This window comes from Pseudomonas sp. S4_EA_1b (assembly GCF_016307435.1).
Classification (GTDB): domain Bacteria; phylum Pseudomonadota; class Gammaproteobacteria; order Pseudomonadales; family Pseudomonadaceae; genus Aquipseudomonas; species Aquipseudomonas rhodesiae.
This window is the reverse complement of the sequence record NZ_JAEILC010000062.1, coordinates 57,103-103,962: the sequence shown is the minus strand read 5'-3', so window position 1 is coordinate 103,962 and position 46,860 is coordinate 57,103. Positions and strand designations below refer to the sequence as shown.

49 protein-coding genes are annotated in these 46,860 nt (G+C 63.0%); 17 read left to right on the top strand and 32 right to left on the bottom strand.

Annotated elements, in window-relative coordinates; translation table 11 throughout:
- Positions 1 to 143 precede the first annotated feature (143 nt).
- Both YA0848_RS20265 and YA0848_RS20260 read left to right on the top strand, forming a co-directional pair.
- Positions 144 to 1,058 (top strand): GGDEF domain-containing protein, encoded by a 915-nt coding sequence (locus tag YA0848_RS20265; RefSeq protein ID WP_034098390.1) that lies wholly within the window; start codon positions 144 to 146, stop codon positions 1,056 to 1,058.
- Between the two features lies 1 nt (position 1,059).
- Positions 1,060 to 2,097 carry an AraC family transcriptional regulator gene (locus YA0848_RS20260; protein WP_169903136.1) on the top strand — a complete coding sequence of 346 codons (1,038 nt, stop codon included), beginning with the start codon at positions 1,060 to 1,062 and terminating at the stop codon, positions 2,095 to 2,097.
- On the opposite strand, the gene YA0848_RS20255 is transcribed toward YA0848_RS20260, so the two are convergent.
- From YA0848_RS20255 to YA0848_RS20235, 5 genes are all read right to left on the bottom strand, one after another.
- Entirely contained in the window at positions 2,084 to 2,965 is an 882-nt protein-coding gene (locus tag YA0848_RS20255; RefSeq protein WP_169903137.1) for a LysR family transcriptional regulator, read from the bottom strand. The genes YA0848_RS20260 and YA0848_RS20255 overlap by 14 nt on opposite strands.
- A 120-nt stretch (positions 2,966 to 3,085) precedes the next feature.
- Entirely contained in the window at positions 3,086 to 3,703 is a 618-nt protein-coding gene (ycaC, locus tag YA0848_RS20250) for an isochorismate family cysteine hydrolase YcaC (RefSeq protein WP_034098396.1), read from the bottom strand.
- Positions 3,704 to 3,726: 23 nt separating this feature from the next.
- Entirely contained in the window at positions 3,727 to 5,565 is a 1,839-nt protein-coding gene (locus YA0848_RS20245; RefSeq protein WP_094066709.1) for an amidohydrolase, read from the bottom strand.
- Positions 5,562 to 6,152 carry an antibiotic biosynthesis monooxygenase gene (locus tag YA0848_RS20240; RefSeq protein ID WP_169868707.1) on the bottom strand — a complete coding sequence of 197 codons (591 nt, stop codon included), beginning with the start codon at positions 6,150 to 6,152 and terminating at the stop codon, positions 5,562 to 5,564. The genes YA0848_RS20245 and YA0848_RS20240 overlap by 4 nt, the downstream gene beginning before the upstream one ends.
- 96 nt (positions 6,153 to 6,248) lie before the next feature.
- The gene (locus YA0848_RS20235) at positions 6,249 to 6,836 is read right to left on the bottom strand and encodes an NUDIX domain-containing protein (protein ID WP_034098401.1); all 588 of its coding nucleotides are present in this window, start codon (positions 6,834 to 6,836) and stop codon (positions 6,249 to 6,251) included.
- A 141-nt stretch (positions 6,837 to 6,977) separates the two neighbouring features.
- On the opposite strand from YA0848_RS20235, the gene YA0848_RS20230 reads away from it, so the two are divergent.
- Both YA0848_RS20230 and YA0848_RS20225 read left to right on the top strand, forming a co-directional pair.
- Entirely contained in the window at positions 6,978 to 7,904 is a 927-nt protein-coding gene (locus YA0848_RS20230) for an alpha/beta hydrolase (RefSeq protein ID WP_169903138.1), read from the top strand.
- 345 nt (positions 7,905 to 8,249) lie between these two features.
- Positions 8,250 to 9,032, top strand: coding sequence for a DeoR/GlpR family DNA-binding transcription regulator (locus tag YA0848_RS20225; protein WP_034098405.1), 783 nt, complete (start codon positions 8,250 to 8,252; stop codon positions 9,030 to 9,032).
- A 21-nt stretch (positions 9,033 to 9,053) separates the two neighbouring features.
- Here YA0848_RS20225 and acpP read toward each other — a convergent pair whose 3' ends face one another.
- The 4 genes from acpP to YA0848_RS20205 form a co-directional block, all read right to left on the bottom strand.
- On the bottom strand, positions 9,054 to 9,293 hold the full coding sequence (gene acpP / locus YA0848_RS20220; protein WP_034098406.1) for an acyl carrier protein: 240 nt from the start codon (positions 9,291 to 9,293) through the stop codon (positions 9,054 to 9,056).
- A gap of 10 nt (positions 9,294 to 9,303) precedes the next feature.
- Positions 9,304 to 9,555, bottom strand: coding sequence for a hypothetical protein (locus YA0848_RS20215; protein WP_034098407.1), 252 nt, complete (start codon positions 9,553 to 9,555; stop codon positions 9,304 to 9,306).
- A 120-nt stretch (positions 9,556 to 9,675) separates the two neighbouring features.
- Complete coding sequence (locus tag YA0848_RS20210; RefSeq protein ID WP_169903140.1) at positions 9,676 to 10,449, bottom strand: DUF72 domain-containing protein; 774 nt, start codon at positions 10,447 to 10,449, stop codon at positions 9,676 to 9,678.
- 16 nt (positions 10,450 to 10,465) lie between these two features.
- Positions 10,466 to 10,690, bottom strand: a complete 225-nt coding sequence (locus tag YA0848_RS20205) for a hypothetical protein (protein ID WP_034098408.1) — start codon at positions 10,688 to 10,690, stop codon at positions 10,466 to 10,468.
- A 196-nt stretch (positions 10,691 to 10,886) separates the two neighbouring features.
- Here YA0848_RS20205 and YA0848_RS20200 point away from each other — a divergent pair, with 196 nt between their 5' ends.
- A complete protein-coding gene (locus YA0848_RS20200; RefSeq protein WP_034098409.1) occupies positions 10,887 to 11,390 on the top strand; it encodes a DUF4142 domain-containing protein in 504 nt (167 codons plus the stop codon).
- A gap of 81 nt (positions 11,391 to 11,471) precedes the next feature.
- Entirely contained in the window at positions 11,472 to 12,032 is a 561-nt protein-coding gene (locus tag YA0848_RS20195) for a type 1 glutamine amidotransferase domain-containing protein (RefSeq protein ID WP_169903141.1), read from the top strand.
- A 63-nt stretch (positions 12,033 to 12,095) separates the two neighbouring features.
- Here YA0848_RS20195 and YA0848_RS20190 read toward each other — a convergent pair whose 3' ends face one another.
- Positions 12,096 to 12,302, bottom strand: a complete 207-nt coding sequence (locus tag YA0848_RS20190; RefSeq protein ID WP_034098413.1) for a PLD nuclease N-terminal domain-containing protein — start codon at positions 12,300 to 12,302, stop codon at positions 12,096 to 12,098.
- A 280-nt stretch (positions 12,303 to 12,582) separates the two neighbouring features.
- On the opposite strand from YA0848_RS20190, the gene YA0848_RS20185 reads away from it, so the two are divergent.
- On the top strand, positions 12,583 to 13,056 hold the full coding sequence (locus tag YA0848_RS20185; protein WP_034098414.1) for a hemerythrin domain-containing protein: 474 nt from the start codon (positions 12,583 to 12,585) through the stop codon (positions 13,054 to 13,056).
- Positions 13,057 to 13,124: 68 nt separating this feature from the next.
- A complete protein-coding gene (locus YA0848_RS20180) occupies positions 13,125 to 13,388 on the top strand; it encodes a hypothetical protein (RefSeq protein ID WP_082238678.1) in 264 nt (87 codons plus the stop codon).
- On the opposite strand, the gene YA0848_RS20175 is transcribed toward YA0848_RS20180, so the two are convergent.
- Positions 13,377 to 13,586 carry a DUF3079 domain-containing protein gene (locus YA0848_RS20175; protein WP_034098416.1) on the bottom strand — a complete coding sequence of 70 codons (210 nt, stop codon included), beginning with the start codon at positions 13,584 to 13,586 and terminating at the stop codon, positions 13,377 to 13,379. The two genes, YA0848_RS20180 and YA0848_RS20175, sit on opposite strands and share 12 nt — an antisense overlap.
- A gap of 178 nt (positions 13,587 to 13,764) precedes the next feature.
- Between YA0848_RS20175 and YA0848_RS20170 the strand changes: the two genes are divergently transcribed.
- Genes YA0848_RS20170 through YA0848_RS20155 form a run of 4 tightly spaced genes read left to right on the top strand, consistent with a single transcriptional unit; the run spans position 13,765 to position 16,822 of the window.
- The gene (locus tag YA0848_RS20170; RefSeq protein WP_169903142.1) at positions 13,765 to 14,295 is read left to right on the top strand and encodes an iron transporter; all 531 of its coding nucleotides are present in this window, start codon (positions 13,765 to 13,767) and stop codon (positions 14,293 to 14,295) included.
- Positions 14,295 to 14,618, top strand: coding sequence for a cupredoxin domain-containing protein (locus tag YA0848_RS20165; RefSeq protein ID WP_169903143.1), 324 nt, complete (start codon positions 14,295 to 14,297; stop codon positions 14,616 to 14,618). Before YA0848_RS20170 ends, YA0848_RS20165 begins: the two co-directional genes overlap by 1 nt.
- A gap of 15 nt (positions 14,619 to 14,633) precedes the next feature.
- Positions 14,634 to 15,473 carry an FTR1 family iron permease gene (locus tag YA0848_RS20160; protein ID WP_169903144.1) on the top strand — a complete coding sequence of 280 codons (840 nt, stop codon included), beginning with the start codon at positions 14,634 to 14,636 and terminating at the stop codon, positions 15,471 to 15,473.
- Entirely contained in the window at positions 15,470 to 16,822 is a 1,353-nt protein-coding gene (locus tag YA0848_RS20155) for a 4Fe-4S binding protein (RefSeq protein ID WP_169903145.1), read from the top strand. Before YA0848_RS20160 ends, YA0848_RS20155 begins: the two co-directional genes overlap by 4 nt.
- A gap of 601 nt (positions 16,823 to 17,423) precedes the next feature.
- Here YA0848_RS20155 and YA0848_RS20150 read toward each other — a convergent pair.
- From YA0848_RS20150 to YA0848_RS20095, 12 genes are all read right to left on the bottom strand, one after another.
- Positions 17,424 to 19,043, bottom strand: coding sequence for a methyl-accepting chemotaxis protein (locus YA0848_RS20150; protein WP_169903146.1), 1,620 nt, complete (start codon positions 19,041 to 19,043; stop codon positions 17,424 to 17,426).
- 65 nt (positions 19,044 to 19,108) lie between these two features.
- Positions 19,109 to 19,804: an anaerobic ribonucleoside-triphosphate reductase activating protein gene (locus YA0848_RS20145; RefSeq protein WP_034114036.1), complete on the bottom strand. Its 696-nt coding sequence runs from the start codon at positions 19,802 to 19,804 to the stop codon at positions 19,109 to 19,111.
- Complete coding sequence (gene nrdD, locus YA0848_RS36435; protein WP_034098430.1) at positions 19,801 to 19,956, bottom strand: anaerobic ribonucleoside-triphosphate reductase; 156 nt, start codon at positions 19,954 to 19,956, stop codon at positions 19,801 to 19,803. The genes YA0848_RS20145 and nrdD overlap by 4 nt, the downstream gene beginning before the upstream one ends.
- A 19-nt stretch (positions 19,957 to 19,975) precedes the next feature.
- The gene (locus tag YA0848_RS20135) at positions 19,976 to 21,967 is read right to left on the bottom strand and encodes a ribonucleoside triphosphate reductase (protein ID WP_034098432.1); all 1,992 of its coding nucleotides are present in this window, start codon (positions 21,965 to 21,967) and stop codon (positions 19,976 to 19,978) included.
- 174 nt (positions 21,968 to 22,141) lie between these two features.
- Positions 22,142 to 23,128: a GTP 3',8-cyclase MoaA gene (gene moaA / locus YA0848_RS20130; RefSeq protein WP_034098434.1), complete on the bottom strand. Its 987-nt coding sequence runs from the start codon at positions 23,126 to 23,128 to the stop codon at positions 22,142 to 22,144.
- A 1-nt stretch (position 23,129) separates the two neighbouring features.
- Positions 23,130 to 24,035 (bottom strand): peptidylprolyl isomerase, encoded by a 906-nt coding sequence (locus YA0848_RS20125; protein WP_169903147.1) that lies wholly within the window; start codon positions 24,033 to 24,035, stop codon positions 23,130 to 23,132.
- A 10-nt stretch (positions 24,036 to 24,045) separates the two neighbouring features.
- Positions 24,046 to 24,723, bottom strand: a complete 678-nt coding sequence (narI, locus tag YA0848_RS20120; RefSeq protein WP_169903148.1) for a respiratory nitrate reductase subunit gamma — start codon at positions 24,721 to 24,723, stop codon at positions 24,046 to 24,048.
- Positions 24,716 to 25,471 carry a nitrate reductase molybdenum cofactor assembly chaperone gene (narJ, locus tag YA0848_RS20115; protein ID WP_034098439.1) on the bottom strand — a complete coding sequence of 252 codons (756 nt, stop codon included), beginning with the start codon at positions 25,469 to 25,471 and terminating at the stop codon, positions 24,716 to 24,718. The genes narI and narJ overlap by 8 nt, the downstream gene beginning before the upstream one ends.
- A 3-nt stretch (positions 25,472 to 25,474) precedes the next feature.
- Positions 25,475 to 27,013, bottom strand: coding sequence for a nitrate reductase subunit beta (gene narH / locus YA0848_RS20110; RefSeq protein ID WP_034098441.1), 1,539 nt, complete (start codon positions 27,011 to 27,013; stop codon positions 25,475 to 25,477).
- A gap of 1 nt (position 27,014) precedes the next feature.
- A complete protein-coding gene (locus tag YA0848_RS20105) occupies positions 27,015 to 30,788 on the bottom strand; it encodes a nitrate reductase subunit alpha (RefSeq protein ID WP_198712255.1) in 3,774 nt (1,257 codons plus the stop codon).
- Positions 30,789 to 30,845: 57 nt separating this feature from the next.
- A complete protein-coding gene (locus tag YA0848_RS20100) occupies positions 30,846 to 32,243 on the bottom strand; it encodes a NarK family nitrate/nitrite MFS transporter (protein WP_034098445.1) in 1,398 nt (465 codons plus the stop codon).
- A gap of 2 nt (positions 32,244 to 32,245) precedes the next feature.
- A complete protein-coding gene (locus YA0848_RS20095) occupies positions 32,246 to 33,487 on the bottom strand; it encodes an MFS transporter (protein WP_034098447.1) in 1,242 nt (413 codons plus the stop codon).
- Positions 33,488 to 33,812: 325 nt separating this feature from the next.
- Between YA0848_RS20095 and YA0848_RS20090 the strand changes: the two genes are divergently transcribed.
- The 3 genes from YA0848_RS20090 (at position 33,813) to YA0848_RS20080 (ending at position 37,139) form a co-directional block, all read left to right on the top strand.
- Entirely contained in the window at positions 33,813 to 35,615 is a 1,803-nt protein-coding gene (locus tag YA0848_RS20090; RefSeq protein WP_169903149.1) for a HAMP domain-containing protein, read from the top strand.
- Positions 35,612 to 36,259: a two-component system response regulator NarL gene (narL, locus tag YA0848_RS20085; RefSeq protein ID WP_034098451.1), complete on the top strand. Its 648-nt coding sequence runs from the start codon at positions 35,612 to 35,614 to the stop codon at positions 36,257 to 36,259. Before YA0848_RS20090 ends, narL begins: the two co-directional genes overlap by 4 nt.
- 199 nt (positions 36,260 to 36,458) lie before the next feature.
- On the top strand, positions 36,459 to 37,139 hold the full coding sequence (locus YA0848_RS20080; RefSeq protein ID WP_034098452.1) for a Crp/Fnr family transcriptional regulator: 681 nt from the start codon (positions 36,459 to 36,461) through the stop codon (positions 37,137 to 37,139).
- Here YA0848_RS20080 and ubiT read toward each other — a convergent pair.
- From ubiT to YA0848_RS20040, 8 genes are all read right to left on the bottom strand, one after another.
- Positions 37,127 to 37,606 carry a ubiquinone anaerobic biosynthesis accessory factor UbiT gene (ubiT, locus tag YA0848_RS20075; RefSeq protein ID WP_047881825.1) on the bottom strand — a complete coding sequence of 160 codons (480 nt, stop codon included), beginning with the start codon at positions 37,604 to 37,606 and terminating at the stop codon, positions 37,127 to 37,129. The genes YA0848_RS20080 and ubiT overlap by 13 nt on opposite strands.
- Positions 37,600 to 38,490, bottom strand: coding sequence for a U32 family peptidase (locus YA0848_RS20070; protein WP_034098457.1), 891 nt, complete (start codon positions 38,488 to 38,490; stop codon positions 37,600 to 37,602). The genes ubiT and YA0848_RS20070 overlap by 7 nt, the downstream gene beginning before the upstream one ends.
- 10 nt (positions 38,491 to 38,500) lie before the next feature.
- Complete coding sequence (gene ubiU, locus YA0848_RS20065; protein ID WP_169903150.1) at positions 38,501 to 39,496, bottom strand: ubiquinone anaerobic biosynthesis protein UbiU; 996 nt, start codon at positions 39,494 to 39,496, stop codon at positions 38,501 to 38,503.
- A gap of 9 nt (positions 39,497 to 39,505) precedes the next feature.
- A complete protein-coding gene (locus YA0848_RS20060) occupies positions 39,506 to 40,738 on the bottom strand; it encodes a molybdopterin molybdotransferase MoeA (protein WP_034098461.1) in 1,233 nt (410 codons plus the stop codon).
- Positions 40,735 to 41,289: a molybdenum cofactor biosynthesis protein B gene (gene moaB / locus YA0848_RS20055; protein ID WP_034098463.1), complete on the bottom strand. Its 555-nt coding sequence runs from the start codon at positions 41,287 to 41,289 to the stop codon at positions 40,735 to 40,737. Before moaB ends, YA0848_RS20060 begins: the two co-directional genes overlap by 4 nt.
- Before the next feature lie 84 nt (positions 41,290 to 41,373).
- Positions 41,374 to 42,021 (bottom strand): pyridoxamine 5'-phosphate oxidase, encoded by a 648-nt coding sequence (gene pdxH / locus YA0848_RS20050; RefSeq protein ID WP_034098465.1) that lies wholly within the window; start codon positions 42,019 to 42,021, stop codon positions 41,374 to 41,376.
- A gap of 115 nt (positions 42,022 to 42,136) precedes the next feature.
- Positions 42,137 to 42,568 carry a membrane protein gene (locus tag YA0848_RS20045; RefSeq protein ID WP_034098466.1) on the bottom strand — a complete coding sequence of 144 codons (432 nt, stop codon included), beginning with the start codon at positions 42,566 to 42,568 and terminating at the stop codon, positions 42,137 to 42,139.
- A 9-nt stretch (positions 42,569 to 42,577) separates the two neighbouring features.
- Positions 42,578 to 43,768, bottom strand: a complete 1,191-nt coding sequence (locus YA0848_RS20040) for an NnrS family protein (RefSeq protein WP_169903151.1) — start codon at positions 43,766 to 43,768, stop codon at positions 42,578 to 42,580.
- Between the two features lie 222 nt (positions 43,769 to 43,990).
- On the opposite strand from YA0848_RS20040, the gene YA0848_RS20035 reads away from it, so the two are divergent.
- Together YA0848_RS20035 and YA0848_RS20030 are read left to right on the top strand one after the other, a co-directional pair.
- Positions 43,991 to 44,707 (top strand): Crp/Fnr family transcriptional regulator, encoded by a 717-nt coding sequence (locus YA0848_RS20035; RefSeq protein ID WP_080758748.1) that lies wholly within the window; start codon positions 43,991 to 43,993, stop codon positions 44,705 to 44,707.
- Complete coding sequence (locus YA0848_RS20030; RefSeq protein ID WP_034098470.1) at positions 44,704 to 44,895, top strand: hypothetical protein; 192 nt, start codon at positions 44,704 to 44,706, stop codon at positions 44,893 to 44,895. Before YA0848_RS20035 ends, YA0848_RS20030 begins: the two co-directional genes overlap by 4 nt.
- On the opposite strand, the gene YA0848_RS20025 is transcribed toward YA0848_RS20030, so the two are convergent.
- Positions 44,889 to 46,733: a nitric oxide reductase activation protein NorD gene (locus YA0848_RS20025; protein ID WP_034098472.1), complete on the bottom strand. Its 1,845-nt coding sequence runs from the start codon at positions 46,731 to 46,733 to the stop codon at positions 44,889 to 44,891. The two genes, YA0848_RS20030 and YA0848_RS20025, sit on opposite strands and share 7 nt — an antisense overlap.
- Between the last annotated feature and the right edge of the window lie 127 nt (positions 46,734 to 46,860).

Sequence of the window (46,860 nt, the reverse complement as noted above, 5' to 3'; positions counted from 1 at the left end):
AGCCCGCTCACCACAACAAGCCCACTTTTTGTGGCGCGGCGTGTTTGAGGTGAGCTGATTCGACCTGTCCCCGCTGTCATCCAACCGTCACATCCATCTGCTGTGCTGGCGCCCTTCGCTTCTTTGCCCAAGGACTCGCGGCCATGTTCTCCGTGCTCAAACCCCACCGCTGGAAACTCGCCCTGCTGCTGATTGCCGCCAATCTGGGGCTGATCCTGCACTTGGCCTGTGGCGAGCTCAAAAGCGTCAGCGAATGGGAGTGGCTGGATATCGTCGGCGAAGGCGGTTCGGCACTGCTGGCGCTGGTGTGGCTGGGGCTGGTGCTCAAGAGCCGCCCCGCCGGGCGCGTGACCAACTATCTGGTGCTGGGCCTGGCGTGCATCTTTTTTTCCTGGTGGATCGACAGCCTGGATGAATTTATCCGCTTGCCCGACAGCATCACCTGGGACCACTGGCTGGAGTCCGGCCCGATGCCGGTGGGCATGATCCTGCTGACCCTCGGCATCTACCACTGGCACCGCGAGCAACTGGCGATCAGCGCGCAAATGGAGAAACGCGAGCGGGTGTTTCGCGAACATCGCTTGTTCGACAAGCTCACGCCCCTGGGCGGTGCCGACTACCTCAAGCGGCAATTGGCCGAGAGCCTGCAGGACAGCCGCGAGCAGGCCCAACCGCTGTCGCTGCTGGCCCTGGATCTGGACAATTTCGCCGCCATTAACCAGGCCTATGGGCATGCCGAAGGCGATGCGGTGCTGCAAGCCCTCAGCCAGTTGCTGTTGCTCAACCTGCGCCGCCAGGACTTGCTGTGCCGCCTGGCCGGCGACCGCTTTGTGGTGCTGCTGCCCAATACCGGCGAGCGCCAGGCCAAAGACATCGCTCTGGAATTGCAGCAAGCGGTGCGTGGCCTGGCCCACAAGACCCGGCAACAAGGCGAGCGCCTGCAACTGGCGGCCTCCACAGCGGTGGTGATGGCCCTGGACGAACCGCCCCACGACCTGCTCAAACGCCTCAACCTGGCGTTGGCCAAGGCCAAGCAGCCCCTGGCGAAAAGTGCCTGACATGGCCATCAACACCCGCTGGTATGAAAGCGACTGCCGCTTTATCCCTGGGCACTATCAACCCGCCACGCTGATCGACCTGGCACTGTCGCGGGGCATCGACAGCCATCGCTTGCTGCGCGGCACCGGGCTTTTCCACGAGGACATCCTGGCCGGCAACGCGCGCCTGAGCCCGCAGCAGTTTCTGGGTTTGATCGGTAACAGCCGCAAGTTGCTCGACGCCGACGACAGCAGCTTTCTGTTCGGCCAACGCCTATTGCCCGGCTACTACGGCGCCGCGAGCCATGCCCTGGGCCATGCGCAAAACCTGCACCAGGCGCTGGAGGTGCTGATCCAATTGCAGGTGTTGCTCAGCCCGCTGGTGGCGCTGCATCTGGAGTTGGACGAGCACCATGCCTACCTGTATTGGCAGGACAGTTGCGGGGCCGGCGAGCACTGGCGTTTCCTGCTCGAAGCGAGCATGACTTCGCTGGTTGCCATGAGCCAATGGCTCAGCGGCGAGCGCCTGCCCTGGGCGTGCAGCGTCAGCCATGCCGAGCCGCGTTATGTCGAGCAGTACTGGGTAAACCTGGGTGAAAACACACGCTTTTCACGCCCCCTGGACATGCTGTGCATCCCCCGCCAATACCTGACACATGCCTGGCCCGGCGCCTCGGCCACTGCCGCTCAAGTCGCGCGTCAACAGGCCCATGCACAGATCGACCAGCTCGGCTTTGCCGACAGTTTTCTCGACTGCCTCTACGATTACCTGCGCGATCAGGTGCGCCAGCCGCCCAACCTGGAACAGGCGGCGCAGGCGTTCGCCATGAGCCCGGCGACCCTCAAGCGCAAACTGCACAAACACGACACCGGTTTCCAGGAACAGGTCGACCGCGTGCGCAAGCAGGTGGCGTTGCACCTGTATCAGGTCAAGGGTTATAGCAACGATGAGGTGGCGGCCTACCTGAACTTCAACGACGCGGCCAACTTTCGCCGCGCCTTCAAGCGCTGGACCGGCAGCACACCGAACCTGATCCGTCAGTTGTTCAACAGCCGCTAGCCAGGCGCTCGCGCAAAAACTCCACCAGCGCCTGCACTGGCCGTGAGCTTTGGCGGTGCTGGGGATACACCGCCGACAAGGTCAGCGCCTCGGGGGCGAACTCATCGAGCACCGTGAGCAGGCGCCCGTCCTGCAAGGCATCGCCGACGATAAAGGTGGGCAGGTAGGTGACGCCCAGCCCGGCAATCGCGGTGTCGCGCAGCAAGTCGCCGTTATTCACGCGCATGCGCCCGCTGACGTTCAGCGCCTGCACCTTGCCCTTGAAGCGCCATTGCACCTGGCGGCCGTGGCCGTACGGCAGGCAGTCGTGGTCGGTCAGGTCCTCGGGTTTCTGCGGCGTGCCGCGCAACGCCAGGTAGTCGGGGCTGGCGCAGTAGACCCGCGCGATGCTGGCGATGCGGCGCGCGATCAACGTGGAATCTTCCAGGGTGCCGATGCGCAGCACCAGGTCGTAGCCCTCGCCGATCAGGTCCACGGGGCGGTCGCTGAGGTCGACCTCCACCGTCACCTGCGGATAGCGTTGCAGAAATAACGGCAACAGACAGCCCAGGTGGGCGATGGCAAACGACAGCGGCGCACTGAGGCGGATGGTGCCGCGCGGCTCGCTGTTCTGCCCAGCAATGCCCTGCTCCACCTGCTCGACTTCACCGAGCAGACGCAACGCGGATTCGTAATAACTCTGCCCCAAAGGCGTGACATCCAACCGACGCGTAGAGCGATTGAGCAAGCGCACGCCCAGGCGGTCTTCCAGTTGGATCAAGCGGCGGCTAACGAACTGCTTGGACAGGCCCAGCTGTTCGGCGGCAGCGGTGAAACTGCCGGACTCCATGACCTGGCAGAACAGGCGCATGTCTTCGAAGGGGTTCATTGTCGCTTCTCGGTGGACATTTGCAGGGCTTTATAACCGGATGATCGCAACACCACAAATCAAATGTGGGAGGGGGCAAGCCCCCCTCCCACATCGTTGACCTACAGGCGTGAGAACCGGTTACTTGGCGGTGAACGCCGAGTAGCTGTTCATCAGGTTGCGGTAGTTGGGGATACGCGGCGACAGCAGGTTGGCCAGGCCTTCCATGTCGTTGCGCCAGTCCACTTGCAGCTCGCAGGCCACGGCGAACCAGTTGACCAGTTGCGCACCGGCGGCGGTCATGCGTGCCCACGCGGCTTGTTGCACGGTTTCGTTGAAGGTGCCGGACGCGTCGGTGACCACGAACACCTCAAAGCCTTCGGCAAGGGCGCACAGGGTCGGGAACGCTACGCACACGTCCGTCACCACACCGGCAATGATGATCTGCTTGCGGCCGGTGGCCTTGACCGCTTTGACGAAGTCTTCGTTATCCCAGGCGTTGATCTGGCCAGGTCGAGCGATGTACGGCGCGTCCGGGAACATGGCCTTGAGTTCCGGCACCAACGGGCCGTTAGGGCCGCTTTCGAAGCTGGTGGTGAGGATGGTTGGCAAGTTGAAGAATTTGGCGACATCGGCCAGGGCCAGCACGTTGTTCTTGAACTCATTGGGGGAGAAATCCTGTACCAGGGAAATCAGGCCGGTCTGGTGATCCACCAACAGCACCACTGCGTCATCTTTGTTCAAGCGCTTGTACGTCATGGGGTTAACTCCTTGGGTTGGGATTAAAAGGCAAAGCACGAGCAGCCGAACGCGCCCCAGAAACCCTGGAAGTCGCTGACCGGCACGCTGGAAAGGCGCGCTTTTTCATGGCTGTGGGCATGCACGCCGCACGGGCCGCTGCATTGGTGAACCTGGGCCTGCAACGGTGAGCTGGGGCGCCAGTGCCCTGGCACCTTGACCACCGGCGACCAGTCCGGCAGCACCGGCACGCGCGGCGGTGCGTAGTCTTCGAAGTCGCCGGCGCCGTACACCACTTTGCCGCCGACCACGGTCAGCACCGATTCGATCCACTTGATGGCCTCTTCATCGACGCTGAAAAAATCCGCCGACAGCGCGGCGACGTCCGCCAATTGGCCGACTTTGATCTGGCCCTTCTTGCCCTGCTCCGAAGAAAACCAGGCGCTGCCATGGGTGAACAATTCCAGCGCGGTAAGGCGCGGCAGGCCCTCGGCATGCAGTTCCAGACCGCCGACAGTGCGGCCGCTGACCATCCAGTACAACGAGGTCCAGGGGTTGTAGCTCGATACGCGGGTGGCGTCGGTGCCGGCGCCGACCGGCACGCCTTCAGCCAGCATGCGCTTGATCGGCGGTGTGGCTTCGGCCGCTTTGGCGCCGTAGCGCTCGACGAAATATTCGCCTTGGAACGCCATGCGGTCCTGGATCGCAATACCACCGCCCAGGGCGCGTACGCGCTCGATGTTTCTCGGGGTGATGGTTTCGGCGTGGTCGAAGAACCACGGCAGGCCGTTGAACGGAATATCCCGATTGACCTTCTCGAACACGTCGAGCATGCGCGAGATCGATTCGTCGTAGGTGGCATGCAAGCGGAACGGCCAGCGCTGCTCCACCAGGTGACGCACCACCGGTTCCAGTTCCTGCTCCATGGTCAGCGGCAGGTCGGGGCGCGGTTCGAGGAAGTCTTCGAAGTCGGCGGCGGAGAACACCAGCATTTCACCGGCGCCGTTGTGGCGCAGGTAGTCGTCGCCCTGGTGCAGGGTGACGCTGCCGGTCCAGTTCTTGAAGTCGCTGAGTTCTTCCTTGGGCTTTTGGGTGAACAGGTTGTAGGCGATGCGCACCGTCAACTGTTGGTCCTTGGCCAGTTGCTCGATCACTGCGTAGTCATCGGGATAGTTCTGGAAACCGCCGCCGGCATCGATGGCGCTGGTCAGGCCCAGGCGATTGAGTTCGCGCATGAACTGGCGAGTCGAATTGACCTGGTATTCCAACGGCAGTTTCGGGCCTTTGGCCAGGGTCGAATACAGGATCATCGCATTGGGCCGCGCCACCAGCATGCCGGTGGGGTTGCCATTGCTGTCGCGCACGATCTCGCCACCCGGCGGGTTCGGCGTGTCCTTGGTGTAGCCGGCCACGCGCAGAGCCGCGCGGTTAAGCAAGGCGCGGTCGTACAGGTGCAGCACGAACACCGGGGTATCCGGCGCGGCCTGGTTGAGTTCCTCCAGGGTCGGCATGCGCTTTTCGGCGAACTGGAATTCGTTCCAGCCACCGACCACACGCACCCACTGCGGTGTCGGGGTGCGGTCGGCCTGGTCCTTGAGCATGCGCAAGGCATCGGCCAAGGACGGCACGCCTTCCCAGCGCAGTTCGAGGTTGTAGTTCAGGCCGCCACGAATCAGGTGCAGGTGCGAGTCGTTGAGACCCGGGATAACCGTGCGGCCCTTGAGGTCGATGACCTGGGTCGCGCTGCCACGCAGGGCCATCGCTTCAGCGTCGGTGCCGACGGCAACGAAGCGGCCCTGGTGGATGGCGACGGCGGTCGCACGCGGGTTTTCACGGTCCACGGTGTGGAACTGGCCATTGAACAGGATCAGATCGGCGTTCATAGGGTTTCCTTTACAGAGGCTTCAAGCCAGGGAGCGAACAGGCGCGTGGCGGCCGGCATCATCACGTAGACCACCAGCACCACGATGGTCACGGTGACCAGGATCGTGGACACCACGTAGTTAGAGAGCAAGGGATGCAGGCGCAGCAGCGGGCCCCAGATAATCGGCACCAGCAGGGTCAGCGGCAGGATCACGCACAGCGACACCACCGCCTGTTTCCAGCGCGGCGGCGGCGCGCTGCCGTCGGCCAGGGGGGTGAACCAGAATTCGTTGACGGCGCCGATTTCGGTCTGGTCGCCATCGGCGAGCATCGGCGCGGCTTCGTCGATCAGGGCCTTGCGTTGGGGCGATTCGAGCCAGTGTTGCAGGTCGTCGGTGGAGCGGTAGCGCAGCACGCAGGTAAACAGCGCCAGGCCGTCCTGCTTGCCGCGCACCACGTCGACGCCCAGGTGCCCGGGCCGTTCGCCGGCAATGCGCACGATGCGCCGCAGCCAAGCTTCGTAGTCGGCCTCAAGGCCGGATTTGATGCGGTGTTTGACCACCAGGGTGACGACTTCGTCGGCCCCTGTCTTGGCGGCTGGATCCATGGCGTGCCCTCTGCTTCCCACTATCAGCGATGAGGGAAGTGTGCCGTGGACCCGCCAAGGAAAATTGCATGTACGTGCTGTGTGGATGGGACGGGCTTACCAGCCTTCTTTCAACATCCGCAGTTCCAGATGCTGCAACAGCATGATGGTCTTGCCATCCACGATCTCGCCACTTTGCACCATCGCCAAGGCTTGTTCGAAACCCAGCTCCAGCACTTCGATGTCTTCGCCCTCTTCTTCCAGGCCACCGCCGCTGCCAACCTGATCGGCCGGCTGGTATTGGCCGATAAAGAAGTGAATTCGCTCGGTCACCGAGCCGGGGCTCATGAATGCCGCGTAGATTTTCTCGACGTGCCCGACGCGATAACCGGTCTCTTCTTCGGCTTCCAGGCGAATGCGTTCTTCGGGGCTGGCGTTGTCGAGCAGACCGGCCGCCGCTTCGATCAGGTAGCCGTGGTAGTCGTTGACGAACGTGGGCATGCGGAACTGGCGAATCAGCAACACCGTGCGTTGCGCGCGGTTGTACAACAGGATGGTGGCGCCATTGCCACGGTCGTACACCTCACGGGTCTGGGCCTGCCAGCTACCGTCGCGGCGGCGCAGGTCGAAGCTGTATTTCTTGAGGTTGTACCAGTTGTCCGAAAGGGTCTCTTCGGCGGTGATGCGTACGGGGCTGCTGTCCATGGTCGGGCCTTTGCTCAAAGGAGCAGGAGCATGTCGCGCAGAGAGCGACAGCGTCAAGCCACACAATGGTGGTCGAAATAATTCCTGCCGGCGCGGGGCTTCTGGTAAAAACCCTGCTTCACCTTTTGACCTGGAACGTTCATGTCGTCTCGTTTGCTGTCTCGCCTGGGCCTGCGCTGGTTTCCCCTGCTGTGCATGGCGTTGTTGATCGTGGGTCTGCCGGTGGGATGCAGCATCTTGCAGCACAAAGAGCGCGAGCTGGTATTTCGCATCGAGCCGGGCACCGCCAGTTGGTACAGCGGCCTGCCCAAGGCGGTGCAGGAATTCGAACTCAAGCCGGCCAGCTTCAAAGCCGGGCAGAACATCCATGCATGGTGGTACCCGTCGGCCAGCAAGGATGCGCCGGCGATCCTCTACCTGCATGGCGTGCGCTGGAATTTGACCGGGCAACTGTTCCGCATCGAGCAATTGCATGCCCTGGGCTTTTCGGTGCTGGCCATCGACTACCGGGGCTTCGGCAAAAGTCACGGCGACTTGCCGTCGGAAACCACGGTATACGAAGACGCGCGCATCGCCTGGGAGCGCTTTCAGGTGCTGCAACCCGACCCACAAAAACGCCTGATCTACGGGCATTCCCTCGGCGGCGCGGTGGCCATCGACCTGGCGGCGGAACTGGGTCAGCAATCGCCGGTGCCGGTGCGTGGCCTGGTGATCGAATCCACCTTTACTTCCCTTGCCGATGTGGCCACAGCGGTGGCTAACACCTCGTTGCCGGTGCGCTGGCTGCTGTCGCAGAAATTCGATTCCATCGATAAGATCGCCGATATCCGCATGCCGCTGCTGGTGGTGCATGGCCTGGACGACCGCTACGTTCCGCCGCGTTTCAGCCAGCAATTGTTTGCCGCTGCCCAAGAGCCCAAACGCTTGTTGCTGGTGCCCGGTGCCAGCCACAACAACAGCATGAGCCTGGCCGGTCGCACGTATCGCCAGGCACTCGATCAACTGATGCAATCTAAGGTTCAGACGCAAGCCATCACACACTCCACAAGCCGCGACGGCGACTCGTAAAACACTTTTCGGCACTGGTTTCGAGCGGGCCTGTCAAGCGCAAACCCTGGCCATGCTGGGCCAAACATTAAGTTGATCAAATATTGATCTTGGGCGAAATCACCAACCCCGCCGGGGCCCGGCAAAGTTATCCACAGAGATACCCACGGTTTTCGTGGACAACTCTTTTTATTTTTTTACGATTTTTTTTGTGCGGCGGGTCGCGCCTTAAATGGGCGCGGCCGCTAAACCGCCCCGATTCCAATCGACAGCTTGGGGCGGTTAAACGAGAGGGTGAAAGTCAAGCATTGCGTTCAACAGGGCCGGCGATTAATCTCGCATAAACCCGCAAAAAAGCGCACAAACATGCAAAACACCCACGCCGCCATCGACCTCCCCTCGTTACGCAAACAAAAGATCCTGTTGCTGCTGGAGCGCGACGGCAAAGTCACCGCAGCCGAACTGGTCGAACACTTTGCGGTGTCCCCGGACACCATCCGCCGCGACCTCGGCGAACTGGCCGCCGCCGGCCTATTGCAGCGTGTACACGGTGGCGCCCTGCCCCGGCCTAAAGACACCGGTAAGGATTTTTTTACCCGGGTCGGTGAGACCGATGCGGTCAAGCGGCACCTGGCCCAACTGGCCGCCGAACGCGTCGAGGACGGGCAGATCGTGATGTTCGATTCCGGCTCCACCACGCTGCAGATCGCCCGCTCACTGCCGCTGTCGCTCCGCCTTACGGTGGTGACGGCATCGCCGATGATTGCCATCGCCCTGGCGGACCACCCGGACGTCAAGGTGATCCTCGCCGGCGGCCAACTCAACCCGGCCACCCTCTCCACCCACGGCCACGACACCGTGCGCTTGATCCAAAGCATCAAGGCCGATCTGCTGTTTACCGGGGTCTGCGCGCTGCACCCACAGGTGGGCATGACGTCGCTGCATTTCGATGAAGTGGCGGTCAAGCAAGCGTTGCTCGACAGCGCCTCCCAGGTGGTGGCGGTGACCATGGCCGACAAACTCGGCGCCGTGGAGCCCTTCGTGGTGGCGCCGTGCAGCCGAATCCACAGCCTGATCACCGAGTGGCATGCGCCGGATATCGCGGCGTATGAACAGTTGGGGCTGGAAGTGCTGCGGGTGGATGTCTAGCCACCGCAGCGTGGGTTTGCCCTATGACTCTGCGTGCGCCTTCGCGTAATCAATGGCCAATTGGACGTGGGTGATTTTTTCGGCCTCCTCGTCCGGAATTTCAATCTCGAACTCGTCTTCCAGGGCCATCACCAGTTCCACCGTATCCAAGGAATCGGCGCCCAAATCGTCCACGAAAGAACTCTCGTTCTTGATATCGGCTTCAGCAACGCCTAGCTGGTCGGCGACGATTTTTTTCACTCGCTGTTCGATGTCACTCATTTGAATATCCTCACTTGGTGACCTTGGAGCCGAGCGTTTCATTGGGCGCCAGCACACCGGTTGCATGCAGCAAGTTGTTCACGGCATGCAGCACACCGAGGTCTTCAAGCGTCGCAGTTTTGTTCAGGATACGCCGCAGACAGGCATAGATTTTCAGCTCGCCGAAGGCCGCGTCGTCATAGCGCACCCGCTCGTTGAGGATGATGTTGGCTTTTTGGTCGATCTTGATTTGGAGGAACTTCTTCAATTCGGATTTAGTCATGGCCGCTCTCCCGGCTGGGCATGTGTACGCCTTTGACTATATCCATCGGATACAAAGCGGCTACTGTCAGATCTGACAGGTGTATAGATCGATTGGCAATGAACCCAAGCCATTCACCCGTTAGAGCGTGCTAAACCCCGCCAGCTGCTGCTCCAGCAGGTACAACGCATCGTCCAGCGCCCGGCCGCTGGCGGTGTTGTCGAAGATGCACCAGGTGGGGATGCCTTGCTCGATGGACTGCAGCAACTGCCGGGCATACGCCTGCACCCGTGCGGGGCCATAGGCGCTGTGGTAAATGCGCGGGGAGCCGTGCAGGCGCCAATAGCGCACGCCGTGCCAGCCGGCGGGCAGGTGGCCGCCCTCAATTGCGGCAGGGTCGGCGGCGACCCGGCCGATATGCAAATCCTGCAACAACCCTTCAGCCTCAAGCCAGCTGGCATGCCGCGGTTCCAGCACCACGGCGCCCAGATAGCGTTGGCGCAAGGCGCGGAAAAACACCGCAGCGGTCACTGGCTCGTACGCTAATGACGGAGGCAATTGCACCAGCAGGCAGCCTAGGGAGTCGCCCAATCGCTGACACTGCGCTAGAAACTCATCCAGCGCGGTTTCGCAGTGCGCCAGTCGCAGCTCATGGGTAATGAGCTTGGGCACTTTCACCGAGAACTGAAAAGTCGCTGGCACCGACTGTGCCCAGCGCGCGTAGGTCGCGGGCAAGTGAGCGCGGTAAAACGAACTGTTGATTTCCACCGCATTGAAGCGCGAGGCATAGCGCTGCAAATGCGTGCCCTCTGCGTCGAATGCCGGCCAGTGTTCGCGCGCCAGGCTCCAGCCTGCGCAACCGATGTACAAGGGTGCGGCCCAAACAGCAGCCGCGCGGCCGGCGTCGTCAGCCATGGCTTGAATGCTCCGCTCAGTGGCTCAATTTGCGCTCGGCCTTGGCGGCTTGTTCGTTGATCGCATCGGTCTGGCGCTCGGTGTCTTTGATCGAGGTGGGAGTGAGCACCTTGTCAACGGTTTCGGTGTTGGGGTTCGGGCGCTCCAGGGTCTGGCCTTTGACAGGATTGTCGGTGCCTTTTTGCGCCTCTTCGGAGCTGACGGGGGTGGGGGTTTTATCGGCGCTCTTGTGCTCGGTCACGGGGCATTCTCCTAGTAATTGACGCGCCGCCATCACACGGCGGGCTCATTCAGCAGAGCCCTGGGCTTTTCGATAGTTCAAGGAATTTGCCGCGGCCACCGCTGGCGAAAAAAGCACAAAAAAATTTAAACCTTTTGCCCCAGTGCCGGCTCAACACCCAGGTAGCGACATCACGTCATTCACAAGGAGAGACACCATGACTACCAAGCTGATGAAACAAATGGGCCTGACTTTCGCACTGGTTGCCGGTTCGATGTCCGCAGCCTTCGCAGCCACCTCCAACGACTTCGTAGACAAGGCCGCACAGAGCGGCATCACTGAAGTCGAGGCCGGCAAACTGGCCCTGCAAAAAAGCAGCTCGGCCGACGTGAAAACCTTCGCCCAGCACATGGTCGATGACCACACCAAAGCCAACCAGGAACTGATGGCCCTGGCCAAGAAGCATGATCTGGAAGTGCCGGACGACGCCGCACTGATGGACAAGGCCAAGAAAGCCATCCTGGAAATGCGCGATGAGTCCTTCGACAAGGCCTATGCCAACAACCAGGTCAACGCCCACGAAGAAGCCGTGGAACTGTTCAAGAAAGAGTCGACCTCTTCGGACAACGCCGAGCTGAAAGCTTTCGCCACCGAGAAGCTGCCGACCCTGGAAAAACACCTGCAAATGGCCAAAGAGCTGCAAAGCAAGTACGCCAAGTAATTCGACCGATCACGCCCCTGCGTCAGATGACGCGGGGGCATTCGTGACGCCAATAACCCTTTGCACAGGAGACACTCGATCATGAGCACCCACCTCAACGGTAAGCACATCCTGATCATCACCTCCAATACCGGTATCGAACGCGACGAACTGGTCAAGCCGCTGGAAGCATTACGCGGTTTCGGCGCCAATGTGACCCATGCGTCCAGCAAGGGCGGCACCACCCAGACGTTCGTGGGCGACACCGAAAAGGACAAGACCGTGGAATCCGATGTGCAACTGTCGGACGTGGTCGGCAGCGACTTCGATGCCTTGGTGATTCCCGGCGGCACCGTCAACGCAGACACCCTACGTCAGGACGGGGCGGCGCTGCGCCTGATCAAAGAATTCGCTGATGCCGGCAAAACTATCGCCGCGATCTGCCACGGCCCATGGGCCTTGATCGACGCAGGCGTGATCAAAGGCAAGAACCTCACCTCCTACAAGAGCGTACGAATCGACCTGGAAAATGCCGGTGCCGCCGGTTGGGTGGATGAGCCGGTCAAGCAATGCCGGGCCAATGGCTGGACCTTGATCACCTCGCGCACGCCGGACGATCTGCCAGCATTCAATGACGCGATTGCCAAGGCCCTCGCCGGCTGATCCGCGAACCCGTAAACAAAACAGGCGCCCCGAGGGGCGCCTGTTTGCTGTCTGAGCCATGCCTCAGTGTTTACCTTGCTCCGGCATCTCTCGCTTGGGCCCGAACATCGCCCAGGCAATCAGCCCCAGCAGCGGCACAAAGATCAGGATGATCAGCCACAACCCCTTGGTCTCCCAGCCACTGGTGCTGCGCAATACGGCGTTGATCGCCCACAGTTCCAACAGCAGTACAACCACCGCCAACCCGATCCAGACATATTCTAATTGCATGTTTCACCTCCTGAGGTCTAAGGCTTAGGTCAACCCATTGCGCTCAGGGTTCCATCGGATTTGCGCAAGTGTCGCAAACAGCCTGCCCAAGGCCGGCTTAATGCAATGTAGTGGATAGGCAACCATGCAAGCTGCACGACATCAGCATTCACATAAATCCAATAAGTTATTGATATTTAAATTATTTATTTATAACCAAGAGTTGGTACGGCGGATGCAACACCCCATCGGACGAGGCGCGCACTTCGACGTGCCCGAACCCTATCCGTGAGGTTTCACCATGAATGCTATCGACCTGCTCAAAGCCGACCATGAACGCGTCAAGACACTGCTGACCCAACTGAGCGAATCCACCGAGCGCGGCGTTAAAAAGCGCACTGAGCTGCTGGCCAAGCTCGAAATGGAAATTACCCTGCACACCAAGCTTGAAGAAGAGATTCTCTACCCGGCCTTCCGCAAAGCCGGTGGCAAAGAGCAGGACATCATGTACCACGAAGCCAAGGAAGAGCACCGCACCGTCGACAGCCTGGTTCTGCCCGACCTGAAGAAGACCGAGCCGTCCAGCACTGAGTTTTCCGGACGCGTCAAAGTGGTCAAGGAACTGCTGGAGCACCACATCGAAGAAGAGGAAACCGAAATGTTCCCCCAAGCCCGCAAGCTGCTGGGCAAGGCACAACTGGAAGAACTCGGTGCCGAAATGGAGGCCATGAAGGCCGCGTATAAAAAAACCATGGCCAAGCCGATGGCGGCTTAACAGCTGGCCGGACCACGGGCACGCTCCGGCTGCCCGGGGTTTGTGCAATGACATAAGGGGATTGCGTCATGAAGACCACCACGTCCCGAAGGATCGTACTTACCGCTTGCCTGACGGCGCTGCTGGCTGGGCCTGTCTTTGCGGCATTCGGCGATAACAGCGGTGCCGCAGGTTCCGCACTGCCGCCGGGTACTTACCCCAGCAGCCCTTCAGACAGCAGCCAGAAATCCGACAACAGCACGCAGAAACAACAGCCGGCGAAAAAAGCCCCCAGACCCAAACCCGCTAAACCCTCCAAAGAGCGCAAAGACACACCTCGATCAGGCAGCTGAGGGCTCATCCACGGGGGGTGGCTGCGTGGTCACGCCCCAATCGCCATGCTCGTACCAGTCGTCGCCGAGCATCTCGGCGGGGTGCATGGTGCGATCGGCACCGTTGCCACAGGCCAAATCAGTGGCGGCGCAGTAGCGGTCGCAGCCCCAGCAGATTCGCTCAGGGTGCTTAGGGTGCAACGGAAACGGCTTGGCCATGACGAGTTCCTTATCAACGCGCGATAGCCTCACCGTAACGCGTGAAGTGGCGGCTGACCTTGATCGGCATCAAGCCTGGCCAAGATGAAATATTCTCGAAACTTGACAAGAATCATTATTATCTGCGCCGCACCTTCCTAGACTCGGGCCCTCTCCCCTTACCCGTCAGGAAGTCTTCATGCGAACCCTCTCTCTGCTGCCGCTGGCCCTGCTGCTGTCCACCTCTGCCGCACTGGCCAAGGAATACCCGATTGGCGAGCCGCAACAGTGCCCGGGGTTGGAAATCGGTGCCGTGTACCTGCAACCGATCGAAATGGCGCCTACCGGCATGATGCGCGCCACCGCCGACTCCGACGTGCACCTGGAGGCCGATGTGCGCGCCACGGCGGACAACGCCCAAGGCTTTCAGGAAGGCAGTTTCGTGCCATACCTGAACCTATCTTTCACCTTGAAAAAGCAAGGCAGCGACACGCCGATCAGCGGCGACTTCCACGCCATGGTTGCCAATGACGGCCCGCACTACGGCGATAACGTCAAGCTACAAGGCCCCGGCAAATACACCCTCACCTTCAGCGTGCTGCCGCCCACCGGCCCTCATTCGTTGGGTCGCCACACCGACAAGGAAACCGGGGTTGCGCCGTGGTTCGAGCGTTGCGAAGTGCACTACGAATTCGTCTACGCCGGCATCGGCAAGAAAGGCGGTTATTGATGCGCCGCGCCTTGCTGCTGGGTGGCATGCTGCTCGGCGGCGCGGCCGCCGCGGCGCCGTTGCCCACCTATGAGTTGAGCCTGCGCGATGGGCACTTCACGCCGTCGCAACTGGTGGTCAAGGCCGGTGAGCGCTTCAAGATCGTGCTCACCAATGCCGGCCAGGGCCCGGCCGAATTCGAAAGCACGCCGTTGCGCGTGGAGAAGGTGTTATCGCCCGGCGTCACCACCTTTGTGGTGATCCACCCGCTCAAACCCGGCGAATACCCGTTCTTCGACGAGTTCAACCCACAGCTGCCCGAAGGCAGCCTCCTCGCTCAATAACCGCCGGAGCCGTTGATGAATCAAGCGATGTTCATTGTGTGGCGCGAAAGCGTCGAAGCGCTGTTGGTGATCGGCATCCTGCAAGCCTGGATCAGCCAGCAGGCCGGTCGCTCGCGCCTGGCACGCTTTCTGTGGGCCGGGGTGCTGCTCGGTCTGTTGTGCTCGGCGGGCCTGGCCGGGTTGATGCTGTGGGCCGCAGAAACCATGACCGGCGCCGAAGGCGAATGGCTGCAAGCCCTGCTGACCTTGGTCGCCAGCGCTCTGATGGTGCAGATGGTGTTCTGGATGCATCGCCACGGCCCCACCCTTCGCCACAGCCTGTTACGCGACGCCGACCAGCGCCTGGCACGCCAGGGCGGCTGGGGCTTGTTGCTGCTGGCGTTGCTGGCGGTGAGCCGCGAGGGCAGCGAAACCGTAGTGTTCCTGTATGGCGCCGGCGCGCGTTTGCACGACACGGCCCTGAGCCTGTTCGCCATTGGCGGCGTGCTCGGCCTGGTGCTGGCCGGTCTCACGGTGCTGCTGTTGCGCAGCAGCCGCCGCGTACTGTCGTGGGCGCACTTTTTCGCCCTCAGCGAAGCCTTGCTGTTGTTACTGGGCGGCGCGTTGCTGGTGGCTGCCGTGGACCGTATCAGCGGGCAGCTGCTGGCGATGGACCTGCCGGATTGGGTCTACACGGCCTTCGGTGAGAGCCGCTGGGACAGCAGCGCACTGCTCAGCGACAGCCATGGCGTGGGCGCCCTGCTCGCCGATTTCGCCGGCTACCGCGCCGCGCCCAGCCTGATCACCCTGGTGGCGCTGCTCGGCTACTGGCTGTGGGTGAGCCACGGCCTGCGCCGGTCGCGGCACGCGGCATGAGTTGGCTGGCCCGTCTGGGCGATGGCATGCGCCGCCATGCCCGGCTGATCCGTGCGCTGCAATGGGCGGTGGTCGTGGTCTACGCGCTGCTGCTGGTGGTGCCGGCGCTGCTGCCGCTGCCTGACACTCAGGCGCACCTGGTGAACAACCTGACCCTGCTGGCGCAATTTATGTTCTGGGGCGTGTGGTGGCCGTTCGTGTTGATGTCGATGGTGCTGTTCGGGCGCCTGTGGTGCGGCGTGCTGTGCCCGGAAGGCGCTCTAAGCGAATGGGCCAGCCAGCACGGACGCGGCCTGGGCATTCCGCGCTGGCTGCGCTGGGGCGGCTGGCCCACGGTCGGCTTTTGCCTGACCACCCTGTATGGGCAATTGATCAGCGTATACGACTACGCCCAGGCAGCATTGCTGATTCTTGGCGGCTCCACCGTAGCGGCCGTCGTGGTGGGCCTTTTGTTCGTGCGCGGCAAGCGTGTGTGGTGCCGCTACCTGTGCCCGGTGAGCGGCGTCTTCGCCCTGCTCGCGCGCCTGGCGCCGGTGCGCTTTGCGGTGGACGAGCAACGCTGGAAGGCCAACACCGCGCCGCGCCTGCCCCTGCCCAACTGCGCGCCGCTGCTGGACATCCGCCGCCTGCAAGGCGCCAGCGAGTGCCACGCCTGCGGGCGCTGCAGTGGGCAACGCGGCGCCGTGCAACTGATCGCCCGCTCGTGCAACGAGGAAATCCTCCAGGCCCGTCATCAAACTGCCTCGGTATGGGACGCGCGCCTGCTGCTGTTCGGCGTGATCGGCCTGGCCATGGGTGCGTTTCAATGGACCGTCAGCCCGTGGTTTATCGCCCTCAAACAACACCTGGCCGAATGGCTGGTGGTACACGATTGGCTATGGCCGCTGCAAGACACCGCGCCATGGTGGCTGCTGACCCACTACCCGCAGCTCAACGACAGTTTCAGTTGGCTGGATGGGATGTGCATCGTGCTGTACCTGGGCGCCAGCTCACTGCTGCTGGGCGGCGCATGCTGGGTGCTGCTGAAGTTCAGCGCACGTGTGGCGGGCGACCGCGCACTGTTTCGGCCCCTTGCCCTGACACTGACGCCTCTCGGTGGTGCGGGGTTGTTCCTCGGCTTATCGGCGACCACGGTGAAGTTATTGCGCTACGAAGGGCTGGTGTTGGCCTGGGTGCAAACGGCGCGCGGGGCCCTGTTGGTGGCGGCTGTTGGATGGTGTGTCTGGTTGGGATGGCGGCAACTGAGCGGCCTACCGCGCAAGGCACGAATGGCGGCATGGATGGGTGTCTTGACGGCTGCCGGCATGGTCGCAGGCGCATGGTGGTTACAGTTCTGGGGCTGGGCTTGACCGCGACTTGCCTGATGCAAGGCGGTCCATTGTGGGAAAATGACGGCGGGTCAGCAACAGATGCGTCGACTGACACTCCCACATCGGGGGCAAGCCCCCTCCCACCTTGATAGTCATTGCCTGGGCTGGATCATACGGCGCACTACCGCACAGTTCGCGGCATGCCAGTCCAAACGGCTAACTGAAAGAACCCGCACAACATGTGGGAGGGGGCTTGCCCCCGATGGCGGCCGGTCAGCAACACATGCATCAACTGACACGCCCACATCGGGGGCAAGCCCCCTCCCACCTTTGATTGCATTGCCTGGGCTGGATCATACGGCGCACTGCCGCACCGTTCGCGACAGGCCAGTCCAAACGGCTTCCCAAGCACTAACTGCAAAAACTCGCTCAAACTGTGGGAGGGGGCTTGCCCCCGATGGCGGCGGGTCAGACAACACATGTGTCAACTGACACTCCCACATCGGGGGCAAGCCCCCTCCCACCTTTGATTGCATTGCCTGGGCCAGGTCATACGGCGCACTGCCGTGCAGTTCGCGAAAGGCCGACCCAAACTGCTAACTGAAAGAACCCGCTCCAAAGGTGGGATTCTGGTAGCGGCCTAGACCTTGAACCGCCCCACCGTCTGGTGCAAATCCCCGGCCATGCCTGCCAGTTCCTGCCCTGCCGTCTGTGTATGAATAGCCCCCTGCAACACCTGCTGCGACAGGGTTCGAATGCCCACCAGGTTGCGATCCACCTCCCGCGCTACCAGCGCCTGTTCCTCGGTGGCGCTGGCAATCAGCATATTGCGCTCGTTGATCTGGGAAATAGACCGGGTGATTTCTTCCAGCGCCTGCCCCGAGCGCTGGGCCACGCCCAAAGTTGCCTGTACCCGTTCGCTGCTGTCGTGCATGGCCGCCACGGCGTGTTCGCTGTCCTGGCGGATGGCGCCGATCATCTGTTCGATTTCCTGGGTCGACACCTGGGTGCGATGGGCTAGCGCGCGCACTTCATCGGCCACCACCGCAAAACCACGCCCGGCGTCGCCCGCACGGGCGGCTTCGATGGCGGCATTCAAGGCCAGCAGGTTGGTCTGATCGGCGATGCTGCGGATTACATCGAGCACGCTGCTGATGTCTTGCACGCGCCCAGCCAGTTGTTGGATGCGCTCAGAGGTTTCCACCACGCCGTTGGCCAGGGTGTTGATCGAGGCCACGGTTTCCTGGACCTGGGCCTGGCCGCGCTGGGCGGTCTGTTCCGACAGGCGCGAGGCTTCGCTGGTGCTCACCGCGTTACGCGCCACCTCGTCCACAGCGGCGGTCATTTCGTTCACGGCGGTAGCGGCCTGCTCAATCTCCTGGCCCTGCAACTGCAAGCTGCCGCTGGTCTGGGTGCTGACCGCGCTGAGTTGCTCCGAGGAACTGGCCACGCCGTCCACCGACGTTGCGATATGCCGCACCATCTGCTGAAGGTTCTGCTGCATGTGATGCAGATTGCGCATCACGCTGCCCTCCGCGCTGTCACCCACCGGCACCACGATAGTCAGGTCACCGCCGGCGATATGACTCAACACCCGCGCCGCCTCATCCGGCTCGCCGCCCAAGGGCCGCAGCACACTGCGGGTGACCAACACCGCCGCCGCCACTACCAGCGCCAGGCACAGCATAAAGAGGCCGATCATGGTGCGCCGGGCGTCGTCGTAGAGAGCCTGCGCCACCTGCTGGCGCTCGGCAAACACGCGCCCCTGTAACGCCATCAAGGCGTCCAGGCTTTTGAACACCTCCAGCTCCGCCGGCATCACCTGCTGCTTGAGCTGCGCCAAGCCCTGCTCACGGGCGCCCTGCTTGATCAGCGCTTGCACTTGGGTGAACGCCGCCACGTAGGCTTCGCGATGGGTTTTCAAACGGGCGTAGGCGGCCTTGCCTTCGGCGGTATCGAGTAGCGGTTCGAGGGTGGCGAACGCCTCGGTGATGCGTTGGCGCGTGGTGCCGATGGCTGCCTGGGCCTGTTGGTTGTCTTGGTCGATCAACAGGTCGCGGGTGTTGCGCCCGTTGTCCCGCACGCCGGTGGCGATCACCATGATCGGCGCGATCTTCGGCCAGTCCCGTTGCACGATCTGGTCGGCCTGTTGCTTGAGCGTGGCCAGGTCGTGCAAGGCGTAGAACACCAGGCCGATCAGCGCCAGAGGCGCAATCGCAAACCCAATGACAATACGGCGTGCGGTGGTTAAGTGGATCATCTGAACATTCCTTGATGAAGGCCTGCCCGCGGGGGGCAGCATCGATAAAAAATCCTGTGGAGGGCTCACCCTCGCAACACAAACGCCGGAAACAACTCGCGCATCCGCGCCCACAACTCCGGCAGCGCCGTTTGTATCGGCGCGCACGCCAACTGTGCATCGAGCATGGTGGCGGTACGGACTATCTGCACGGCGAAGCGCTTCACGCCACTGGCTTGCAAACGCTGGGCCAGGCGCAGCAGGCGTGGCGGGTCGATCAGGTGCCAGTGCACCGTGGTGCGGCATTCGTAGTCGACGCCGCTGGCCAGCAAGGCGTCGAGGCTGCGCCAATTGGCGGCGCCGCTGCCCTTGACCTGGGTGATGGATGGGCAGTCTTCGGCCAATGCCTTGACATCGAACCCGACCCAATCGGCATGGGCCAGTGCATTGGCAAAGCTGGCGGGTTTGATGCCGGCGCTGTGCAGACCGATGCGAAAACCCATCTCGCGCACTTCGTCCATGGCCGCCGGCAAGCCTTCCTGCAGCGTCGGTTCGCCGCCGCTGAACACTACCGCGTCGAGCAGATCCTGACGCCGCTGCAAAAACAGCAAAACCCGGCGCCAATCCACCTCTGCGCTACCGCGCGGTGGGATCAAGTCCGGGTTATGGCAATAACGACAGCGCCAGGCGCAGCCTTGGCAGAACAGCACGCAGGCGAGCATACCGGGGTAGTCGAGGGTGGTCAGGGGCACCAGGCCCCCGACCCGTAGTGCTCGCGTCATTGGCGCCCAGCCGCGGCAGCCGTTTCGGTGAAGTGCACGCGCTCCTTATGCTCGGATTGCTTGCCGGGGTTGAACGCCGACACGGGCCGGTGATAGCCCATGACGCGGGTCCAGACTTCACAGCGTTGACGTTGGGGTTGAGCAGTTTGCATGGTGAGTCTCCTTGGGGGATCAAACGTAGCCGAGGGTTTCATCGCATTTGGGGCAGAACTCGTGTTCCCCCGCCAGGTAGCCGTGCACTGGGCAGATGGAAAAGGTCGGGGTAATCGTCAGGTACGGCAGATGGAAGCGTCCCAGGGCTTTACGCACCAATTGCTTGCAAGCCTGGGTCGAAGAGATCTGTTCGGCCATGTACAGGTGCAGCACCGTGCCGCCGGTGTATTTGCATTGCAGTTCGTCTTGCAGTTCCAAGGCTTCAAACGGGTCTTGGGTAAAGCCCACGGGCAATTGCGAGGAGTTGGTGTAATACGGCGCGACGTCGCTGCCGGCTTGCAGAATGTCCGGGAAGCGTTTGCGGTCTTCCTTGGCGAAGCGGTAGGTGGTGCCTTCGGCCGGCGTCGCTTCGAGGTTGTAGAGATGGCCGGTTTCTTCCTGGAAGCGCAGCAATGTGGCACGTACATGGTCGAGCAGCTTGAGGGCAAAGGCGCGCCCCTGTTCGGTGTGCATGCCCTGCTCGTCACCGCTGAAGTTGCGCAGCATCTCGTGCATGCCATTGAGGCCGATGGTGGAGAAGTGATTGCGCAAGGTCCCCAGGTAACGCTTGGTGTAGGGGTACAGGCCGGCGTCCATATGGCGCTGGATCACCTTGCGCTTGACCTCAAGGCTTTCCATGGCCAGCTGCATCAGATGATCCAGGCGTTGCAGCAAGCCCGAGGTGTCGCCCTTGAACAGGTAGCCCAGGCGCGCGCAGTTGATCGTCACCACCCCGAGGCTGCCGGTTTGCTCTGCCGAACCGAACAAACCGCCACCGCGTTTGAGCAATTCACGCACGTCCAGTTGCAGGCGGCAGCACATCGAACGCACCTGATTGGGCTGCATATCGGAGTTGAGAAAGTTCTGGAAATACGGCAGCCCGTAGCGTGCGGTCATCTCGAACAGGCGGTCGGCGTTGGGGCTGTCCCACGGGAAATCATGGGTGATGTTGTAGGTGGGAATCGGAAACGTGAACACCCGCCCCTTGGCATCACCGGCCTGCATCACCTCGATATAGGCGCGGTTGATCAACTCCATTTCCGCTTGCAGATCGCCGTAGGCAAACGGCATTTCTTCACCACCGATCACCGGGATCTGCTCGCGCAAATCCTGCGGGCACACCCAGTCGAAAGTCAGGTTGGTAAACGGCGTTTGGGTGCCCCAGCGCGACGGTACATTGAGGTTATAGATAAATTCCTGCAGCGCCTGGCGCACCTCGGGGTAACTCAACTGATCCTTGCGCACATAGGGCGCCAGGTAGGTGTCGAACGAGCTGAACGCTTGGGCGCCGGCCCATTCGTTCTGCAGGGTGCCGAGGAAGTTGACCATCTGCCCCAAGGCGCTGCTCAGGTGCTTGGGCGGCCCCGCCTCCACCCGGCCCGGCACGCCGTTGAGGCCTTCGTGCAGCAACGAGCGCAGCGACCAGCCGGCGCAGTAACCGGCAAGCATGTCCAGATCATGAATATGCAGATCCGCCTCGCGGTGTGCCTGGCCGATCTGCTGGCTGTAGACCTCATCCAGCCAGTAATTGGCCGTGACCTTGCCCGCCACGTTCAACACCAGCCCGCCCAGGGAATAACCCTGGTTGGCGTTGGCCTGCACGCGCCAATCTTCGCGGTCGAGGTATTCGTTCATGGAGGTGGCGACTTCCACCAGGGTCTTGCGGTCGCGGCGCAGACGCCCGTGTTGCTCGCGATAGACGATATAGGCGCGCATCGACAGAAAGAAGCCGGCATCCATCAGCACCCGTTCGACACTGTCCTGGATCTGCTCGACGTCGAGCCGTTCGATACCGCGCAAACGCGCGAGCACGGCGCCCAATAGCAGGTCCACATCGGCGGGCTGATATTCGCCAGTGGCCGTGCCGGCGGCGATCAATGCCTGGCGGATTTTTTCGGCGTCGAAGGCGACCCGTGTGCCGTCGCGTTTGTGCAGGCGGGTGCTGACCAGCGGGGTGAGCGTGTTTGGCATTTCCGGGCTCCTGGCACTACATATAGATAAAATTATTCAATAAAACACTATATGAAGTGATATTACCCAGGAAGGCGGTGGTCACCCTTGATCGGCGTCAAGGTTTCTAGAAGGGGGGCATAGACACCCCTGGCACATCTGCGGGCGGCCCCAAGCCCCCTACCACCGTCCATCTCACCCGCCACTCATATTCATGAATCGCACCACCTGCACCTCACCGTCCCCGCTGAAATCATGCCGCAACGGCTTGCCCTTCAACCCTTGATGCAAGGCTGCGATCAACGGCCCATCCTCTAATGGATAGCGCCGCAGCAAGCTACGAAAATCCACGGCCTTGTCCTGCCCCAGGCACAGCAACAACTGCCCTTCGACGGTCATCCTGATCCGATTGCAGCTGCCGCAAAAGTTATGGGAATTGGGCGAGATAAAGCCGACCCGCGTCTGCGGATGTTGCACCAAGCGCACGTAGCGCGCCGGGCCGCCGCTGTTTTCCGTGCTGTCGAGCAGCCCATGTTCACGAGCGATCAGCGCGCGTACGTCGTCGCTGGCGCAGAAGCTCTCGCCGCGTGAGCGCCCCACATCGCCCAGGGGCATTTCCTCGATAAAACTGATGTCGATGCCCTGCTCGATGGCGTAGCGCACCAAGGCCGGCACTTCATCGAAGTTGCGCCCTTTCATCACCACGCAGTTGAGCTTGACCCGTTCGAAGCCGGCGTTCCGCGCGGCTTCGATACCGTCCAGCACCTGGCGCAGATCACCGTTGCGGGTGATTGCGCGAAAGCGTTGGGGGTCGAGGCTGTCGAGGCTGATATTCATGCGCTTGACGCCCGCCTCCACCAAGGGCCGGGCCAGCCTCGCCAGTTGTGAACCGTTGCTGGTCATAACCAGTTCGCGCAGGCCCGGCAACGCGGCAATGTTGCGGCACAGGCCGACAATGCCCGGGCGAATCAACGGTTCACCGCCGGTCAGGCGAATCTTGCGCACGCCCTGGCCGACAAACAACGCGGCCAGGCGCTCCAGTTCTTCGAGGGTCAGCACCTGCTGGCGCGGCAGGAACGTCATGTTTTTCGCCATGCAGTACACACAGCGAAAATCACAACGGTCGGTCACCGACAACCGCAGGTAGTCAATCGAGCGGCCTACCCCATCCACCAGGCTCATGTCACTGCACCAACGGCGAGTCGGCGCCCTGCAGCGCGATGCCGCGAATGTGCGCCGCGCCGATCAGGGTTTGCAGGTACTGCACCAGCGCCTTCTGCCATACGCCCTGTTGCAGTTGGGTGCGAATCGCCGTGGCCACCGCTTCGTACGGCAGCGCCTGGCCTTCGATGCGCTGATCGACGCTGATCACGTGCCAGCCGTAGCGGCTTTCCAACGGTTTATCCGCCAGGCCCGGTGCCAGGGTGAACAGTTGGCGCTCCAGTTCGGGCACGGTCTGGCCTTTGCTGACCTGGCCCAGGGAGCCACCCTGTGCCTTGGACGGACACGCGGAGTACTTGAGCGCCAGCTCGGCGAAACTGCCGGGGTTCTGGGTCAGGCTCAGCAGCAGGACTTCGGCCTGCACATGGGCCAGGTGGCGGGCCTCAGCATCGTCCGGCGCGCATTCGAGCAGGATGTGCCGCACCGCCAGCAACGGCGCGCTGTGGAAGCGCCCGCGATTGTTCTCGAAGAAGCGCACGCAGGTGGCCTCGTCGCACTCGGGCACCTTCACTTCACGCTCCAGCAGCAGGCGCGTGGCCGCTTCTTCTGGGTTCTCGCCGGCGCCGATGTCCACCGCCAACCCCAGCGCGGCGATGCGCTGCTGCAACAGCTCGCGGATCACCAGCGCGCGGGCGGCCAGGTACACCGCGTCTTCGCGGCTTTGCGCCGGGTGATACTGCACCTCCAGGGCCATCGCCTCCGGCGTGATCGCCACGCCGTTGACACTGATGATCGGCCATTGCTGTTCACTGCTGGCGATCAATTCAGGCTCCAACGCTACCGGGGCTTCAACCACCGGCTCCTGGGTCGCCGAACCGCAACCGCCGCTGCCAGCGTTACCGCCGCCACATCCGCATCCGCTAGTCATGGTGTGCTCCTCACTTCTGCCGCACGATTTGATAACGACGCCCCAGGTACCAGATCGGCGCGCTGACCATATGCACCAGACGGGTAAACGGGAATAGCACAAACAGGCTCAAGCCCAGCGCCACGTGCGCCTTGTAGATCAGCGACACCGGCGCGATCGACTCCGCCGCTTCAATCGGACGCAGCAGCACCACGTTCTGGGCCCAGTCGGCGAGCATCACCATCACCGAGCCGTCCATATGCCCAGTGGAGGCCACGATGGTCAGCAGCCCCAGCAGCAACTGCGCCAGCAACACCAGCAGGATCAGGATGTCGGAGGGGCTCGATGTGGCGCGCACCCGCGGATCGCCCAGGCGGCGCTTGACCAGCATCAGCAGGCCCACCAGGCACAGCAGGCCGAAGAAGCCGCCGGACACCATCGCCAACAGTTGCTTGTGCTCGGTTCTGATCACATGGTGATAGACCGACGCCGGCGTCAGCAGGCCGACAAAGTGCCCGGCAAGCACGAACAGCACGCCGATATGGAAGAAGTTACTCGCCACGCGCATGCCCCGGTTATTGAGCATCTGGCTGGAGCCGGCCTTCCAGGTGTACTGCGACAAGTCGAACCGCGCCCAACTGCCCAACAGGCAGATCGCCAGGGCCACGTAGGGGTAGATCCCGAATACCAGCAAATTCCACTTAGACATTACCCACCTCCCCGGCGGGCACTGCGGCCCGGCCTTCTTGCTGAAAATCCACCCAATGCAACGGCACCGCGCTTTCTTCACGGGCTTTGCCCGGCGCGCTCGGCATCGCACTGCAACGGTCCTGTTGCTCGGCCTGCATAAAGTCCACGGCCTCTTCTTCCCAGACCTTGTCCAGGGCTTCGAGGGAGTCGTCGCGCGGCTCGGCGGCCACCTGGGCGCGCAGTTCGGCCACGGCCTGGTGCGGCTCCGCGCCGGCTATCTGCAACAGCGCGCGCAAGCAACTGGCGTAGCCGCTCTCACGCTCCTCCAGCCGCGCAGCCAGCAAGGCCAGCAGGTGCGCCACATCCGCCAGGCCCTCGCGGGCCTCGATGTCTTCGCGGGTGGACAGGAACTCTAGGTACAGCGGGATGTAGTCCGGCAGCTCCTTGACGCCGATGGCGAACCCGGCGGCTTCGTACTGGGCCATCATGTCGACCATGGCCTGGCCCCGGTCCCGGGACTCGCCGTGTACATGCTCGAACAACAGCAGCGACAGCGAGCGACCACGGCCAAACAACGCGCCGTAGTGTTCCTGGCCATCCATCAGGTCATTGCCGCAGATCAGCTCCAGCAATTCGAACAGCGCGCCGCGTTGCTTGGGGCTGATTTCCCGTGCTTCGAGAATCGCTTGTTCCAGTTCGTCGCGGCCGTTCACCAAGGTCTCGGTGGGGTAGTCCAGCAGCAGCGAAATCACTTTAAGAATGCGCATGGCTCAGTCCTCCCAGATCTGGACGGTTTTCAGCACGTCGCGGCGGTTGGCCTTTTTGGCGCCAAACATATTGGTGTCGGAACTGCCGCTGCAGCCGCTGCCAAAGCTGAAACCACAGCCGGAGCGCTCGGCGAACGCGTCGCTCATGGCGTCTTCACGGTGGGCGCTGGGCACCACGAAACGGTCTTCGTAGTTGGCGATGGCCAGGTAGCGGTACATCTCTTCCACCTGCTCCACGCTCAAGTCGACGTCGCGCAGCACTTGCAAGTCCTGCACGCCCTCTACCTGCTGGGAGCGCTTGTAGGCGCGCATCGCCAACAGGCGCTTGAGTGCGCGCTTGACCGGTTTTTCATCGCCAGCGGTGAGCATATTGGCCAGGTAGCGCAGCGGAATACGCAGGCTGTCCACATCCGGAATCACCCCATTCATGCCCACGGTGCCGGCGGCCGCAGCATTCTGGATCGGCGACAGCGGCGGCACGTACCAAACCATCGGCAAGGTGCGGTATTCCGGGTGCAGCGGCAGCGCGAGTTTCCAATCCACCGCCATTTTGTACACCGGCGAACGCTGGGCCGAGTCGATCACCGACTGCGGTACGCCATCGGCCAGGGCCTGGCGGATCACTGCCGGGTCATTTGGGTCGAGGAAGATTTCCAGCTGTTTTTGGTACAGGTCTTGCTCGTTGGCAGTGCTGGCCACTTCGCTGATGCGGTCGGCGTCGTACAGCAGCACCCCGAGGTAGCGGATGCGCCCCACGCAGGTTTCGGCGCACACGGTGGGCATGCCGGCTTCGATACGCGGGTAGCAGAAGATGCACTTCTCGGACTTGCCGCTTTTCCAGTTGAAGTAGATTTTCTTGTACGGGCAGCCGCTGATGCACATGCGCCAGCCCCGGCATTTTTCCTGGTCGATCAGCACGATGCCGTCTTCTTCGCGCTTGTAGATCGCGCCGCTGGGGCACGACGCCGCGCACGCCGGGTTGAGGCAGTGCTCGCACAGGCGCGGCAGGTACATCATGAAGGTGTTTTCGTACTCGCCATAAATATCGGCCTGGATCTGATCGAAGTTCTTGTCCTTGCGGCGCTTGGCGAACTCGGTGCCGAGGATTTCTTCCCAGTTGGGGCCCCACTCGATCTTTTCCATGCGCTTGCCCGACACCACCGAGCGCGGCCGCGCGGTGGGCTGGTGCTCACCCAACGGTGCGGTGTGCAGGTGCTGGTAATCGAAGTCGAACGGTTCGTAGTAGTCGTCCAGGCTCGGCAGGTCGGGGTTGGCGAAGATGTTCGCCAGCACCCTGAACTTACCGCCGATGCGCGGGTTGATCGAGCCGTTCGCATTGCGCACCCAGCCGCCCTTCCACTTGTCCTGGTTTTCCCACTCTTTGGGGTAGCCGATACCGGGCTTGGATTCGACGTTGTTGAACCAGGCGTACTCCATGCCTTCGCGGCTGGTCCACACGTTTTTGCAGGTGATCGAGCAGGTGTGGCAGCCGATGCATTTGTCCAGGTTCAGCACCATGCCGATCTGTGAGCGAATCTTCATCTCAGTTCTCCTCGATATCGGTCGGCAATGGGCGCGGCAGGTCATCGCCGCTGGAGCCATCGAGCCAGTCGACCTTGGCCATCTTGCGCACCACGACGAATTCGTCGCGGTTGCAACCGACCGTGCCGTAATAGTTGAAACCGTAGGCTTGCTGGGCGTAGCCGCCGATCATGTGGGTCGGCTTGAGCACCACGCGGGTCACCGAGTTGTGGTGGCCGCCACGGGTCTTGGTGGTTTCCGAACCCGGCACGTTCACGATGCGTTCCTGGGCGTGGTACATCATCACCATGCCTTCCTTGACGCGCTGGCTGACCACCGCGCGGGCGGTCAAGGCACCGTTGACGTTGAAGCATTCGATCCAGTCGTTGTCCTCGATGCCGGCGCGCTGGGCGTCGACTTCCGAGAGCCACACAATCGGGCCGCCACGGCTCAGGGTCAGCATCAGCAGGTTGTCGCTGTAGGTGCTGTGGATGCCCCACTTCTGGTGCGGGGTGATCCAGTTCAGCACGATCTCGGTTTCGCCATTGCTGCGCTTGCCTTTCACGCCGGCGATGGTGCGGGTGTTGACCGGTGGCCGGTAGCTCATCAGCTGCTCGCCGAAGGCCTGCATCCACGGGTGATCCTGGTAGAACTGCTGGCGGCCGGTGATGGTGCGCCATGGGATGTTTTCATGCACGTTGGTGTAGCCGGCGTTGTAGCTCACATGCTCGTCTTCCAGGCCCGACCAGGTAGGGCTGGAGATGATCTTGCGCGGCTGCGCCTGGATATCGCGGAAGCGGATCGCTTCGTGGGCCTTGGGCAGGGCCAGGTGGCTGTGGTCGATACCGGTGAATTCCGACAGCGCCGCCCAGGCCTTGACTGCCACATGGCCGTTGGTTTCCGGGGCCAATGACAGAATCACCTCGGCCGCGTCGATAGCCGTGTCGATCTTCGGCCGGCCGTGACTGACGCCGGCGTCGCCTTCGTGGTGGTTCAGCTCACCCAGAAACGCCACTTCATCGTCGGTGTTCCAGTTGATGCCCTTGCCGCCGTTGCCGAGCTTTTCCAGCATCGGGCCCAGGGACGTGAATTTCTTATAGATATTCGGGTAGTCGCGCTCCACCACCGCCATGTTCGGCGCGTTCTTGCCCGGCACCGGTGCCACCCCGGCGCTTTTCCAGTCGGTGCCGCCAAACGGCTGGGCCAGCTCGCCGACGCTGTCGTGCATCAGCGGTACGGTCACCAGGTCTTGCTCGACACCCAGGTGCCCGACGGCCATGGCCGAGAACGCCTTGGCGATGCCTTTGTAGATTTCCCAGTCCGAACGCGACTCCCACGCCGGGTCGATGGCTGCCGACAAGGGGTGGATAAACGGGTGCATGTCCGAGGTGTTCATGTCGTCTTTTTCGTACCAGGTGGCGGTCGGCAGGACGATGTCGGAATACACGCAGGTGGACGACATGCGGAAATCCAAAGTGGTCACCAGATCCAGCTTGCCGATGGCGCCGTCGTCGACCCACTCGGCTTCGGTGGGCTTGCTTTCGCCGCCAAACCCGATGTCTTCGTTCATCACGCCGTTCTTGGTGCCCAGCAGGTACTTGAGCATGTACTCGTGGCCCTTGCCTGAGGACCCGAGCAGGTTGGAGCGCCAGATAAACATGTTGCGCGGGAAGTTCACCGGGCTGTCCGGCTGCTCGCAGGCAAAGCGCAGGCTGCCGTCCTGCCAGGACTTGACCACATAGTCTTTGGGGTCCATGCCGACGGCGGCGGCGTCACGGCAAATGTGCAGCGGGTTGGTGTTGAGCTGTGGCGCGCTGGGCAACCAGCCGGCGCGTTCGGCGCGGATGTTGTAGTCCAAGGCATGGGTGGGGAACTGGGCTTTGTCGGCCAGGGGCGAGAGCACGTCGTGCATGTTCATCTTCTCGTGCCGCCACTGGGAGCTGTGGCCGTAGAAGAAGCTGGTGCCGTTCATCTGGCGTGGCGGGCGGCTCCAGTCCAGGCCGAAGGCCAGGGGCAGCCAGCCGCATTGCGGGCGCAGTTTTTCCTGGCCGACATAGTGGGCCCAGCCGCCGCCGGTCTGGCCGACGCAACCGCAGAGCATGAGCATATTGATCAGCCCGCGGTAGTTCATGTCCATGTGGTACCAGTGGTTCATCGCTGCGCCGACGATGATCATCGAACGCCCACGGGTTTTGTCGGCGTTGTCGGCGAACTCACGGGCGATCTGGATGGCTTTCTCGCGGCTGACCCCGGTGATCGCTTCCTGCCACGCGGGGGTGCCCGGTACGCTGGCGTCGTTGTAGTCCTTGGCCACATTGCTGCCGCCCAGGCCACGGTCGATGGCCAGGTTGGCCGCCGACAGGTCGAACACGGTGGCGACCTTGGCAACGCTGCCGTCGGCCAGGGTCACGCTGTGTACCGGTACGCGACGGAACTGCACGGCGTCGCCGGCCACATGCTGGAAATGCTCGTGGGCTTCGCCGGCAAAGTACGGGAACGCGACTTCGGCCACGTCGTCACCGATCAGGCTGAGCTTGAGGTCGATGGCGCGGCCTTCACCGCCCTCTTTGGCGAGGATGTTCCACTTGCCCTTCTCGCCCCAGCGGTAGCCGATGGCGCCTTGTGGCGAGACCAGCTCGCCGCTCGCGTCGAGGGCGATGGTTTTCCATTCCGGGTTGTTGTTCTGGCCGAGGTTGCCGGTGAGGTCCGAGGCGCGCAGGAAACGATCCGGCTGGAAGCCCGCGCCCGGCGCGAAGCCGCTCATGGGCTTGAGCATCACCAGCACCGGCAGGTCGGTGTAACGCTTGGCGTAGTCGGTGAAGTAGGCGCTCGGCTTGTCCAGGTGAAATTCTTTGAAGATCACATGGTTGAACGCCTGGGCCAGGGCGGCGTCGGTGCCTTGTTTGGGGTTGAGCCACAGGTCGGTGAGCTTGGCCACCTCCGAATAGTCCGGGGTGATAGCCACGGTCTTGGTGCCCTTGTAGCGCACCTCGGTGAAAAAGTGCGCGTCGGGGGTGCGGGTCTGCGGGACGTTGGAACCCCAGGCGATGATGTAGTTGGAGTTGTACCAGTCGGCCGATTCGGGCACGTCGGTCTGCTCGCCCCACACCATCGGCGAGGCCGGTGGCAGGTCGCAGTACCAGTCGTAGAAGCTCAGGCACACCCCGCCCAGCAGCGACAGGTAACGCGAACCGGCGGCATAGCTGACCATGGACATGGCCGGGATCGGCGAAAAGCCGACGATACGGTCCGGGCCGTATTGCTTGATGGTGTAGACGTTGGAGGCGGCGATGATCTCGTTGACCTCCTCCCAGTTCGAGCGGATGAAACCGCCCATGCCGCGCTTGCTTTTGTACGAGTCGGCCTTGGCCTTGTCCTCGACGATGCTCGCCCACGCCTCGACCGGTGGCAGGGTCAGGCGCGCTTCACGCCACAACTTGAGCAGCGGCTTGCGGATCTTCGGGTACTTGAGGCGGTTGGCGCTGTAGATGTACCAGCTGTAGCTGGCGCCGCGCGGGCAGCCGCGGGGCTCGTGGTTGGGCAGGTCGTTACGGGTGCGCGGGTAGTCGGTCTGCTGGGTTTCCCAAGTGATCAGGCCGTTCTTCACATAGATCTTCCACGAGCACGAACCGGTGCAGTTCACGCCATGGGTGGAGCGCACGATCTTGTCGTACTGCCAGCGCGAGCGGTAGACGTTTTCCCAGTCGCGGGACTCCTTGCGGGTCTCGCCGTGGCCCTCGGAGAATTCGTTTTGCTTGCGGTTGAAGAACCGCAATTGATCCAGTAAGTGACTCATGGTGCTTTCCTCATCAGGCGTGCCGTGGGGTGCGTTGCCCCGCGAATTCGTGGTCGATCAGCAGGGTGTGGCGCAACCTTTGCGGGCGTACCACCACCAGGTCACGACAATGCAGCTCAGGTAGAAACCGACAAACATGTAGAAGGCCATCGCCGGGCTGCCGGTGGCGGCCATGGACGTGCCGAAGGATTTGGGAATGAAAAACGCGCCGAACGCGCCCATGGCCGAGCTGAAACCCAGCACGGCGGCGGATTCCTTACCGGCGTCCTTCAGGGCCTGCTCGCGCTCGGCGGCAGATTTACCGGCACTGGCTTTTTCATGCTGGGTGCGGAAGATCACCGGGATCATGCGGAAGGTGGAGCCATTGCCCACGCCAGTGGTGATGAACAGCAACATGAACATGCCGAGGAAGCCGTAGAAGTTGCCGCCCTCGCCGTTCTGCGGCAGAAAGTGCAGCACGCCGAACACCATCGCGATCATCAGCACGAAGTTCCACAGGGTCACTCGCGCGCCGCCGAGTTTGTCCGCCAGCCAGCCGCCGAGTGGGCGCACCAGGGCGCCGACCAGCGGGCCGAGGAAGGCAAATTTCAGCGCCACCACGTCGGGGAACGAGGTTTTGATCAGCAGCGGAAACGCCGCCGAGAAGCCGATGAACGAACCGAAGGTCGCCAGGTACAGCCAGCACATCAGCCAGTTGTGCTTGCGCTTGAAAATCACCGCCTGGTCGGCGAACGAGGCGCGCGCGCTGGACAAGTCATTCATGCCAAACCACGCCGCCACAGTGACGGTGAGGATAAACGGCACCCAGATGAAGCCTGCGTTTTGCAGCCACAATTGGCTGCCGTCCGGCAGGGTCTGGGGTTGGCCGCCGATCAGGCCGAACACGCCAAAGGTGATCACCAGCGGCACGCAGAACTGCATCACCGACACCCCCAGGTTACCCAGGCCGGCATTCAGGCCCAGCGCAGTGCCCTGCTGGGCCTTGGGGTAGAAGAAACTGATGTTGGACATGCTGGAGGCGAAGTTGCCGCCGCCGAAGCCGCACAGCAGCGCGATCAGCACAAAGACGCTGTAGGGGGTGCTGGGGTCTTGCACCGCAAAGCCCATCCACAGCGACGGCAGCAGCAGCGACGCGGTGCTCAGGGCGGTCCAGCGGCGGCCGCCGAAGATCGGCACCATAAACGAATAGAACACCCGCAAGGTGGCGCCGGACAGCCCCGGCAAGGCCGCCAGCCAGAACAGTTGATCGGTGCTGAAACTGAAGCCGATGGCATTGAGGCGCACGATCACCGTGCTCCACACCATCCACACGGCGAAGGCCAGCAACAGCGCGGGGATCGAGATCCACAGGTTGCGAGTGGCGGTCTTCTTGCCGCTGGCGCCCCAGAAGGCGGGGTCTTCGGGGCGCCAGTCATGGATCACCGGGCCCGACTCGGGCTTTTGCGCGATGGACATGTTCATTCTCCTTGGAGACGTTGGGCGGTGTTGCCCAAAAGCGGTTGCTTGCGAATTTCGCTGAGGTACATCCAGGTCAGGGACACCCAGACCACGCCATACATCAACATGAAGCAGGACGAGCGCACGCCGGTGAGGTCCACCAGGGCGCCGAACAGAATCGGCAGCACAAAGCCGCCCAGGCCACCGGCCAGGCCGACGATGCCGGACACCGCGCCCATGTTCTGTGGGTAGTCATTGGCGATGTACTTGAACACCGAGGCTTTGCCGAAGGCGAAGGCGATGCCCATGACAAACAGCAGTACGGTGAACAGGGTCGGGTTCAGGCCGATGTGGAAATCCAGCGGGCCGTTGACGGTCATCACCTGCAGTTGGGTCTGCGGGTAGCTGAGCAGGAACAGGCAGATCCAGCTCACCCACAGCACCCACCAAGTCACGCTCTGAGCGCCCCAGCGGTCGGACATCCAACCGCCCACTGCGCGCAGTACGCCGCCAGGCAGCGAGAAACAGGCGGCCAGCAGCGCCGCGCTTTGCAGGCTGAAGCCGTATTCCTGCACGTAGTACTTGGTCACCCACAGGGCCAGTGCCACGTAGCCGCCGAACACAATCGAGTAGTACTGGCAGTAGCGCCACACGGCCGGGTCTTTCAGGCACTGCAACTGCTGGCGCAGGGTGGCGCCGCCGACGCTGCGGTGGCTCTTGTTCTCGCTGGTGAGAAACCAGAACAGCAGCGCGGTGATAAACAGGATGGCGCTGAACACTTTGGGCACCAGGTGCCAGGTGCCCAGGGCGATCAGCGCGGGGGCGAGAAACTTGGTGACCGCCGCCCCGGCATTGCCGGCGCCAAACACGCCCATGGCAAAGCCCTGGTTGTCTTTGTCGAACCACTTGGCGACGTAGGCGATGCCCACCGAAAACGAACCGCCGGCCAGGCCGACAAACAGGCCCAGCACCAGGAACTGCCAATAAGCGCTGGCGTACGTGATCAGGTACAGCGGCAACACGCAGGTCAGCATCAACAGGAAAAACACAATGCGCCCGCCGAAACGGTCAGTGAGCAAGCCCAGGGGCAGGCGCACCAGCGAACCGGTCAACACCGGAGTCGCCGCCAGCAGGCCGAATTGAGTTTCGTTGAGTTCCAGCAGTTCTTTGATGGGCACGCCGAGCACGGCGAACATCATCCACACCATAAAGCAGACGGTGAAGGCCAAGGTGCTCATGCCCAGCACCAGGCCCTGTCTCATACGGGATTGAGTCACGGTATGCGCTCCAGAAAGTGATTCCATGGGCGCAGATTAGGGGCGACACCCCCGTGGAACTTGACTCAGGTCAACGTCCGCCTGGGGGGTATAGGGCTATGCTGGCAGCGCCTACCTCCAAGGAGGTAGACCTAACAACAAGAGAAAGCCTTTATTTATCAATGGATTGGTCTCTTGTGCCGGCTTTTATCCGTGGGAGGGTTCGCCGGCAATTCTTTAGAGGTAGTCCGCCAGGGAAGGCTGTGTTCAGTCCTTTTTTCCATGCCTGGTGCGACTATGCTGCCCCTTCGCCTGTTTCGATTACGCCGCCATGCTTGACTGGCTGCGCAGCTCCCTACCCGCCCGCGCCGGCCTGGCCGTTATCCTGATCGCCATCCTGGCCCTGTCCAGCTCCCTGAGTGCCGGGCTGATCGCCTGGTTCAGCCAGGGCGACGCGGCCGCGATCAATACCGCAGGCTCAGTACGCATGGAGACCTACCACCTGAGCTGGAAACTCGCCGCCGCCGCGCCGGCCGACGAAGTTGACGCGATCGCGCGCAGCCTGCAAAGCCGCCTCGACAGCCAATCCCTCAAAGCCGTGCTGGAAGACGGCCCACGCAGCGCGCTGTTGCAGAGTTACCAGCAGATCCAGCAGCGCTGGCACGACGCGCTGCGCCCAGCGCTGATACGCGGCGATGCGGCGTTTTTCCAGCTCAACGCCCCGGCGTTCGTCGAGCAACTGAACCACTTCGTCAGCCTGTTGCAGCAACAAAGCGAACAGAAGCAAGGCTGGCAGCAAGGCATTCAGGGCCTGGCACTGTTCAGCACCTTGATCATCCTGCTGATCGGCCTGTATGAACTGCAATACGGGGTGGTCAACCCGTTGGAAGAACTAGTGCACGCCACCCGACGCTTTCGCGACGGCGATTTCAAAACCCGCGTCAACCACCGCTCCGAAGACGAACTGGGACAACTGGCCCTGAGCTTCAACGCCATGGCCGAGACCATCGAAGCCTCCCATCGCACCCTCGAAACCCAGGTGCAGCTCAAGACCCTCAACCTGCAACAGGCCAACGCCGCGTTGGAGCTGCTGTACCAGAGCAGCCGTAGCCTGGCCACGCGCCTGGCCAACGCCGAAGGGCTGGACGAATTGATCCGGCGCTTCCAGCAACGCCTGCCGGGGCTGCGTCTATCGTTGTGCCTGCAAGGCCACTTTCTCGCGCCGGCCCAGCAGATACTGGCCCTGCACGGTGGCGACAGCCGTAATGTGTGCGCCATCGGCGATTGCGCCAGCTGCCAGAAACACAAAGTGGCGCCGCCGCAGATTTTCAGCATCAGCAACCAGGGCTCGGAACTGGGCGAACTCAAGGCCCACTTCCTCGACGGCCACGCGCCCCAGGACTGGGAAAAACAACTGATCCAGGCCCTGGCCAACCTGATCGGCACCTCGTTGTCTCTAAAGCGCCAGCGCGAGCAGGACCACCGCCTGCTGCTGTTGGACGAGCGCACCATCATTGCCCGTGAACTGCACGATTCCCTGGCCCAGGCGCTGTCGTACATGAAGCTGCAAGTCAGCCGTATGCAGACGCTGATCCGCCGTGGCGAACCGGTGGAAACCCTGGCCACCGTCACCGCCGAACTGCGCGAGGGGCTAAACAACGCCTACCGCCAACTGCGCGAACTGCTCACCACGTTCCGCCTGCAGATTCACGATGCCGGGCTGGTGCAGGAGCTGTCGGAGACCGCCGAAGAGTTCTCGCGGCGCGGTGAATTCCAGGTGCATCTGCATGTGGATGCCCTGGCCTTCCAACTGTCGGCCAGCGAGCAGATCCATGTGTTGCAGATCACCCGCGAGGCACTATCCAACTGCTTGCGCCACGCCCATGCGCAAAACGCCTGGCTGCAACTGCGCCAGGTCGGTGAGACCGTCAGTTTGAGCATCGAAGACGACGGTCGCGGCTTCAGCGGCGAGGTTGACCGGCGCGAACACCACGGCCTGACCATCATGGACGAGCGCGCCCGCAGCCTGCACGGCCAACTCGATATCAGCCCGCGTGAGCCCCAGGGCACCCGGGTGCACCTGGGTTTCCGGCCGGAATTCCTCGGCCACTCTTTAGCGAGCACTGCCTCATGAACAGCCTCCCACGCCATACCCTTCTGCTGGTGGACGACCATCCGATGATGCGCCACGGCATGCGCCAAATGCTTGAGCTGGAAGACGACCTGCGGGTGGTCGGCGAAGCCGGCAATGGCCAGGAAGCCCTCGACCTTATCGACAGCCTGCAACCGGACCTGGTGCTGCTGGACAACAACATGCCGCACATGAACGGCCTGGAAACCCTACGCCGCCTGCGCGCCATGGACTATGCGGGCAAGGTGCTGCTGTTTACCGTGTCCGACGCCGAAGACGACATCCGCGACGCGCTGCGCCTGGATGCCAACGGCTACCTGCTCAAGGACATGGAGCCGGAACTGGTGGTGGAATACATCCGCGATGCGTTGAACGGCGCCCTGGTGATCAGCCCCGGCCTGACTCGGGTGCTGGCCCAGGCGTTGCGCTCACCCCAGCCCCATGCGGCGGTGGAGTTGACCGAACGGGAGCGGCAAGTGCTCAAGACCATCGCCGGTGGCTACAGCAACAAGGTAATCGGGCATAAGTTGGGCATCACCGAGGGCACGGTGAAGGTGCATGTGAAGAACCTGCTGCATAAATTGGGCTTGCGCTCGCGGGTGGAAGCGGCGGTATGGGCGATGGAGCATTTGCGGCAGGCGGGTTGATATTGTTCAGGGCTGATACTCCGTTATCGGGGGCAAGCCCCCTCCCACATCAGATAACCGGTGCGGTCGGAATGTGGGGGGGGGGTTGCGCCCNNGGCTTGCCCCCGATAGCAGTAGTTCAGACCACAGAGGTATCCCGACAGAGGCATATCCACACCGGCTCAAGCGCCCTACGCTAGCTCTTTGCGGAGGCCCAAACATGCTCACTCATCCCCATATCGTCCTGACCCTGCGTCGGCACCACCTGTTCAGCCAGCTCCCGGAAAAAACCTTCCAGGATGTCTGCACCCTGGCCAATCTCAAGCGCGTGCCCGGTCACACTCCGCTGCTGCATCAAGGTGACGCGGCCGAACGGTTCTTCCTGCTGGTCAGTGGGCAGATCAAGCTGCATCGGGTCACCGATGAAGGCCAGGAACACCTGGTGGAGGTGATCCAACCCGGTCAGACGTTCGCCGAAGCGCTGCTGTTCACTGCGGCCAAGGCGTATCCGGTAAGCGCCACGGCGCTCAAGGACAGCGTGCTGGTGAGCATCGAAGGCCAACACTACCGGCGCGCGCTGGAGGATCAGCCGAAGATCTGCCTGGCAATTCTGGGCAGCATGAGCATCCACCTGCATCAGCGCCTCAAGGACATCGACACCTTGACCCTGGCCAACGCCAGCCGCCGGGTGATCAATTTTCTGTTCCAGGAGCGCAATGCTGTCAGCGGCGAGGTGGTGTTGCAGGTACCCAAGCGCCTGGTGGCGTCCAAGCTGGGGATCCAGCCGGAGACCTTTTCAAGGATTCTGCATCGGCTGGTGGAGGGTGGGTTGATCGAAGTCCAACGGCGCACCATCCGCATCTTGAGCGAAGAACAGTTGATGGGGTATCAGGCCGGCTGACGTTCAACCACCCCCCTCCCCATCCGCTCCAGGCTGCGCCACAGCCAAGCCGGCAAGACGTCCGGGTCCAGGCTGTCGATCAGGTTCTTGACGCCTAAGCCCAACTCGGTATCGCCTTCGATCACTAGCCGGCGCCGGAAGAACAGCGTATCCGGGTCCTCCTGCCGGCTGGCCAGCAACAAGAACTCCCGCCAGTTGCCGCTGATGCTCACCTGGGCCTCGGCTTTTTCGGCGATGCGCAAGCCGTCCCGCGCGAGGGTCAGGTACCAGCATAGTCCCAGGTCGGGAATGCGCAGGCACAGCCAGCGCCCACGCAGCAGGTCGAACCCACCGTCGCGCAGCGGTTCGGCCAGGCAGCGGTTGAGGGTTTGTTGCAGGGCGTGGCGCTGCACCGTGAACGGCACATGCCGCAGCAACGGCAACAGACGGTCAGCGCCTTTGAGCAACCACACTTTACGCTTCAGCACAGGCCCACCTCCTCGACGCGCAGCATGCCCGCTTGGCCATGCCAGTAACCGTTGCAGCCATCCACATACAGCGGCGGCGTGGCGCCGTGGCGCACCTGGTCGAAGGCTTTGACGATGCCCACCATGCCCTCGGCCCGTGGGCTCAACCGCAGCAGATCGGCGCCGCACTGCACCAACCCGGCGTAGTCGGCCAACAGGTTGGTGACCTCGGCCGACATCGTCTGAATGCCATTGAGGGTAAACAGTGCCTGGCCTTCCTGACTGGTCAGGGGCATGCCGTCGGGGTAGTTGAGGCAGCAGAAGCGGCAGTCATCCTTGGGCCGGTTTTCCGCGCGGGCGGTAAAGCAGCGTGCCGAATAGGCCAGGGGCAGATGGCCGTAGGCGAAGATTTCCACTTCGGGCAATGGCCGCCCCAATTCGCGTACCTGCTCCAGCACATCGGCGATCAGATCCTGGGAGCACTCCACTGGCGGCACCCAGCGCTGCATACCGGCGTCAAGCAGTTGCACCAGGGCGTGGCCGTTGTAGAGGTTGAGCGCCGGGCCGCCGACAAAGGGCAACTTGCGTTCCACCAGCATCTGCACCGCGCCCATGTCGTTGGCTTCCACCAGCAGCTCGCCGTTGTCGCACAGGCGGCGCAGGCTCGACAGTTCGGAGGCGGCCTCGATCAGGGTCAGGCTCGACAACACGATCTGTGCCGAGGTGCAGGCCTGCAACTCGCGGCCCAGGCCCAGCCAATGGTCGAGGGACATGGCGCGGCGCTTGGCGCACACGGTTTCCCCCAGGTAGATCACGTCCAGGGGCAAGCCGGCCATGTCCGAATAGAAACGACCCAAGTGGTCTTTGTCCCAGTAAAACAGCACCGGTCCGAGGCTGAGTTTCATCAAGCGCTCCTTATTGCCATGCACGGTGGTAGGCGCCCAGGGTGGTCTGGCTGCCTTCGGATAACCCGGCCAACACCTGGCGCCACTGGTCCTGCACCGCAAAACGGGCGGGCGCAAGGCAGTGGGCGTCCAGCGCGGCGCGCCAGACTCGGGTGACTTGCTCCACATAGGCCGGGCTGCGTTGCCGGCCTTCGATCTTGATGGCCGCCACCCCCATGGCACTGAGTTCGGGCAACAGGTCCAGGGTGTCCAGGCTGGTGGGCTCCTCCAGGGCGTGGAAGCGCTTGCCCTCCACTAGGAAGCGGCCCTTGCACAGGGTCGGGTAACCAGCCGGTTCATCGGCGGTGTAGCGATCGATCAGCACATCGCTCAGGCGCGCGCTGAGGCCATCGGCGTCCTCGCTCCAGCGCACCGCTTTGGCCGGCGAACACACGCCGCACAGGTTGGGCGACTCGCCGGTGATGTAGGAAGACAAATGGCAGCGCCCCTCGGCCATGATGCACAGGCTGCCGAAGCCGAACACTTCGATGGGCACCGGGCTGCTGGCGGCCACCTGCTTGACCTGGGCCAGGGACAGCACGCGGGGCAGCACGGCGCGGCGGATGTCATAGCGCTCGGCGTAGAACTTCAACGCCGTGCCGTGGGTGGCCGAGCCTTGTACCGACAGGTGCAACGCCATCTGCGGATGGTGCCGGTGGGCGTAGTCGAGCACCCCGGGGTCGGCGGCGATCAGCGCGTCCACGCCATGGTCGGCGGCGCGATCCACGGCGCGTTGCCAGCGCGCCCAGATCTTCGGCTGCGGATAGGTATTGACCGCCACATAGAGCTTGCGCTGGTGCTGACGGATAAACGCGACGGCGCCGTCGAACTGCTTGTCGTCCATGTTCAGCCCGGCGAAATGTCGGGCATTGGTGTCATCGCGAAAACCGACGTACACCGCGTCGGCGCCTTGGCGCACCGCCGCTTTGAGCGCAGGCAAGTTGCCTGCCGGGCAAACCAGTTGCATGGGGGTTCCTCACAGGAATTCAGTGAAAGACAAGAAGGCCACCGGGTCGTCCCTGACCACCCGCTGTTCGCGTTCGACAATGGCCAGGCCGTCGGCCCAGCACGCGGCCGACAACATCGCCGAGCTTTGCTGCGGATGCACGGTCACGCGCAATTGCCCGTGCGCATCGCTGTCCAGGCGGGCGCGCAGGTACTGGCGACGCTGGTTGGGATGGGGCCATTCGAACCCCGCCGGCACCTGCACCGGGGTGGGCAGTACCTGCGTCATGCCCTGGGCCCGTAGCAGAAACGGGCGCAGCACCACCAGCGCGGTGATCAGCGCCGCCGACGGGTTACCCGGCAGCCCCAACCAGGGCTTGCCCGCCACGGTGCCGAAAGCCAGCGGCTTGCCGGGCTGGATCGCCAGGCGCCAGAAATTCACCTGGCCCAGGGCTTCGATGGCCTGTTTGAGGTGATCCTCCTCGCCCACCGACACCCCGGCCGAGGTCAACAGCAGGTCGCACTCCGACGAGGCCAGCGCCAGGGCATCGCGACTGGCCGCCAATTGGTCGGCCATCACGCCATAGTCATGCACGTCCACACCCCAGCCGCGCAGCAGCGCCGCGAGGCAATGGCGGTTGCTGTTGTAGATCTGCCCAGGGACCAGGGTCTCGCCGGGTTCGCGCAATTCGTTGCCGCTGCTGAGCAGGCATACGCGCAACGGCCGATAGACTTTTACCCGCGGGATACCGGCCGAGGCCAGCAAGCCGATTTCCTGGGCGCGCAGGCGTTGCCCGGCACTGATCAATGTGGCGCCACGGCGTAGTTCTTCGCCCTGTTTGCGCACGTGCTCACCCAGGCGTACCGGCGGGCACCACACGCGCTGCGCATACACCCGGCAGCGCTCCTGGGGCACCACGCTGTCGGCCCCGGGCGGCAACGGCGCACCTGTAAAGATGCGCACCGCCTCCCCCGCCTCCAGGCTTTGCTGACGACTTTGCCCAGCGGCCACGCGCCCGGCCACCAGCAGATAGCCGCCTTCGGCCGGCACATCTGCGGCGCGCAGGGCATAGCCGTCCATGGCGCTGTTGTCCCAACTCGGCAAATCCAGGGGCGAAAACACGTCCTCGGCCACCACCCGGCCCAGGGCTTCAGACAGACCGATCACCTGGGTCGCCGGTGGCGGCGGCGCCTGGGCCAGCAATTGGGCAATGGCGTCGTCCACCGGCATCAGGTGCCCGGCGTCGCACACCGAGGCGCTCATAAGCGCGCCCCGCAGGCCGCCACGTTCTGGTTGGCCTGGGCCTTGAGGTGCGGCACGAAATTGCACGGGCCGGTGCGGCTGTCCAACTGGCCCGCGAGGATCTGGTCCCAGGCGGTGCGGCACGCGCCTGGCGAGCCCGGCATGCAGCACACCAGCACGCCGTTACTGAGGCCGGCCAGCGCGCGCGATTGCAGGGTCGAGGTGCCGATTTCGGCCAGGGACACCTGGCGGAACAGCTCGCCGAAACCATCAACCTGTTTATCGAGCAATGGCGCCACCGCCTGGGGCGTGTTGTCACGGGCGGTAAAACCGGTGCCGCCGGTCATCAGCACCACCTGCACGTCAGGGTCGGCGATCCACAGCGATACCTGCGCGCGGATCTGGTAGATGTCATCGATCACCAGGCCACGGTCGACCAGCACATGACCGGCGCCTTGCAGACGGTCCACCAGGGTCTGGCCGGAGGTGTCGGTGGCGAGGGTGCGCGTGTCGCTGATGGTCAGCACGGCGATGTTCAGGGGGACAAAATCCCGTTGGGTCAAATGGGCCATGATCCAGGCTCCAGGCATTGAAAAGTGAGCGTCAGCCTGCGCCGCAATGAGCGCAGGGCCTATTCCTCCAAGGAGGTATGCCGGTCAGGGGGCCAGGCGCGTGTGCTGCCAGGTGCCCGCGTGAAGGCGGTAGTCAAGGCGGTCATGCAGGCGGTCGGGGCGGCCTTGCCAGAACTCGATGCGTTGCGGTTGCAGACAGTAGCCGCCCCAGTGCTCGGGGCGTGGTGGTTGGCGCCCGGCGAAGCGCTCGGTGACTTCGCGCAGGCGGCCTTCCAGCTCGCTGCGATGGGCCAGAGGCTGGCTTTGGGGCGAGGCCCAGGCGCCCAACTGGCTGGCGGCCGGACGCGCGTCGAAATAGTCGTCGGACAATTGCGTATCGGCGCGCACCACCGGCCCTTCTATGCGTACCTGACGCTCCAGCCCCGGCCAGAAAAACGTCATGGCCGCATGGGGGTTGCTTGCCAATTCCTGCCCCTTGGCGCTCTGGTAATTGCAGAAAAAGAAAAACCCATCGGCACTAAAACCCTTGAGCAGCAAGATGCGGCAGTGGGCATGTCCTTGGCTGTCGACGGTGGCCAGGGCCATGCTGTTGGCCTCGGCGGGCGGCACTTCGGTCTTGCGCGCCTGGCTCAGCCATTGGCCGAACAGCTCGATGGGGTCAGCCTGCGCGGCTTCGTCCCGCAGACCATACAGGGTGTAGTTACGGCGCAATTGTGCAAGGGACAAGGGCATGGCGCGGTCCTCCGGAAAGTTCGCCACAGTGTGGGAACTGCCGCGGCTTTATCCCTTGATCACGATCAACATTCGCCCGTGGCATGACGCCGCATGGGGCGACCGATACGTCTGATCAGCGCACCATAAGTTTGGCCAGTACCACGATCAGCACCATATGCCCCAGGATGCTGCGGCGGATCCACGTCGCACGCCGGGGGCTCAAGCGCTGATGACTGAGCAGATAGGCCAGCCACACGTAGTGGCCGATGATGCTCAGGGCCAGCACGATCTTGAGGCTCAGCAACGCGGCAAAATGGCTGCCCCACGGCACGCTGAACACCCCGCGGTAATGCCAGGCCAAGCCGATACCGGCGCCGTACAGCACCACCACCACGGCATGCAGCACCCGCCGCGCGCGCCGGGCGATGGCGTGGTCCGAGGTGAACTGCGCCGACCATGCCAGCTCTTGGCGCGCGCTGTGCCAGATCACCACTTCAAAAAACAGCGTGCCGATAAAGGCGATGGCCGCCAGCAGATGCACGATCAGTAAGCCAGAGTAGAGCATTGCGTTCTCCTAACCGGGATGGCCATCGATACGTGGGCGGCACAGCATCGGGCCGTAGCGCCACAGGTACAGGCCGAGTCCGACGGTCCAGCAGACCGCCGCCAGCCACAGCGCGGCGAGCGGCCACACCAATACCAGCAGCACGCGGCAGACAGCGGCCAGGTTCAGCAGTACAAAGGCCAGGGTCATGCCGCTGGGCGGCTGCAAGGGCCGGCCGGTGTGACCAAGACTGACGCGGGCGATCATCGCCAGAATCAGCCCGCCCATGGCGCCCACCGTCAAGGCGTGCACCGCCAGGCTGGGGTTGAGCGGCGCGCCGAAATGCCACAGCGCCATGCCCAGGCACGCCACCGCCAGCCAGGCATACGCCAGGTGCAACGACCACAGCAGCGGCACCCGCCACAGACCCCGGTCATGCCAGCGCAACAGACGCACCACATGCCCCGCCGCCAGCGCGGCGAACAGCACGCCGGTCCAGGGGCTGGCCGACAGCGCCAACCCCACGGCATACAACACCGCCACCAGCAACGAGCCGCCGAGCAACAGACGGTCCAGCCACGGCCACGGCTTGACCGCTTCGACGCGGCCCACACCGCGCTGGGTGAAGAACGGAATCACCCGCCCACCGATCAAGCCCATCATCGCCGCCACCAGCCACACGCCGGTCAACACCGACTGGCGCTGCCAGCCTTCGTCCTGGCGCCACAGCCCATACAGCGACAGCCCGTCCGCCACGGCCAACAGCGCCAGTACCAGCACCACCGGGTAATTGCGCGACTGCCGCACTTGCCAAAGGGTCCAGCCCATCACGCCGGCGACGGCCAGCGGGAACGCCAGTTCCAGCAGTGTGAGCACCGGCCAGGACAAATCCAGCAGCCAACCGATGCGCGCCGCCAGCCACAACGCCGCCAGCCCCTGCAAGGCGCCGCCGCTGAGCCCCGGGCGGCCGGTCCAAGTCTGCACGGCCGTGAGCAAGAACCCGGCGATGATCGCCAGGCCAAAGCCGAACAGCAGTTCATGCCGATGCCAGGCCAGCCAACCGCCGGCTGGCTGCCAGGCCCCCGTTTGCCCGCCCAGGGCCAGCAGCCATAACGGGATAACCAACGCGGCCAACAGGCAGGCGCCGAGGAAAAATGGCCGGAAAGCCAGGCGAAACAACGGGGTAATCGACAAGGCCTTGCGCCGATCGAGCACTTGCATAACAGGGTCTCCCTTCAGGACTGTGACGATGTTGCGCCGATGGCCATGCGTTGCCCTTGTCGTAGATCAAGTCGCGGCCCGGCCATCGCGCGTACGCTTGCGCTACGCCAATATTGACTATCACCGTGGAGCCACGATGAAAAACGCCTACGTCCCCCTCGCCTGGTTTGTGATCCTTGGCTCCATGCTCGCTGCGGCAAGCGGCGTGTCCCTGGTGTTGGTGTGAACGCCCCGCTGATTTTCAAGGAGCCAGGCCGGGTATTGCATCGCGTGCATCACCAGATCCTGCGCAGCCACCACCTGTTCGAACCGCTGAATGAGGAGGAACTGGACGACTTGATGAGCAGCAGTCAGTTGCTCAGCGTAGACAAAGGCGAGCCGTTGTTCCGCCAGGGCGAGCCGGCCGAGGCGTTTTATTTCGTGATTGCCGGCGCGGTGAAGATCTACCGCCTGACCCCGGATGGCCAGGAGAAAGTCTTTGAGGTGATCGGCGAGCGACAGACCTTCGCCGAGGCGATGATGCTGATGGACACTCCCAACTATGTGGCCTGCGCTGAAGCGGTGTGCCCGACCCAGTTGTACCGGTTGTCCAACGCCACCTATATGCGCCTGTTGCACAGCAACAGCCGCCTGACCTTTGCCCTGCTCGGCAAGCTGTGCATGCGTCTGCACCAGCGGGTCAACGAGATCGAAACCCTGTCGCTGAAAAACGCTACGCACCGTGTGGTGCGCTATCTGCTGACTCAACTGATGCACTTGCACGGTGGTGACAGCCGCTTCGAACTGCCGATGGCCAAGCAGTTGATCGCCGGGCACCTGTCGATCCAGCCGGAGACGTTTTCGCGGATTATCCGGCGCTTGATCGACGAACACATCATCACTCAGGACGGTCGCCAGATCACCATTCTCGACCGTGCGCGCCTGGAGCAATTCGAGTGAAAACCTGCCTGTATTGCCAACGGCGCAACGCGCTGGAGCGCGATACCTGCGAAGGCTGCGGCATGCCGCTGCCGGCGTCCGAGGCCAGCGGCATGGCCCGCCGACTGAGCCGCTTCCAATGGTTCTGCGTGGGCCTCACGTTGTTTTGCATCGCCATGTTCTTCTGGCTGCCACGGGACATCTACTGACGTTCGGTCAATTGCCGGTACAGCTGCGGTAAGCGCTGGGGCAACTGGCCGGGTTGGCGGATCAGGGTAAAGCCATGGGCACCGAACATGTACGGCAGATAGTCGCCGGCCTGTTTGTCGATGGTGATACAGAACGGGATCAAACCCTGGCGCCGCGCCTCCAACACCGCCTGACGGGTGTCTTCGACGCCGTAGCGTCCTTCATACAGGTCCAGGTCATTGGGCTTGCCGTCGGTCAACAGCAACAGCAATTTGCGCCTTTGGGTGCAGGCCCCGAGCAACTGGGTCGCTTGGCGAATGGCCGCGCCCATGCGCGTGTAGTACCCGGGCTTGAGCGCTTGGATCGCGCCGCGGGTGTGGTCGCCGTAGGGTTGCGCAAAACTTTTGAGCTGTTGCAAACGCACCTGATGGCGACGCAGGGATGAAAACCCATACAGCGCAAAACGATCCCCCGCCCCCGCCAGGCTTTCGCCGAACAGCAACAGGCTGTCGCGGATCACGTCGATCACGGTTTGCTCGTCGTTCAGGTGCGCATCGGTGGACATCGACACGTCCGCCAGCAGCAAGCACGCGAGGTCGCGATGATGGTGACGCTGCTCCAGGAACAGACCCCGTTCGGCGCACGCGCCGTGCTGACGCTCGACGTGAAAATCCAGCCAGGCCTGCAAGTCCAACTCACTGCCTTGGGCTTGCTGGCGCTGCCACTGGCGGTCGGTGCGCAGGCGCATAAATTGCTGGCGCAGGCGCCGAGCCTCGGCGTGTAGACGCGGCGGCAAGGGCTGCGGCTGGGCGTCGCGCGGTTGCATCGTTTGCAGATTGACGAAGCCGTCTTGCAGGCACTGGCGGCGGTAGTCCCATTCGGGCAGTTTGATGCCCTCCCCCAAGGGAATGTCATCCACATCCGCCGGCGGCAGGTCCAGGTGCAGCTTGAGGCCGCCGCTCTTGCGCACGCGCTGGCGCGACAGGCTCAAGTGGTCGAGGTCTTCGGCGACACGGGCGGCGTCGGGGTCGTGGCTGTCGTCGGACCAGCGATCAAGCTCGACGTGTTCGCTCCAACTGAACAGGTTCTCCAGGCGCACCACCAGCAGGCCGCCGTCGCGACTGTGATCGTCCACACGACTGGCACGTTTGGGCGCGCCCTGCTGCTCGCCGGGCGGTGTGGCGAAGTCGTCGCCGTCGTCAGCTTCATCGTTCAGGGCTTGAGGCGAATCCAGGTGCAACGGCGGGTAAAGCCATAACGGCAACGGCCAGGCGGCGCGTTCGCTACGGGGCAGCTGGCGCACACTGCCGGGCTCGCGCAGGGCCTTGCGCAAGGCGTTTTCCAGGGCGGCCTCAGCGCGATTGAGGCTGGCCGGGTCGGGGCGCAACGCGATATGGGCCTCCACCATGCGCTGGTAGCTGGGCAGCAGCGCCGGGTAGCGTTGCAGCAGCAGCCAGGTCCAGCGTTGGTTGTCCCGGGCCCAATGGGTCATGGGGCCGGCGTGGGCGGCCAGCAGCGCCAGCCAGCGGTACAACTCCAGGTTCAACGCGACGGTCGGGAACACCGCCAGGCTCGACGGCAGGCGCAGGCGGTTGCCATCGCAGCAGGCCAGTGGCGCCTGCTTGCAGGTGCCGGCGATGCGCATCAGCAGGTTGCGACGCAGCAGCAGGTCGCGTTCGCTGGCAGCTTCCAGGGCGATCCCACTGGCACCGCCCAGGGCACGGAACAATAGCGCCAGGCTGCGCTGGCGGTCGGCCAGATCGACCCGCGCGTGGGGGAAATCGACGCGGGCACGGCGAGTGATAAAGCGATGCCAGACACTGCCGACCCACTCTTCCAGCTCCAGGGTAAAGGCCATGGGATCGGCTCCTAGTTAGGGGATTTGACGGGCACGCCGGGATCCAAATGTGTGAGGGGCTGCAGCTGGGCAGAGGTGTCTAAACAAATTCCACAGACTGACACCTGACGCTGTGGTGAGCAGGCTT

Coding starts and splice junctions, on each gene's coding strand:
- YA0848_RS20145 (WP_034114036.1), bottom strand. CDS start 19,804: ATGACGCGAGCACTACGGGTCGGGGGCCTGGTGCCCCTGACCACCCTC.
- YA0848_RS20260 (WP_169903136.1), top strand. CDS start 1,060: ATGGCCATCAACACCCGCTGGTATGAAAGCGACTGCCGCTTTATCCCT.
- YA0848_RS20180 (WP_082238678.1), top strand. CDS start 13,125: ATGAAGACCACCACGTCCCGAAGGATCGTACTTACCGCTTGCCTGACG.
- YA0848_RS20240 (WP_169868707.1), bottom strand. CDS start 6,152: ATGGATCCAGCCGCCAAGACAGGGGCCGACGAAGTCGTCACCCTGGTG.
- YA0848_RS20135 (WP_034098432.1), bottom strand. CDS start 21,967: ATGCCAAACACGCTCACCCCGCTGGTCAGCACCCGCCTGCACAAACGC.
- moaA (WP_034098434.1), bottom strand. CDS start 23,128: ATGAGCCTGGTGGATGGGGTAGGCCGCTCGATTGACTACCTGCGGTTG.
- ycaC (WP_034098396.1), bottom strand. CDS start 3,703: ATGACGTACAAGCGCTTGAACAAAGATGACGCAGTGGTGCTGTTGGTG.
- YA0848_RS20155 (WP_169903145.1), top strand. CDS start 15,470: ATGAGTTGGCTGGCCCGTCTGGGCGATGGCATGCGCCGCCATGCCCGG.
- YA0848_RS20165 (WP_169903143.1), top strand. CDS start 14,295: ATGCGCCGCGCCTTGCTGCTGGGTGGCATGCTGCTCGGCGGCGCGGCC.
- ubiU (WP_169903150.1), bottom strand. CDS start 39,496: ATGCAACTGGTTTGCCCGGCAGGCAACTTGCCTGCGCTCAAAGCGGCG.
- YA0848_RS20230 (WP_169903138.1), top strand. CDS start 6,978: ATGTCGTCTCGTTTGCTGTCTCGCCTGGGCCTGCGCTGGTTTCCCCTG.
- YA0848_RS20235 (WP_034098401.1), bottom strand. CDS start 6,836: ATGGACAGCAGCCCCGTACGCATCACCGCCGAAGAGACCCTTTCGGAC.
- YA0848_RS20100 (WP_034098445.1), bottom strand. CDS start 32,243: ATGTCCATCGCGCAAAAGCCCGAGTCGGGCCCGGTGATCCATGACTGG.
- YA0848_RS20160 (WP_169903144.1), top strand. CDS start 14,634: ATGAATCAAGCGATGTTCATTGTGTGGCGCGAAAGCGTCGAAGCGCTG.
- YA0848_RS20045 (WP_034098466.1), bottom strand. CDS start 42,568: ATGCTCTACTCTGGCTTACTGATCGTGCATCTGCTGGCGGCCATCGCC.
- narH (WP_034098441.1), bottom strand. CDS start 27,013: ATGAAGATTCGCTCACAGATCGGCATGGTGCTGAACCTGGACAAATGC.
- pdxH (WP_034098465.1), bottom strand. CDS start 42,021: ATGCCCTTGTCCCTTGCACAATTGCGCCGTAACTACACCCTGTATGGT.
- YA0848_RS20025 (WP_034098472.1), bottom strand. CDS start 46,733: ATGGCCTTTACCCTGGAGCTGGAAGAGTGGGTCGGCAGTGTCTGGCAT.
- YA0848_RS20245 (WP_094066709.1), bottom strand. CDS start 5,565: ATGAACGCCGATCTGATCCTGTTCAATGGCCAGTTCCACACCGTGGAC.
- YA0848_RS20060 (WP_034098461.1), bottom strand. CDS start 40,738: ATGAGCGCCTCGGTGTGCGACGCCGGGCACCTGATGCCGGTGGACGAC.
- YA0848_RS20195 (WP_169903141.1), top strand. CDS start 11,472: ATGAGCACCCACCTCAACGGTAAGCACATCCTGATCATCACCTCCAAT.
- YA0848_RS20070 (WP_034098457.1), bottom strand. CDS start 38,490: ATGAAACTCAGCCTCGGACCGGTGCTGTTTTACTGGGACAAAGACCAC.
- YA0848_RS20080 (WP_034098452.1), top strand. CDS start 36,459: ATGCTCACTCATCCCCATATCGTCCTGACCCTGCGTCGGCACCACCTG.
- YA0848_RS20210 (WP_169903140.1), bottom strand. CDS start 10,449: ATGGCTGACGACGCCGGCCGCGCGGCTGCTGTTTGGGCCGCACCCTTG.
- nrdD (WP_034098430.1), bottom strand. CDS start 19,956: ATGCAAACTGCTCAACCCCAACGTCAACGCTGTGAAGTCTGGACCCGC.
- narL (WP_034098451.1), top strand. CDS start 35,612: ATGAACAGCCTCCCACGCCATACCCTTCTGCTGGTGGACGACCATCCG.
- YA0848_RS20125 (WP_169903147.1), bottom strand. CDS start 24,035: ATGACTAGCGGATGCGGATGTGGCGGCGGTAACGCTGGCAGCGGCGGT.
- acpP (WP_034098406.1), bottom strand. CDS start 9,293: ATGAGTGACATCGAACAGCGAGTGAAAAAAATCGTCGCCGACCAGCTA.
- YA0848_RS20090 (WP_169903149.1), top strand. CDS start 33,813: ATGCTTGACTGGCTGCGCAGCTCCCTACCCGCCCGCGCCGGCCTGGCC.
- YA0848_RS20265 (WP_034098390.1), top strand. CDS start 144: ATGTTCTCCGTGCTCAAACCCCACCGCTGGAAACTCGCCCTGCTGCTG.
- YA0848_RS20040 (WP_169903151.1), bottom strand. CDS start 43,768: ATGCAAGTGCTCGATCGGCGCAAGGCCTTGTCGATTACCCCGTTGTTT.
- narJ (WP_034098439.1), bottom strand. CDS start 25,471: ATGCGCATTCTTAAAGTGATTTCGCTGCTGCTGGACTACCCCACCGAG.
- YA0848_RS20095 (WP_034098447.1), bottom strand. CDS start 33,487: ATGAGACAGGGCCTGGTGCTGGGCATGAGCACCTTGGCCTTCACCGTC.
- YA0848_RS20190 (WP_034098413.1), bottom strand. CDS start 12,302: ATGCAATTAGAATATGTCTGGATCGGGTTGGCGGTGGTTGTACTGCTG.
- narI (WP_169903148.1), bottom strand. CDS start 24,723: ATGTCTAAGTGGAATTTGCTGGTATTCGGGATCTACCCCTACGTGGCC.
- YA0848_RS20185 (WP_034098414.1), top strand. CDS start 12,583: ATGAATGCTATCGACCTGCTCAAAGCCGACCATGAACGCGTCAAGACA.
- YA0848_RS20225 (WP_034098405.1), top strand. CDS start 8,250: ATGCAAAACACCCACGCCGCCATCGACCTCCCCTCGTTACGCAAACAA.
- YA0848_RS20200 (WP_034098409.1), top strand. CDS start 10,887: ATGACTACCAAGCTGATGAAACAAATGGGCCTGACTTTCGCACTGGTT.
- YA0848_RS20105 (WP_198712255.1), bottom strand. CDS start 30,788: ATGAGTCACTTACTGGATCAATTGCGGTTCTTCAACCGCAAGCAAAAC.
- YA0848_RS20215 (WP_034098407.1), bottom strand. CDS start 9,555: ATGACTAAATCCGAATTGAAGAAGTTCCTCCAAATCAAGATCGACCAA.
- YA0848_RS20175 (WP_034098416.1), bottom strand. CDS start 13,586: ATGGCCAAGCCGTTTCCGTTGCACCCTAAGCACCCTGAGCGAATCTGC.
- moaB (WP_034098463.1), bottom strand. CDS start 41,289: ATGGCCCATTTGACCCAACGGGATTTTGTCCCCCTGAACATCGCCGTG.
- YA0848_RS20150 (WP_169903146.1), bottom strand. CDS start 19,043: ATGATCCACTTAACCACCGCACGCCGTATTGTCATTGGGTTTGCGATT.
- YA0848_RS20170 (WP_169903142.1), top strand. CDS start 13,765: ATGCGAACCCTCTCTCTGCTGCCGCTGGCCCTGCTGCTGTCCACCTCT.
- YA0848_RS20255 (WP_169903137.1), bottom strand. CDS start 2,965: ATGAACCCCTTCGAAGACATGCGCCTGTTCTGCCAGGTCATGGAGTCC.